The organism is Novosphingobium pentaromativorans US6-1, assembly GCF_000767465.1.
GTDB classification, from domain to species: Bacteria; Pseudomonadota; Alphaproteobacteria; order Sphingomonadales; family Sphingomonadaceae; genus Novosphingobium; species Novosphingobium pentaromativorans.
Genome location: NZ_CP009291.1, coordinates 859,400 through 915,495 on the forward strand (window position 1 = coordinate 859,400; position 56,096 = coordinate 915,495).

At 59.3% G+C, this 56,096-nt stretch carries 51 protein-coding genes, 1 tRNA gene and 10 pseudogenes (2 of these 62 running past the window's edge); 28 read left to right on the forward strand and 34 right to left on the reverse strand.

Annotation, left to right across the window (positions count from 1 at the left end):
- The 5 genes from JI59_RS03885 to JI59_RS03905 all read left to right on the forward strand — a co-directional run.
- Positions 1-547 carry the 3' portion of a rod shape-determining protein MreC gene (locus JI59_RS03885; protein WP_007015313.1) on the forward strand. Its footprint begins 341 nt before the window's first position, so only the last 547 of its 888 coding nucleotides appear in the window; its start codon lies off the left edge, out of view; the stop codon is at positions 545-547.
- Positions 544-1,089: a rod shape-determining protein MreD gene (locus tag JI59_RS03890; protein ID WP_337999257.1), complete on the forward strand. Its 546-nt coding sequence runs from the start codon at positions 544-546 to the stop codon at positions 1,087-1,089. The genes JI59_RS03885 and JI59_RS03890 overlap by 4 nt, the downstream gene beginning before the upstream one ends.
- Positions 1,086-3,197: a penicillin-binding protein 2 gene (mrdA, locus tag JI59_RS03895; RefSeq protein WP_007015315.1), complete on the forward strand. Its 2,112-nt coding sequence runs from the start codon at positions 1,086-1,088 to the stop codon at positions 3,195-3,197. Before JI59_RS03890 ends, mrdA begins: the two co-directional genes overlap by 4 nt.
- Positions 3,194-4,306: a rod shape-determining protein RodA gene (gene rodA, locus JI59_RS03900; RefSeq protein ID WP_007015316.1), complete on the forward strand. Its 1,113-nt coding sequence runs from the start codon at positions 3,194-3,196 to the stop codon at positions 4,304-4,306. Before mrdA ends, rodA begins: the two co-directional genes overlap by 4 nt.
- A 101-nt stretch (positions 4,307-4,407) precedes the next feature.
- A tRNA-Lys gene (locus tag JI59_RS03905) sits at positions 4,408-4,483 on the forward strand.
- A gap of 282 nt (positions 4,484-4,765) precedes the next feature.
- Here the strand turns inward: JI59_RS03905 and JI59_RS03910 are convergent.
- Together JI59_RS03910 and JI59_RS03915 are read right to left on the reverse strand one after the other, a co-directional pair.
- Positions 4,766-5,344, reverse strand: a complete 579-nt coding sequence (locus tag JI59_RS03910) for a LysR substrate-binding domain-containing protein (protein ID WP_160289720.1) — start codon at positions 5,342-5,344, stop codon at positions 4,766-4,768.
- A gap of 105 nt (positions 5,345-5,449) precedes the next feature.
- Positions 5,450-5,788, reverse strand: a pseudogene (locus tag JI59_RS03915) (integrase core domain-containing protein); the annotation flags it as partial.
- Between the two features lie 153 nt (positions 5,789-5,941).
- Between JI59_RS03915 and JI59_RS03920 the strand changes: the two are divergent.
- The 3 genes and pseudogenes from JI59_RS03920 to istB all read left to right on the forward strand — a co-directional run bounded on the left by JI59_RS03920 (position 5,942) and on the right by istB (position 9,827).
- Positions 5,942-7,223 (forward strand): annotated as a pseudogene (locus JI59_RS03920) (IS110 family RNA-guided transposase).
- 256 nt (positions 7,224-7,479) lie between these two features.
- Entirely contained in the window at positions 7,480-8,994 is a 1,515-nt protein-coding gene (gene istA / locus JI59_RS03925; protein ID WP_081474075.1) for an IS21 family transposase, read from the forward strand.
- Positions 8,991-9,827: an IS21-like element helper ATPase IstB gene (gene istB, locus JI59_RS03930; protein ID WP_007015321.1), complete on the forward strand. Its 837-nt coding sequence runs from the start codon at positions 8,991-8,993 to the stop codon at positions 9,825-9,827. Before istA ends, istB begins: the two co-directional genes overlap by 4 nt.
- 270 nt (positions 9,828-10,097) lie before the next feature.
- Here istB and JI59_RS25985 read toward each other — a convergent pair.
- The 3 genes and pseudogenes from JI59_RS25985 to JI59_RS03950 all read right to left on the reverse strand — a co-directional run.
- Positions 10,098-10,930, reverse strand: a pseudogene (locus JI59_RS25985) (IS3 family transposase); the annotation flags it as partial.
- A 38-nt stretch (positions 10,931-10,968) separates the two neighbouring features.
- A pseudogene (locus JI59_RS27545) lies at positions 10,969-11,624 on the reverse strand (IS3 family transposase); the annotation flags it as partial.
- The gene (locus JI59_RS03950; RefSeq protein ID WP_007015325.1) at positions 11,593-11,952 is read right to left on the reverse strand and encodes a hypothetical protein; all 360 of its coding nucleotides are present in this window, start codon (positions 11,950-11,952) and stop codon (positions 11,593-11,595) included. The pseudogene JI59_RS27545 and the gene JI59_RS03950, both read right to left, overlap by 32 nt.
- Positions 11,953-11,961: 9 nt before the next feature.
- Here JI59_RS03950 and JI59_RS27550 point away from each other — a divergent pair, with 9 nt between their 5' ends.
- Together JI59_RS27550 and JI59_RS26005 are read left to right on the forward strand one after the other, a co-directional pair.
- Positions 11,962-13,314, forward strand: coding sequence for a hypothetical protein (locus JI59_RS27550; RefSeq protein ID WP_038575483.1), 1,353 nt, complete (start codon positions 11,962-11,964; stop codon positions 13,312-13,314).
- Positions 13,315-13,451: 137 nt separating this feature from the next.
- A pseudogene (locus JI59_RS26005) lies at positions 13,452-13,703 on the forward strand (transposase); the annotation flags it as partial.
- Here the strand turns inward: JI59_RS26005 and JI59_RS26010 are convergent.
- The 3 genes and pseudogenes from JI59_RS26010 to tnpA (JI59_RS03965) all read right to left on the reverse strand — a co-directional run.
- Positions 13,701-14,084: pseudogene (locus JI59_RS26010) on the reverse strand (transposase domain-containing protein); the annotation flags it as partial. The pseudogenes JI59_RS26005 and JI59_RS26010 overlap by 3 nt on opposite strands.
- 71 nt (positions 14,085-14,155) lie before the next feature.
- A pseudogene (tnpB, locus tag JI59_RS28105) lies at positions 14,156-14,448 on the reverse strand (IS66 family insertion sequence element accessory protein TnpB).
- A 46-nt stretch (positions 14,449-14,494) separates the two neighbouring features.
- The gene (tnpA, locus tag JI59_RS03965; protein ID WP_007015330.1) at positions 14,495-14,839 is read right to left on the reverse strand and encodes an IS66-like element accessory protein TnpA; all 345 of its coding nucleotides are present in this window, start codon (positions 14,837-14,839) and stop codon (positions 14,495-14,497) included.
- 194 nt (positions 14,840-15,033) lie between these two features.
- Between tnpA (JI59_RS03965) and JI59_RS03970 the strand changes: the two genes are divergently transcribed.
- The 9 genes and pseudogenes from JI59_RS03970 to JI59_RS04010 all read left to right on the forward strand — a co-directional run bounded on the left by JI59_RS03970 (position 15,034) and on the right by JI59_RS04010 (position 22,200).
- Complete coding sequence (locus tag JI59_RS03970) at positions 15,034-15,987, forward strand: IS4/Tn5 family transposase DNA-binding protein (RefSeq protein ID WP_038576919.1); 954 nt, start codon at positions 15,034-15,036, stop codon at positions 15,985-15,987.
- A gap of 73 nt (positions 15,988-16,060) precedes the next feature.
- Positions 16,061-16,501 carry an IS66-like element accessory protein TnpA gene (gene tnpA, locus JI59_RS03975; protein WP_223308190.1) on the forward strand — a complete coding sequence of 147 codons (441 nt, stop codon included), beginning with the start codon at positions 16,061-16,063 and terminating at the stop codon, positions 16,499-16,501.
- The gene (tnpB, locus tag JI59_RS03980) at positions 16,498-16,845 is read left to right on the forward strand and encodes an IS66 family insertion sequence element accessory protein TnpB (protein WP_007015837.1); all 348 of its coding nucleotides are present in this window, start codon (positions 16,498-16,500) and stop codon (positions 16,843-16,845) included. The genes tnpA (JI59_RS03975) and tnpB (JI59_RS03980) overlap by 4 nt, the downstream gene beginning before the upstream one ends.
- A 61-nt stretch (positions 16,846-16,906) precedes the next feature.
- Positions 16,907-18,226, forward strand: a pseudogene (gene tnpC / locus JI59_RS03985) (IS66 family transposase); the annotation flags it as partial.
- A gap of 148 nt (positions 18,227-18,374) precedes the next feature.
- Positions 18,375-19,619: a site-specific integrase gene (locus tag JI59_RS03990; RefSeq protein ID WP_037467461.1), complete on the forward strand. Its 1,245-nt coding sequence runs from the start codon at positions 18,375-18,377 to the stop codon at positions 19,617-19,619.
- An 11-nt stretch (positions 19,620-19,630) separates the two neighbouring features.
- On the forward strand, positions 19,631-20,572 hold the full coding sequence (locus JI59_RS27950; RefSeq protein ID WP_274378227.1) for a tyrosine-type recombinase/integrase: 942 nt from the start codon (positions 19,631-19,633) through the stop codon (positions 20,570-20,572).
- Positions 20,565-21,572, forward strand: coding sequence for a site-specific integrase (locus tag JI59_RS04000; protein ID WP_037467462.1), 1,008 nt, complete (start codon positions 20,565-20,567; stop codon positions 21,570-21,572). The genes JI59_RS27950 and JI59_RS04000 overlap by 8 nt, the downstream gene beginning before the upstream one ends.
- Positions 21,573-21,682: 110 nt before the next feature.
- Positions 21,683-21,901, forward strand: a pseudogene (locus tag JI59_RS04005) (transposase domain-containing protein); the annotation flags it as partial.
- Positions 21,898-22,200, forward strand: coding sequence for a plasmid pRiA4b ORF-3 family protein (locus tag JI59_RS04010; protein ID WP_052117810.1), 303 nt, complete (start codon positions 21,898-21,900; stop codon positions 22,198-22,200). The pseudogene JI59_RS04005 and the gene JI59_RS04010, both read left to right, overlap by 4 nt.
- A 99-nt stretch (positions 22,201-22,299) precedes the next feature.
- Here JI59_RS04010 and JI59_RS04015 read toward each other — a convergent pair whose 3' ends face one another.
- The gene (locus tag JI59_RS04015; protein WP_038575487.1) at positions 22,300-23,388 is read right to left on the reverse strand and encodes an IS5 family transposase; all 1,089 of its coding nucleotides are present in this window, start codon (positions 23,386-23,388) and stop codon (positions 22,300-22,302) included.
- 292 nt (positions 23,389-23,680) lie between these two features.
- Here JI59_RS04015 and tnpA (JI59_RS04020) point away from each other — a divergent pair, with 292 nt between their 5' ends.
- From tnpA (JI59_RS04020) to tnpC (JI59_RS04030), 3 genes are all read left to right on the forward strand, one after another.
- Positions 23,681-24,088 (forward strand): IS66-like element accessory protein TnpA, encoded by a 408-nt coding sequence (tnpA, locus tag JI59_RS04020; RefSeq protein ID WP_081474076.1) that lies wholly within the window; start codon positions 23,681-23,683, stop codon positions 24,086-24,088.
- Positions 24,085-24,438 carry an IS66 family insertion sequence element accessory protein TnpB gene (gene tnpB / locus JI59_RS04025; protein ID WP_007015336.1) on the forward strand — a complete coding sequence of 118 codons (354 nt, stop codon included), beginning with the start codon at positions 24,085-24,087 and terminating at the stop codon, positions 24,436-24,438. Before tnpA (JI59_RS04020) ends, tnpB (JI59_RS04025) begins: the two co-directional genes overlap by 4 nt.
- A 68-nt stretch (positions 24,439-24,506) precedes the next feature.
- Positions 24,507-25,913 carry an IS66 family transposase gene (gene tnpC / locus JI59_RS04030; protein WP_203226078.1) on the forward strand — a complete coding sequence of 469 codons (1,407 nt, stop codon included), beginning with the start codon at positions 24,507-24,509 and terminating at the stop codon, positions 25,911-25,913.
- Between the two features lie 25 nt (positions 25,914-25,938).
- Here tnpC (JI59_RS04030) and JI59_RS04035 read toward each other — a convergent pair whose 3' ends face one another.
- Genes JI59_RS04035 through JI59_RS04045 form a run of 3 tightly spaced genes read right to left on the reverse strand, consistent with a single transcriptional unit; the run spans position 25,939 to position 29,136 of the window.
- Positions 25,939-26,946 (reverse strand): site-specific integrase, encoded by a 1,008-nt coding sequence (locus JI59_RS04035; protein WP_037467462.1) that lies wholly within the window; start codon positions 26,944-26,946, stop codon positions 25,939-25,941.
- Positions 26,939-27,895 carry a tyrosine-type recombinase/integrase gene (locus tag JI59_RS27955; protein WP_007015333.1) on the reverse strand — a complete coding sequence of 319 codons (957 nt, stop codon included), beginning with the start codon at positions 27,893-27,895 and terminating at the stop codon, positions 26,939-26,941. The genes JI59_RS04035 and JI59_RS27955 overlap by 8 nt, the downstream gene beginning before the upstream one ends.
- On the reverse strand, positions 27,892-29,136 hold the full coding sequence (locus tag JI59_RS04045) for a site-specific integrase (RefSeq protein WP_037467461.1): 1,245 nt from the start codon (positions 29,134-29,136) through the stop codon (positions 27,892-27,894). The genes JI59_RS27955 and JI59_RS04045 overlap by 4 nt, the downstream gene beginning before the upstream one ends.
- Before the next feature lie 170 nt (positions 29,137-29,306).
- On the opposite strand from JI59_RS04045, the pseudogene JI59_RS26025 reads away from it, so the two are divergent.
- The 4 genes and pseudogenes from JI59_RS26025 to tnpC (JI59_RS04065) all read left to right on the forward strand — a co-directional run.
- Positions 29,307-29,552: pseudogene (locus JI59_RS26025) on the forward strand (transposase domain-containing protein); the annotation flags it as partial.
- Positions 29,553-29,657: 105 nt separating this feature from the next.
- The gene (locus JI59_RS04055) at positions 29,658-30,122 is read left to right on the forward strand and encodes a transposase (RefSeq protein ID WP_038575490.1); all 465 of its coding nucleotides are present in this window, start codon (positions 29,658-29,660) and stop codon (positions 30,120-30,122) included.
- Entirely contained in the window at positions 30,122-30,475 is a 354-nt protein-coding gene (gene tnpB, locus JI59_RS04060) for an IS66 family insertion sequence element accessory protein TnpB (RefSeq protein WP_038575492.1), read from the forward strand. Before JI59_RS04055 ends, tnpB (JI59_RS04060) begins: the two co-directional genes overlap by 1 nt.
- Positions 30,476-30,541: 66 nt before the next feature.
- Positions 30,542-32,098 (forward strand): IS66 family transposase, encoded by a 1,557-nt coding sequence (tnpC, locus tag JI59_RS04065; RefSeq protein WP_007015340.1) that lies wholly within the window; start codon positions 30,542-30,544, stop codon positions 32,096-32,098.
- Between the two features lie 476 nt (positions 32,099-32,574).
- Here the strand turns inward: tnpC (JI59_RS04065) and JI59_RS04070 are convergent, their stop codons facing one another.
- The 18 genes from JI59_RS04070 to JI59_RS04155 form a co-directional block, all read right to left on the reverse strand.
- Positions 32,575-34,020 (reverse strand): NAD-dependent succinate-semialdehyde dehydrogenase, encoded by a 1,446-nt coding sequence (locus JI59_RS04070; protein ID WP_007015341.1) that lies wholly within the window; start codon positions 34,018-34,020, stop codon positions 32,575-32,577.
- A 27-nt stretch (positions 34,021-34,047) separates the two neighbouring features.
- Positions 34,048-35,505 carry an aldehyde dehydrogenase family protein gene (locus JI59_RS04075; RefSeq protein WP_007015342.1) on the reverse strand — a complete coding sequence of 486 codons (1,458 nt, stop codon included), beginning with the start codon at positions 35,503-35,505 and terminating at the stop codon, positions 34,048-34,050.
- 109 nt (positions 35,506-35,614) lie between these two features.
- Positions 35,615-36,499 carry a VOC family protein gene (locus JI59_RS26030; protein WP_160289715.1) on the reverse strand — a complete coding sequence of 295 codons (885 nt, stop codon included), beginning with the start codon at positions 36,497-36,499 and terminating at the stop codon, positions 35,615-35,617.
- A 255-nt stretch (positions 36,500-36,754) separates the two neighbouring features.
- Positions 36,755-37,984: a dienelactone hydrolase family protein gene (locus JI59_RS04085; protein ID WP_202946109.1), complete on the reverse strand. Its 1,230-nt coding sequence runs from the start codon at positions 37,982-37,984 to the stop codon at positions 36,755-36,757.
- A gap of 62 nt (positions 37,985-38,046) precedes the next feature.
- On the reverse strand, positions 38,047-38,844 hold the full coding sequence (locus JI59_RS04090; protein ID WP_007015345.1) for an SDR family NAD(P)-dependent oxidoreductase: 798 nt from the start codon (positions 38,842-38,844) through the stop codon (positions 38,047-38,049).
- Positions 38,845-38,888: 44 nt separating this feature from the next.
- A complete protein-coding gene (locus tag JI59_RS26035) occupies positions 38,889-39,338 on the reverse strand; it encodes a nuclear transport factor 2 family protein (protein ID WP_007015346.1) in 450 nt (149 codons plus the stop codon).
- Positions 39,339-39,362: 24 nt separating this feature from the next.
- Entirely contained in the window at positions 39,363-40,337 is a 975-nt protein-coding gene (locus JI59_RS04100) for a dihydrodipicolinate synthase family protein (protein ID WP_007015347.1), read from the reverse strand.
- Positions 40,338-40,365: 28 nt separating this feature from the next.
- Positions 40,366-41,565, reverse strand: a complete 1,200-nt coding sequence (locus JI59_RS26040) for a Gfo/Idh/MocA family oxidoreductase (RefSeq protein WP_007015348.1) — start codon at positions 41,563-41,565, stop codon at positions 40,366-40,368.
- Between the two features lie 18 nt (positions 41,566-41,583).
- The gene (locus tag JI59_RS26045) at positions 41,584-42,570 is read right to left on the reverse strand and encodes an ABC transporter substrate-binding protein (RefSeq protein WP_138921542.1); all 987 of its coding nucleotides are present in this window, start codon (positions 42,568-42,570) and stop codon (positions 41,584-41,586) included.
- 40 nt (positions 42,571-42,610) lie between these two features.
- Positions 42,611-43,138, reverse strand: coding sequence for an aromatic-ring-hydroxylating dioxygenase subunit beta (locus tag JI59_RS26050; RefSeq protein WP_081474079.1), 528 nt, complete (start codon positions 43,136-43,138; stop codon positions 42,611-42,613).
- Between the two features lie 14 nt (positions 43,139-43,152).
- Positions 43,153-44,520 (reverse strand): aromatic ring-hydroxylating oxygenase subunit alpha, encoded by a 1,368-nt coding sequence (locus tag JI59_RS26055; RefSeq protein ID WP_007015351.1) that lies wholly within the window; start codon positions 44,518-44,520, stop codon positions 43,153-43,155.
- A gap of 208 nt (positions 44,521-44,728) precedes the next feature.
- Positions 44,729-47,188, reverse strand: a complete 2,460-nt coding sequence (locus tag JI59_RS04125) for a TonB-dependent receptor (protein ID WP_007015352.1) — start codon at positions 47,186-47,188, stop codon at positions 44,729-44,731.
- A gap of 68 nt (positions 47,189-47,256) precedes the next feature.
- Positions 47,257-48,354 carry an LLM class flavin-dependent oxidoreductase gene (locus JI59_RS04130; RefSeq protein ID WP_007015353.1) on the reverse strand — a complete coding sequence of 366 codons (1,098 nt, stop codon included), beginning with the start codon at positions 48,352-48,354 and terminating at the stop codon, positions 47,257-47,259.
- Positions 48,355-48,418: 64 nt separating this feature from the next.
- Positions 48,419-49,189 carry an aldolase/citrate lyase family protein gene (locus tag JI59_RS04135; RefSeq protein ID WP_007015354.1) on the reverse strand — a complete coding sequence of 257 codons (771 nt, stop codon included), beginning with the start codon at positions 49,187-49,189 and terminating at the stop codon, positions 48,419-48,421.
- Positions 49,190-49,217: 28 nt separating this feature from the next.
- Positions 49,218-50,018, reverse strand: a complete 801-nt coding sequence (gene hpaH, locus JI59_RS04140; protein ID WP_038576934.1) for a 2-oxo-hept-4-ene-1,7-dioate hydratase — start codon at positions 50,016-50,018, stop codon at positions 49,218-49,220.
- A gap of 44 nt (positions 50,019-50,062) precedes the next feature.
- On the reverse strand, positions 50,063-51,154 hold the full coding sequence (locus JI59_RS04145) for a cupin domain-containing protein (RefSeq protein ID WP_007015356.1): 1,092 nt from the start codon (positions 51,152-51,154) through the stop codon (positions 50,063-50,065).
- A 39-nt stretch (positions 51,155-51,193) separates the two neighbouring features.
- On the reverse strand, positions 51,194-52,189 hold the full coding sequence (locus JI59_RS04150; protein WP_007015357.1) for an ornithine cyclodeaminase family protein: 996 nt from the start codon (positions 52,187-52,189) through the stop codon (positions 51,194-51,196).
- Entirely contained in the window at positions 52,186-52,743 is a 558-nt protein-coding gene (locus JI59_RS04155) for a carboxymuconolactone decarboxylase family protein (protein ID WP_038575305.1), read from the reverse strand. The genes JI59_RS04150 and JI59_RS04155 overlap by 4 nt, the downstream gene beginning before the upstream one ends.
- A gap of 130 nt (positions 52,744-52,873) precedes the next feature.
- Here JI59_RS04155 and JI59_RS04160 point away from each other — a divergent pair, with 130 nt between their 5' ends.
- Positions 52,874-53,773, forward strand: coding sequence for a LysR family transcriptional regulator (locus tag JI59_RS04160; protein ID WP_007015359.1), 900 nt, complete (start codon positions 52,874-52,876; stop codon positions 53,771-53,773).
- A 150-nt stretch (positions 53,774-53,923) separates the two neighbouring features.
- The gene (locus JI59_RS04165; protein ID WP_007015360.1) at positions 53,924-54,205 is read left to right on the forward strand and encodes a transposase; all 282 of its coding nucleotides are present in this window, start codon (positions 53,924-53,926) and stop codon (positions 54,203-54,205) included.
- Positions 54,206-54,382: 177 nt separating this feature from the next.
- Here the strand turns inward: JI59_RS04165 and JI59_RS04170 are convergent, their stop codons facing one another.
- The 4 genes in view from JI59_RS04170 to JI59_RS04180 are tightly spaced (each overlapping or abutting the next) and all read right to left on the reverse strand, a layout consistent with a single transcriptional unit that may run on beyond the window.
- A complete protein-coding gene (locus JI59_RS04170) occupies positions 54,383-54,601 on the reverse strand; it encodes an Lrp/AsnC ligand binding domain-containing protein (protein ID WP_052117828.1) in 219 nt (72 codons plus the stop codon).
- Positions 54,586-55,107, reverse strand: coding sequence for a hypothetical protein (locus JI59_RS04175; protein ID WP_038575303.1), 522 nt, complete (start codon positions 55,105-55,107; stop codon positions 54,586-54,588). Before JI59_RS04175 ends, JI59_RS04170 begins: the two co-directional genes overlap by 16 nt.
- Positions 55,104-55,394: a DEAD/DEAH box helicase family protein gene (locus JI59_RS26060; protein ID WP_202946110.1), complete on the reverse strand. Its 291-nt coding sequence runs from the start codon at positions 55,392-55,394 to the stop codon at positions 55,104-55,106. The genes JI59_RS04175 and JI59_RS26060 overlap by 4 nt, the downstream gene beginning before the upstream one ends.
- Positions 55,391-56,096: the 3' portion of a Fic family protein gene (locus JI59_RS04180; protein WP_007015364.1), read on the reverse strand. Its footprint extends 425 nt past the window's final position; only the last 706 of its 1,131 coding nucleotides appear in the window; the start codon falls outside the window, past its right edge; its stop codon occupies positions 55,391-55,393. Before JI59_RS04180 ends, JI59_RS26060 begins: the two co-directional genes overlap by 4 nt.

A 56,096-nucleotide genomic window follows, 5' to 3' on the forward strand; every position in this document is an offset into this window, starting at 1 on the left:
GCGCCTCAAGCAGCTGCTGGACCTGACGCGATCGGACGAAGGCGCGGTCGCCACCGCGCGCCTGACCAGTTCGACCAGCGGCAGCACGCGGCGCTATGCCACGCTCGATGCCGGACGCGACAAGGGCCTGACCAAGGGCATGCCGATCCGCTCGAAGCTGGGCCTCGTCGGGCGCATCCTCGAAGTCGGCGCTTCGACCTCGCGGGTCCTGCTCATCACCGATACCGAGAGCCTCGTGCCGGTCCGCCGCTCTACCGACGGCGTTCCCGCCTTTGCGCAGGGCAACGGCGACGGCACCTTGCGCATCCGCCTGATCAACCTTGGCATCAACCCGCTCAAAAAGGGCGATGTCATGGTCACATCGGGCTCTGGCGGCCTCTATCGCCCGGGCACGCCGATGGCGATCCTGACAGAGATCGTGCGTGACGGCGCGGTCGCGCGCGTGCTCAGCAATCCGTCGGACACGGACTACGTCATGGTCGAGAAGGTCTGGACGCCCAAGCCTCCGCCCCCGGCCCGGGAAAACAGCGAGACGTTCGCCGAATGATGGGACCGCGACGCAGCGCTGCGACCGGTCCGCGAATCAATCGCGCTCCCTCGCCCCTGGTGGCGCTGACCCTGCCCTGGATCTCGATCATGCTGGCATCGGTGGTGCCGGGCTGGGCGATGATCGCCTCGGCGCCGGTCCTGCCACCGCTCGGCTTCCTGTTCTTCATTTCCTGGCAGCAGCTGCGACCCGGCCTGCTCCCGATCTGGGCCGGCCTGCCGCTCGGCCTGTTCGACGACCTGTTCTCGGGCCAGCCCTTCGGCTCGGCCGTACTGCTCTGGTCGCTTTCGGCCATCGTCCTCGAAGTGATCGAAACCCGGCTGCCCTGGCGCAATTTTGTGACCGAGTGGCTGGTAGCGATCGGGCTGATCGTCGCCTATATCGTACTCAGCCTCGCCCTCGTGAACATCGCCGGCGCCGCTGCCCCGATTCATGTTATTGTGCCGCAGATCGTGATTTCAGTGCTCTCATACCCGCTCGTCGGACTTATCGTTGCGAAGATCGACCGGATCCGGCTTACGCCGTTGATGGTCCTCAAATGAAGTTCAAATTCAAGTTCAACTTCAAGCGCCATGTCAGCATGGCCACCTTGCGCAACAGCTTCGACCGCCGCACCGTGGTTCTCGGCACTGTGCAGGGCGGCATCGGCGTATTGCTGGCCGCGCGCATGAGCTATCTCGCGGTAGCGCAGAACGAGAAGTACAAGCTCGAAGCTGAGAGCAATCGCGTAAACCTGTCGCTGATCCCGCCGCGGCGCGGCTGGATCCTCGATCGCCGTGGGACCCCGCTTGCCTCGAACCGCGCCGACTTTCGCGTCGACGTCATTCCCGAGCGCATGCAGGACAGCGCACGCACCATCGCACAGCTGGGCAAGCTCCTCGAGCTGTCACCCGTCGACATGCAGGACCTCGAGGACAAGCTCGACAAGGCGCGCGGCTTCGCGCCGGTCGAAGTCGCCTCCAACCTCGACTGGGAGCGCTTTGCCGCGGTCAGCGTCAGGCTGCCCGACCTGCCCGGCGTCGTCACCCAGCGCGGCTACTCGCGCGACTATCCGACCGGACCGTCGGTAGGCCACCTCGTCGGCTATGTCGGCGCGGCCTCGGCCGAGGAGTACGAGAAGGACCACGATCCCATCCTGATCACGCCGGGCTACAAGGTCGGCAAGGACGGGCTGGAAAAGATCTTCGAGCACGAATTGCGCGGCAAGCCCGGTGCCCGCCGCGTCGAGGTGACGGCCTCGGGCCGGATTGTACGCGATCTCGACACGCGCGAGGACGTGCCCGGCAAGACGATCAAGCTAACCATCGACAGCGGATTGCAGGACTACGCGGCGCGGCGCATCGGCGTGGAATCGGGCGCCGTGGTAGTAATGGACTGCCACTCGGGCGACGTTCTCGCGATGGCCTCGATGCCCAGCTTCGACCCGAACAGCTTCTCGGACGGAATCGGCCGCCTGGAATGGAAGATGCTGGCGGACGACGATCATGTTCCGCTGCGCAACAAGGTCCTGCGCGGTCTTTATCCACCCGGTTCGACGGTAAAGCCGATGGTGGCGCTCTCCTTCATGGAAGCCGGGCTCGATCCTGAGGAAAGCGTCTTCTGCAGCGGCGGCCTGAGGGTGGGCAATCGCGTGTTCCACTGCTGGAACCGGCGCGGCCACGGCCAGGTCAACATGGCCAAGGGCATCTACCAGAGCTGCGACGTCTATTTCTATCACTTCGCCCAGCGTATCGGGATGGATCCGATTGCAGCGATGGCGCGCAGGCTGGGTCTGGGCCAGGAGTTCGACCTGCCGGTAGTGGGGCAGTCCTACGGCACCGTCCCGGACCCGAGCTGGAAGCTGAAGAAGTACGGCAAGGAATGGCAGACCTTCGACACGGTCAATGCCACGATCGGTCAGGGATACTTCCTCGTGAACCCCTTGCAGCAGGCGGTCATGGCCTCGCGCATAGCCAGCGGCAAGGTCCTTATGCCGCGCCTGCTCTACGGCCACGAGAACGAACGCGTTCCCTCTCTCGGCATTCCCCAGGAGCACATCGACTTCGTGCACCAGGCCATGTCGGACGTCGTCAATGGACCGGGCACCGCGCACCGCGCCGCCCTGCCCATCGATGACGTCAAGCTCGCAGGCAAGACCGGCACCGCGCAAGTGGTCGGCCTCAACGTCAGCAGCGGCAAGAGCGGCCCTTGGAAGTACCGCGACCATGGCCACTTCATCTGCTTCGCGCCCTTCGACAACCCGCGCTATGCCTGCGCGGTCGTGATAGAGCACGGCGGCGGTTCGGGCGCGGCCTATCCTGTCGCGCGCGATGTCATGACCTACTTGTGGGATCCCGATCTCGCGCTCGAAAAGCTGCACGCATTCGAGAAGGAATGGGGCGGCACTGCCAAGGAGCGGCTCGATGCGCGCTACCAGTCCTACGTCGCCCAGTACGGCGTGACCGCGCCCAAGGTGTCGGCCGATGAGGAAAGCCGCAAAGTCCGCGAATCGGAAGAAGACCAGAATGAGAGCCAGCCCATAGTGCGCGAGGCGCAGTCGCCGCGCCCCGAACCGGTGGCAACCGGCAGCGCCGAGGCCGGCGCCGCCGAAAATCCCGGCCCGCGAGCGAATTCCGACAGCCGCACGAATACGAACGGGGGGACGCAATGAACCGTTCCGTCGTCCCCGACGCGGTCGCGCGCCAGCCCTGGCAGATGCTCATCCCGCTCTTCGCTCTCGTCTGTCTGGGCGGGGCGGTGCTTTACTCCGCGGCCGGCGGACACCTGCAGCCCTATGCCCTGAGCCACGTGATCCGGTTTCTCGTGTTCCTGGTCATGGCGATCGTGATCTCGCGCTTCAGCCGCAACCTGTTCCGGCAGGCGGCCTATCCGATTTACGGCGGCATCATCGTGCTGCTGGTGCTGGTGGAGACAATCGGGGCCATGGGCGGCGGTAGCCAGCGCTGGCTGAATCTGGGTTTCATGACGCTGCAACCCTCCGAACTGATGAAGCCCGCGATCGTGCTGGTCCTCGCCAAGTTCTACGAGTCGCTTCCCGCCTCGATGATCGGAAGCTGGCGCGGCCTCGTGCCTGCGGGGGTGTTGATCGGCATTCCGGCCTTTCTGGTGATCCTGCAGCCCGACCTGGGCACCGCACTGGCAATCTGCTTTGGCGGCGCGATCATCATGTTCCTGGCCGGCCTGCCCTTGTGGTGGTTCGTGAGCGCCGGCGTGGCGGTCATGATCACCATTCCCATCGCGTTCTTCACGCTGCTGCACGGCTACCAGCGCAACCGCGTGCTGACCTTCCTCAATCCCGAGGAAGATCCGCTGGGGACGGGCTATCACATCACCCAGTCCAAGATCGCCATCGGATCGGGCGGCATCTTCGGCAAGGGCTTCGGCAACGGTTCGCAAAGCCACCTGCAGTACCTGCCCGAGCCCCATACCGACTTCGTCTTCGCCACCATGGCCGAGGAATGGGGCATGATCGGCGGCTTCTTCGTGATCGCCGTCTTCGGCATCGTGCTGTTCTGGAGCCTGTCGGTCGCGCGCAGGTCGCCCGACCGGTTCGCCAGCCTGCTGGCGGCAGGCATGACGGCCACCGTATTCTTCTACGTCGCGATCAACCTGATGATGGTCATGGGGCTCGCCCCGGTCGTTGGCATTCCGCTACCCTTCATGAGCCATGGCGGCACGTCGATGCTGACGAACATGATCTGCATCGGCTCGATAATGGCGGTAAACCGCTGGAATCAGAAGCCGGGATCTTTCTCCTGAAATTGTTGAAAGTTTCCTCTTCTCATCCGCGAAACAGACGTTATACGGGCCGCTCCGCCGCCGAATCGGCGGGGCCGCAAGGCCCTCAAGGCAGGTAGCGTGGACGCATAGCTCAGTTGGTAGAGCAGCTGACTCTTAATCAGCGGGTCCTTGGTTCGAGCCCAAGTGCGTCCACCAATTTCTCCATATATTTCAACGTATTAAATGGCCCTTGGGCCAACCGGATTTCCGCTCGCAGATCGCTAGGTAGCTCTCTAGGTAGCAGCGGATCCGGCGACGGTTGATCAAGGTATTGCGACGAAAAGCTGGCTCCAGCGTGTGCTCGAGCCTGTCTTGCTCTATCAACACCTAGGGTTCAGTGACCCGGATTGAGAATCGCGGCGTTTTTCCGCAGTGCTTCGACAACTGTATCGGTCACTGCCCGCACTCTCGGCATGTGGCGCATGTCCACATGCACACCTATCCAGATGTCTCGAACAAGGTCAGGTCTGTCGGGTACAGGCGAATTAGCCCGGGCTCCCCATCGGCACGATAGCGGGCGAGCGCCGCAACCCCGGCCCCTGCAAGAGTCGCGTGAACCTGCACTTCGCGGCTGTTGGAGCGAAAACCGATAAGCGCATCGGGGAAGGCATCCCGCAGCCATTTGGCCTCCGGCAAATGCGCCTGATCGTCGAGCACCGTTACGAGGCGGGCTTGCCCCTCCTCAATGGGCCGGGCCATATCCGGGGCTGAGTACAGTCCCATGGCGAGCGCGCCGACGCGTCGGGCTACCACCTCGTTCCCCTCGAAGCGAGACATGCGCAGCGCGATATCGGCCTCCCGCTTGGACAGGCTGAGCGAACGCGTGTCGGGAACCAGTTCGACAACGATGCCCGGATGCTTGGCTTGCAGGGCAACGAGCGCCGGGGTGACGATCCGCGCTGCAAGCGTGTCGACCGTGGTCAGCCTGACTAGGCCTTCGAGCGCCACGTCCTTGCCGGTGATGGTGCGTTCGGCGGCCAGGACCTCTGCTTCCACGCGTTCGGCGTTGCCCAGCACAGTCTCTCCAAGGGGAGTCAACGCATAGCCACCGGGCAGGCGCTGCAGCAACCGCGCACCCGTCCGTGACTTGACCGGCCCCCACCGAGTGGTCCGCTGGGATTGTTAGTGCATTGACGCGTCCATCGCCAGTGTTGGCCGCAGGTGGAGCGAAGCGGAACCGGCGGGCGACACTGGCGATGGAACGGCCTCCGGCGCCGGTGGTCGATATCCCAGCGAGCTGTGCGGCCGGACGGTGTTGTAATGCCGCCGCCAAGCCTCGATCAGGATCCGGGCCTCCGCGAGCGAGTAGAAGATCTCGCCGTTGAGCAGCTCATCGCGCAGGGATCCGTTGAAGCTTTCACAATAGCCATTCTCCCATGGCGATCCGGGCGTGATATACAGCGTCTTCACGCCGATCTGGGCGAGCCATTGCTGCACCGCCGTCGCGATAAACTCCGGGCCGTAGCACATTGGGAAGCTGCCCCTCAAAGGCAGCGTTCGCCGTGATGGAGACAAGGGCGCGTAGCGCCCGCAGGCTTCATCACGGCGGCCATGACCGGCCAGCGGGTCTCTAAAGTGAAGTTGTCGACTCAACACTTTGGAGACTGACCGACCATGACCAAGCGTAATCCTACTCTCGCTGACGCCGTGCTGGTAGCTATCGATATGTCAAAGCACCGTCAGGAGGTTCTCATCGAACGCCCGGAGGGCGGACGGCGACGGCGTAAGACAGTGATGGCGACGAAGGCCGATTACGACCGCTTGGCATCCGACCTGGCTGACATAGGCAGGCCTATTACCGTCGGCTTCGAGGCGACCGGCAACTATCATCGGACATTGGCGCATCGCCTCCTGAGTGCTGGTTTCGAGTTGCGTCTTATTTCGTCCGTCGCTCTGGCGCGGACCCGCGAGGCGCTGCACAATGGCTGGGACAAGAACGATTCCAAAGATGCCCAGGTGATCTTGCATATGCTTCGGATCGGCGCCACCCAGCGCTACGTCGATCCGCTTGCCGCCGGTATCAACGATATTCAGGAGATGTCGAAGACCCACGAGGCGATCTCCAAGGCCAAGACCCAGACATGGCACCGGATCCTGACCCACTATCTGCCGCTGTACTTCCCTGAGATCGAGCGCTTCGCCGGCAACAGCCGGTCTGATTGGTTCCTCGCCTTGCTTGAACGCTTCCCGACGCCCGGTAGCATGACAGTGCTCGGCCAGGAGGCCTTCACGCACGAAGCCTGGTCACTTGTTGGCCGCAAAGTCTCCAAAGCACGGTTGCTCAACGATATTTATGAGACAGCCTGCGCATCCATCGCACTGCCAGTCGATGAGGATTCTGTTGCGATCACCATGTTCCGCATGGTCATCGCGCAAGCGCGAAGCCTGATCCGGCAACGCGACGAGATTGAGCGAACCGCTCATGCCCTGCTCAGCGACAACCGCGATTATCAGCTCTTGCGTATGATTCCTGGAATCGGGCCGATCAACGCGCTGACTATCCTCGCGGAGGCCGGCGACCTTCGCAGGTTTGCCCACCATCGCCAGTTCCTCAAGTTCTGCGGGCTCGATCTTGCAACCTGTCAGTCTGGCACCTTCCGTGGACGGACCAAGCTCTCGAAGTATGGTAACGCCCGGCTGCGCCGGACGTTCTGGATGGCTGCACAGGTTGCAGCGCGCCAGCGCGACAACAGCTTTCGCGACAAGCTCGGTCGCTACATGGAAGGACATCCCAACGACCCTGATCGCCGCCGCAAGGCGATGACCGCTCTGAGCGCCAAGATGGCGCGCGTCGCTCACGCCGTCATCAAGACGGGAACCGAGTACCGCCCGTTCCTCGAACGGGCGGACACCAGATGGAAGGACCCCTCTCTGCTGTGCCGTGAGGGCGCAATAGCGACCCTGTAGATAATGTTCGGGCCTTCCATCTGGCATCCGCATCTCATTTTAAGGACGGTGCTGCGCGACAAACAAGATGAGAATGGCGCGACAATCAGGATGAGAACGCGTCCGGGGACCGGGAGGCCGGAGGGCGTAGCCCGAAGGCATTTCGGTCTCCGGACGCAAATGGTCTTTCGCCTTGGCGGGGAAGCTATGGGTGATCGCGATGTGTCTGGTATCGAACGGCTTTTTCCTTTCGGGAGAGCCGTCTTGTGCCGGGCAGACACGTCAACGATCATCAGATGAGGCTTTACATGACATTGAGACGAACCCTGCCGCCGGTGACAGCGGCGGCTGCCTGCGCGTTCAGCCCGGCAACAGCATACAGGATCGAGAGCGACACCCGTTTGCCGTCGCAGAAGAAGGCGGCGCGCGGAAGGCGGCGTCCCGATCCGCTCGCGGAGATCTTCGACAGCGAGATCGTACCGCTGCTGGAGGCGGCTCCTGGAATCCGTGCCGTTGCGGTGTTCGAAGAAATGCAGCGGCGGCATCCCGAACTGCCCGATGGGGTGCGGCGGACGATGGAGCGGCGTATCAGGGCCTGGCGAGCACTGCGCGGTCCCGAGCGCGACGTGATCTTCCGCCAGGTACACGAACCCGGTCGGCTTGGCCTGTCCGATTTTACCGCCATGGGCGACCTCGGCGTCACCATCGCCGGTGAGAGGCTCGATCACCTGCTCTATCACTTCAGGCTCGCATGCTCGGGCTTCGAGCATGCTCATGTGATCCTGGGCGGCGAAAGCCATGTGGCGCTGGCCGAGGGATTGCAGAATGCGCTGTGGACGCTGGGCGGTGCGCCGCGGGAGCATCGCAGCGACAGCCTGTCGGCCGCGTTCCGCAACTTCACCCGCGATGCAAGGGAAGATCTCACCCGCCGCTATGATGCGCTGTGTGCGCATTACCGGATGCAGCCGACCCGCAACAATCGCGGCGTGGCGCACGAAAACGGCGCGATCGAAAGCCCGCATGCTCACCTGAAGGCCGCTGTTCGCGATGCATTGCTGCTGCGCGGATCGAATGACTTCGCCGATCTTACCGCCTACCGGCGCTTCATCGACGAGATTGTCGCGCGCAAAAATGCAAGGAACGCCAGGCGCATCGATGCCGAGCGGGCCGTGCTGCAGCCGCTGCCTGCAACCAGGACGACCGATTACGAGGAGATGCTGGTCGCGGTGACGTCCTCAGGCGGTTTTACGCTGCGCAAGGTCTTCTACACCGTTCCCTCGCGCCTGATCGGCCATCGGCTGCGGGTGCGTCTCTACGACGACCGGCTAGATCTCTTCCTGGGCGGAACCGCGCTGTTCACCCTGCCGCGTGGTCGCGCCGAAGCGAGCGGCAAGCATGGTCATGTCGTCGACTACCGCCATGTGATCCATGCGCTCCGGCGAAAACCCATGGCGCTCCTGGGGCTGGTCTACCGCGACCAGCTGTTCCCGCGTGAGGCTTATGCCCGGATGTTCGAGCGGCTGCGCGAGCGGCTTGCCGATCGCATGGCCTGCCGGACCATGGTCGAACTGCTCAGCCTGGCACATGAACGGGCCTGCGAGGCCGAACTGGCTGGCGTGCTCGCGGACCTGCTCGCTTCGCCCAACGGTATGCCCGAGATGGCGACGCTGCGTGCCCGGTTCGCACCAGATCCGGCCTCGTTGCCCGAAGTACGAATCGATGCGGTTCCGCTCGCCCTCTACGAAACGCTGCTCGACCAGCGCGTGGAGGAAATAGCATGATCCAGGCAATCGACACCACCAAGCTCACCCTCATGCTCAACGAGCTGCGTCTTCCGACGATCAAGCAGATGTGGCCGAGCTTCGCGGAACGGGCGGACAAGGAAGGCTGGCCGGCAGCTCGCTTCCTTGCCACTATCGCCGAACACGAGATCGCCGATCGCGACCGACGCCGCAGGGAGCGGCATCTCGCCGAAGCCAAGTTGCTCCCCGGAAAGACGCTCGACACGTTCGACTTCGATGCCGTGCCGATGATCTCCAAGGCGCAGGTTATGGCCATCTGTGCAGGCGATGGCTGGCTCGGCAACGGCGCCAATCTGATCCTGTTCGGACCACCCGGCGGGGGCAAATCGCATCTCTCCTCGGCGATCGGTCTGGCGCTCATCGAAAATGGCTGGCGGGTGCTGTTCGCCCGGACCTCCGATCTCGTCCAAAAGCTCCAGGTCGCACGCCGCGAACTGGCCCTCGAAAATGCGATCAACCGGCTCGACAGGTTCGATCTGCTCATCCTCGACGATCTTGCCTATGTCGCCAAGGATCAGGCCGAAACCTCAGTCCTGTTCGAGCTGATCAGCGCCATATACGAACGGCGCTCGCTGCTTATCACCGCCAACCAGCCCTTCGGCGACTGGAACAAGGTCTTCCCCGATCCAGCCATGACGCTCGCCGCAGTGGATCGTCTCGTCCATCATGCGACCATCTTCGAAATGAACGTCGAGAGCTATCGCAGGCGCACCGCCATCGATCGCAAACAGCATGGCCCAGGCCGACCGGCAAAATCCGCCACGCCGAAAAACACAGCCATGTCGCTCAGCGACAATCAACCCGCAACATAGGGCTTGCCAGCGACAATCAAACACGACAAACAGCCCCTCGTCGCGATCATCGCTTCTCACCTTGATTGTCGCAACTTCTCATCCAGAATGTCGCGCTACAGGACGGTGAGGACCACGCCCCGCGCGGACGCTGGATCCTGTGTTTGCTATGGCCGAGAGCGCATTCCTTGACGATGGAAGCCATCTGGATCAAAACGCAACCAGCGCCGACCACCCTCGGCGCAACGAGACCCGCTGGTCATTTTCCAGTGCTGCTTCCCGACCTAGGACGTTGTCCGACCGGATATGCGCCGGCGGCCCACGCGTGACGAACAGCTCGGCCAGTGCCGCGAGCACGTCGTCGCTCTTGAGCTTACGCGCCACCGGCAACGCCAGGCACTCCCGGCTCGCCTCGTCGATGATCGACAGGATCCGGTATTTGCGACCATCGTGCGTCCGGCCCTCGACGAAGTCGTAGGACCAGACATGGCCGGGATATTCTGGCCGCAGCCGGATGCACGATCCGTCGTTCAGCCACAGACGCCCGCGCTTCGGCTGCCTTTGTGGCACCTTCAGCCCTTCGCGGCGCCAGATACGCTCAACCCGCTTGCGGTTCACATGCCACCCCGCATTGCGTAGCAACGCCGTCACCCGGCGATAGCCATAACGACCATATTGCCGGGCCAGCGCGATGATATCCTCTGTGAGGGCCGCTTCGTCATCCGCCCCGCGTGGCGCCTTGCGCTGCGTCGATCGGTGCTGCCCGAGCACACGGCACAGCCGCCGCTCGGACACCGGCATCATCATTCTGATGTGGTCGATACAGCGCCTGCGGCGTGCGGGGCTCAGAAGTTTCCCCGGGCAGCCTCCTGCAGGATCAGCTTGTCCAGCGTCAGGTCCGAGATCGCACGACGAAGCCGCACATTCTCCTTCTCCAGATCCTTCATCCGACGCGCCTGATCGGTCTTCAGGCCGCCATATTCCTTGCGCCACCGATAATAGGTCTGCTCGCTGATCGCGATCCGACGACACGCCTCGGCGGTCGTGGCGCCCTGCGCAAGCACAACCTCCGCCTCACGTAGCTTGCCGATAATCTCTTCCGGGCGATGCTTCTTGCTCGGCATTCTATATCTCCTTCGTCGTCCAAAATATCATCAATTTTGGACCACTCAGAAGGGGGCAGATCAAAATCACCATCGAGCCAGTTCGCTGCGACACCCAGACGATGTTGGCTGTCGGTCGTGACCTTGTGTTTGCGGGTACGAACCGGCTTGATCGAGTTGATCCGCATCAGTCGACCAACCCGACGCTCGCCGACATCGAGGCCTGCCTCCTTCAGTTCCATCGTCATACGGGGACGACCGTAACTGCCAAGGCTCAGGCTGTACTGCTCCCGGATATGCGCCAACACCTTCATGTCCATGCGCGCTCGCCGGCTGATCGGGCGAGACCGCCAGGATCGGTAGCCACGGGTGCTGACACGCAGAACCCGGCAGATCACCTCCACCGGCCAGACATGGCGCCAGCTCTCCACGAACGCGAACCTCACGGTTTTTGGCTCGCAAAGAACTGCGTGGCCTTTTTTAGAATATCCCTCTCCTCCTTGAGGATACGGTTCTCCCGGCGAAGCTGCTCGTTCTCGCGTGCCAGATCGGTATCGGGGCTGGTGGGTAAATCCTCCCTGCGATGTAAACTCACCCAGCGTGTCAGCGTTGACAGTCCGATGCCCAAATCGGCCGCAACGCGCTTGCGCGGCAAACTGCTGGTCAGTGCAATGCGCACCGCTTCACGCTGAAACTCTTCTCCGTGTTTGATCATCTCTTCGGTCTCCTTGAATGAGCAATATGCTCTCAGCTGACCGGCACAAAACCGTTACAAGTCCAGCCTGCATCTCGTTGCCCAGCCCGTTGACCTCGCAGGAGCGAAAGGCGGAGCGAACGGCGATGCGGCCAAACCTTTCCTGCAAAGGCTCGAGCAGCTCCTCGCAGAGCTTGGTTCCTGCAGCGATCGCCAAATCAGGATCGTCCGGCAGGTTGTTCAGACCGTGGACCGCCGCAATGTCGGAGAACAGGAAATCGCGCATGAAGAACGACTTCGACAACCGAAACTGCGCATCAAAATCGCAGCGATCGCGCTCGACCTTCATTGCACGCAATTGACGGATACCATCGCGCTCGAAGTCGAGATCGCAGGCAAAGCCCCATCCCTGGAATTACCGGACGGCGTAAGCTGTTTCATGCGCGCAATCACCGTTGCGAACGAACGGGGGTATGATGCCGCGGCGCTGTTCGCGAAAGCACAGCCTAGAATGACGCTTGGTTCGGTGCCGCTAAGCGAGGTCACCCGCTGGTTGGGAATCCGCCTTCGCGACGAGCGGACTGGCGTGGAAGTCGCCTTCACCCTTGGCGCGCGGCTGGTCGGGGTGCCTGATGGGCGCGACGCCGCCGTACTGCGGGCGCACATTGCGAATGTCGAGAATTTCTTCCGATATTTGAGCTTGCTACTCGGGAGCTTGGGGGAAGGTAGCTTCCTCGAGAGCGAGACTGCTGGCGAAGGGCAATGGCTGCGCCGGCTCGGTCAGGGCGGAGCATCGCTTCTCGAACCGATGGTCCGCGCTCTAAGTCTCGATAGCGGCGAGCTCGTCGAGATCGATCAGCTCATCAAGCGTCTCGAAGATCCGGAAGGCGGCGCGCCGTACTTCATCGACAAGGCTCAAGTCGAAAACTTCGCTGAGATACCACTTCGCAACGGACGAATGCGCGCGCTCGCCGACACGGCCTTCCAATACGGCCTTGATCGTGCGCTGTGGATTCCGCCTTCCCGTCCTTCGTTCGGAGAGCCTGTCCCTGCGACCAAGACGCTGGTTTTCTCGGACTGGTCGATGGTCCCGGATGCGATTGCGGCACTTCTCTCGCATGAGGCGAGCCGGCGCATGAACATGTCACTGGACCTGGTGGGGCGCACAAGCCGCCCAATCGGCGTCGAAGAAATGATGCCGATGTTGTGTCCGTCTCCGACCCTTGCCGCTTGGGTGGATCCCTTGCAGCTAGAACAGCGCCATGGACGAGCGGGCACTTATGCTGAACTGCTTGTCCAGGTTCGTCAGGTTCTGGGGGAACGCCTCAATCCGGCGTGTCTTTCCCGACTGGCCGAGCGATCCGACCGCCTGTTGCCCCTTACAATCGAGGCCGAACTGGACCGGGGTGTGGACTGGGGCCGCGTCGGTGCCATTGAGCACGATGCGCATGACGAACATGGCGCGATGGCACGGACAATCGAAGCGATTAAGCAGGCATTGGATTCCGACGACCATCACGGCGACCCCGATCCAAGAGACATAGTCGACAAGCTGGCGGAATTTGCGCTTGGCTCGCCTGCGACCTGCGCACTTCGCGCGCTCGCTCGCCTTTGCCCGGAGTTGCAGATCGACGATCCGGCGCTAGTCGGCGCGGCGATCGTGGTCGCGCTCGGGTTTCGCAGCCTGTACAACCAACCATTATATCGGTGACTTATAAGTTTCTGATATAGTTGATAAAAATAGGCTATTTTTGACCTGTGCAGGAACTGTGTAGAACTTTTTGCGGTTTGCCTCGAATGTCGTGAACTTGAAACCGCCGCTTTCTCGCTATTTTTGGTCAATGGGAGCCGGTGCTGCGCCGCTATGCCGAGACCCGTTATGCCGCCAAGAGCTGGGGCGACAATGGCAGGCGTGTCGTCGCCCGCATCGAAGCCAGTACGATGGGGCTCGATATCCGCTTCGTCGTCACCTCGCTCAAGGCCGGTAGTGCCGAACATATCTACGACACGCTCTATTGCGCCCGCGGCCAGGCGGAGAACCTCATCAAGCTTCACAAGGCTCGGTTGAAGAGCGACCGCACCTCGTGCCGTTCGGCCAATGACGAGGCGCTCGCGCGGCAGGTGTTCGGGGAACGGCTTCCTGGCGGGGCGCTTACGTTCGAACGGGGCGACGTTCGTCGTCCTAGCGGCGGCCATCTCGGCGGCAAGGTCATCTTCACTGGCGCTGGCCTCAAGCTCTTCGAGCTGCAACTCGAGCTGGTCGAGCAGACGGCGACTGCGCTCCGAGTGGGGGCCGAAGCGCTCGCGGCCCAGCTTGGCGATCTGCAGCTTGAGGTGTGCAATCAGGGCCTGGTCGGCGGAAGCCTTGGCACGTGCGCCCGCAAGTTCCGCCTCGGCTTCGGTGGCGCGCCGGGTCACGGAAACCACCAGCGCCTTCAGCGCTTCAACGTCGTCCGGCAGGTGCGAAACGGCAGCTTCCATGACCGGAATGAATCAACATCTGGCGCCCGGCGCAAGGCGAAAATGCGGCTCCTGCGAAGAAAATCCGCGCCCTATCCCGCGCTCGCCGGGCGCCACGAATACTGCGGGTTGCGCCAGTCGATGCCGTCGAGCAGGCAGGCCAGCTGGGCACTGGTCAACGACACTACGCCGTCCATCGCCGAGGGCCAGATGAACCGCCCCTTCTCGAGCCGCTTGGCGTAGAGTGACAGCCGATACCGTCGTGCCAGATGATCTTGACCAGCGAACCGCCTCGGCCGCGAAAGACGAACAGATCGCCGCCATGGGGATCGCGCTTGAGGCTCTGCTGAACCATCAGCGCCAGCCCCTGCATCCCCTTGCGCATATATCGGTGTGACCCATCGCGATCCACACCCGTGCGCCCGGAGGGATCACCGCAGCGCCTTCAACGCCGCTGCAGCAAGGGTCGCCGACGCCGATGCGAAGATGTTCACCCGGCTGCCGCGCGCCAACTCGATGATAATCACCGGCGGTGTGATCGGCGGCGGCGCATCACCTCCAACCACGACAACTGCCTCGGCAAACCCGGGCTCGGTGACCACCTGCCGTAGCTTGTTCCGCCATGTGTAGATCAACGCCGACGAAACATCATACCGCCGCGCCACCTCAGCCACGCAGGCTCCGGGCGAGAATGCCTCGGTCAGAATCTGAACCCGCTCTTCCTCGCTCCACCGACGGCGCCGCTCCGGTCCCGAAAACACCGTTATCTGACCCATCAACCGCTCCTGAGTGCGCAAATAAGAGCACACTCAAGACCGGTCGTTCACCCGCCCGGCAAGGCGGGTCCCGCCGGCTTGCGATTACCCATAAGTATTTGAATCACTTACGGGTCTCCAAGAGAAAATTGTTGAATCGGATGAATCAGTTATGATTCATTCACGAGCACCGTGATGTGCTCGTGAGGTGCGCGATGCAGGCCGAAAGCGAAAAACTGCTGCTTCTGGGTGACCACTGGTCGCGCAGCGAGGTCGACGAGACCGCATTCAGAGATGCCCGTCTCGGGCGCCGGTTCGGCGATTTGCTTTGCCGCCTGAGCGATAGAATGGGAGGAACAATCCCTCTGGCCTGTCAGGACTGGGCAAGTACCAAAGCCGCATATCGGTTCTTTTCCAACCCAAAGGTCGAGGAAGCGGATATCCTGGCGGGCCACCTTGAGGCGACCAAGGGGCGGTATGCTGTATCCGAAGGCCCGATCCTCGTGCTTCAGGATACGACGGAGTTCACCTATCAGCGCCGGAACCCGCACGACATCGGCTTCACCAAAAGCGTCAACAGCGGCCGCGACAAGAATGGCCGGCTTCGACATCATGCGGTATGCGGAATACTGATGCATTCGAGCCTAGTCGTGACCGAGGAAGGACTTCCTCTCGGCCTGGCCGCGGTCAAATTCTGGAACCGCGATAAGTTCAAGGGCACTGCCCAACTCAAGCGGAAGATCAACCCGACGCGGGTCCCTATCGAAGCAAAGGAGAGTGTTCGCTGGCTCGATAATCTCCGTCAATCGATCACCCTGCTGGGGCAGCCGGATCGCTGTGTTCACGTCGGTGACCGAGAAAGCGACATTTACGAACTCTATTGCCTCGCCAGGGATCTTGGCACCCACTTCGTCGTCCGAACCGTTGTCGATCGACTGGCTGGCAGCGGCGACCACACCGTAAAGAGCGAAATGCGTGAGGCTCCGAGTGCGGGTACGCATAGTATCGAAGTAAGGGTCGATGACGACAAGGTCGAGCGCGTGACCCTCGATATCCAGTATAAGCGGATCCACGTCTACCCGCCGATCGGGAAGCAGAAGAGGTACCCGTCGCTCGATCTGACGGTGATCCATGCATCGGAAGTCGGAGTTCCACCAGGCCGAAAGTAAGCGTGGTGTGAAGGCCGCCTTGCATGATGGCGTTGGGATAGGCTGATTACCGCTCTCTTGTGGAGCGGTGCCGATGGACGATATCGACGATGACGGAACGAGCAGTCATACGACTGGTCATATGAGCACTCGTATGACTGGTCGCGTCGAGATCGTAGGGCGCGTGTCGGGCCGTCGGCGCTGGACGGTGGAGCAGAAGCTGGCGATTTTGCGGGACGCCTTCGGACCGGATGGCTCGGTTCGGTCGGCCTGTGAACGGCATGAAGTCGGCAGCGGGCAACTCTACACCTGGCGGCGCCTGGCGATGTCTGGTGAGTTGACGGGAACGAGGCGGACGGCATTGCCGGCTTTTGCCGAGGTTGAGATATCGGAGCCCTTGCTTCCGGCTGTTTCATCTCCCGCCCGAGCGGGTGGCGAGATCGGGATCGAACTGCCTTCGGGCGTGAAGCTGACGGTGGACACTGCAGTCGATGCCGATGCGCTGGCGCGGGTGATCAGCGTGCTGTCTCAATGATCCCGTTGCCTCCTTCGACACGCATTTATCTTGCCTGCGGTGTGACCGACATGCGTAAGGGCTTTAACGGTCTGGCAGTATTGGCGCAGCAAGTGCTGCACGAGAACCCGCATTGCGGGGCGCTGTTCGCCTTTCGGGGCAAGCGCGGTGATCTGGTCAAGCTGCTGTGGTACGATGGTCAGGGCATGTGCCTGTTTTCGAAGCGTATGGATCGTGGGCGTTTCGTGTGGCCGGTGACGAAGACAGGCAAGGTCAGTCTCACCTCGGCGCAGCTTTCGATGCTTCTGGAAGGCATCGACTGGCGTCGGCCCGAGCGGACGACTGTGCCTCTTCTGGCGGGATAAAAGCTCACGGATTCCGTTGGTTTTTCTGGCATTGGACCACCCGATTCGCTAAAGGATCACGGTGTCGGATCAAGCCTCCTCCCCCATCGACAAGGATGCCCGGATCGCCGAGCTGGAAGCGGCTCTGGCGGCCCGCGATACGCTGATCGAGACGCTGCGTTTTCAGCTCGCCCAGCTTAAGCGGATGACATTCGGCCAGTCGTCGGAGAAGCTCAGCCGCCAGATCGAGCAACTCGAACTGGCGCTTGAGGAACTGGAAGGCGAAGCCGCTGTTGCTGATGTTGCCGCAACGGCATCGGCAACCGGCAACCAGCGCGCGACACCGATCCGTCAGTTCCCCGGTCATCTTCACCGCAGCGAGCGCCGGATCGAACCGGAAGCGGGAAGCTGCGCCTGCCCCGATTGCGGCGGCGCCCTGCGCCCGCTGGGCGAGGACAGCGACGAGATGCTCGACGTGGCGCCGGTGAAGTGGCGCGTCATCCGCACCGTGCGGCCCAAGTATTCCTGCCGGTCCTGCGAGAAGATCGTCCAGGCGTCCGCCCCGGTAAAAGCGGTCGCGCGCGGCAAGGCCAGCTTCGCGACGCTCGCCCATGTGGTCGTGAACAAGTTCGACCATCACCTGCCGCTCTATCGCCAGGCCGAGATGATGGCGGCGCAAGGGGTCAGTATCGACCGCTCGACCCTGGCCGGTTGGGCAGGACAGGCAGCCGCGCTGCTCGATCCCATTGTTGCCCGCATTCGTGAACAGGGCCTCAAGGCCGGCAAGCTACACACCGACGATACGCCCGTGCCGATGCTGGTGCCGGGCAAGGGCAAGACCGCGCAGGCAAGGCTGTGGACCTATGTCATCGATGATCGCGCATCGGGTGCCACTGGTCCGGCTCTGGTCTGGTACCGGTTCACGTCCGATCGCAGCGGCATCCATCCGCAGACCGAGCTCAAGCACTTTGCCGGTCTTCTTCAGGCCGACGCCTATGCCGGTTACGACAAGCTCTATGCGGGCGGTCGGATCAGGGAAGTCGCCTGCTGGGCGCATTTCCGGCGCAAGATATTCGAGAACCACCAGACCAGCCCGACGCCGCTGACCACGGATCTGCTGGAACGGATCGCCAGGCTTTACCGGATCGAGGAAGAGATACGCGGTAGGCCGCCCGACGTCCGCCGGCGATGTCGCCAGGAACGAAGCAAGCCGCAGATCGAGAGCCTGCGCGTAGCCATCCATGATGCCCTGCACCGCCTGTCGCCCAAGTCGGCGATGGCCAAGGCGCTCGCCTATGGCCGCAAGCGCTGGACGGCGCTCACCCTCTTCCTCGACGAGGGCGGTGCCGAGATCGACAACAACATCGCCGAACGGGCCATGCGTTCAATCGCCATTGGTCGGAATTATGCGAAGCGCCGGATTATGCGCAGGTGCCAACGGCGGGTTGTGCCCAGTCCGCTATTTTCCGCCGCATACGTTGCAGCATGACTAACTTTAGCTGCACATAATACGCTCCCCTCTCCGACCACCATCTGGAGAGGAGCGTTTTATGAAGTCTGATCTATTGCAGCCGGGTCCGCGCCGCTGGCTGACGAACAGTGTCTTTTCGTCCGTGGAGGAGGAGTATGTCTCTTATCTTCGAGCGGGCCGATATCATCCGCACACAGTGCGAGTGTATTTTGCTTGCGTCGCGCATTTCGCGAAGTGGACGACCGAGGAAGGCTTGGACATCGCGCTGATCGATGAGGCGGCGCAATGGAGGTTCCTGGATACCCATGTGCCGTCTTGCGATTGCCCTTACCCGGTCCGCAAGGTGCACCACGAGTTGCGCGTGGCTATCCGGCACCTTCTGCGTGTGCTTCGTGCCCAAAGGCGGATTGCGGCGATCGAACAGAGGGGCTGGCTCGATGGTGAACTGGCGGCCTTCGATCGCTACATGCGCGATGTCGGTGGCCTGGCGGACACAACGCGGCGGCAGCGGATCCATATCATTCGCCGGCTGCTCCTTGAGCGGTTCGGTGATGGCGAGATTGATCCTGAGAAGCTCGACCCGGCAGTCGTCCGGCGCTTTGTCATCGGCGAAGGCCGTTGTTGGAGTAGTGGCGCCGTGCGTGTCGCTGGCGGCACAGTTGGATGTTATTTCAAGTTTCGCAAGATGTTGGGCGATGATGTCGGTCGGCTCTTGCAGGCGATTCCGCGGGCCGCGCATTGGCGCCTGGCGGAGTTGCCCGACGTGTTGTCGCCAACCCAGATTGACGAGGTTCTCGCGTCATTCGACGATCATCTGCCCTCACGGCGGCGCGCTTACGCAATGGTCAGATGCGTCACCGATCTCGGGCTACGATGTTCCGAGGTCGTAAAACTTCGCCTCGACGACGTCGATTGGCGCAACGGGATCATTCGTATAGCCAGGACCAAGACGCATTTCACCGACAGCCTTCCATTGCCGGTGGCCACCGGCGACGCCATCGCAGACTATTTGCGCCATGAGCGGCCGAAGACCAGTAACCGTGCGATTTTCGTTCGCCATGTAGCGCCGTATGACGTCCCGATCAGGGCGGGCGTCGCCAAGCATGCGGTGATCGCGGCTTTCGCACGATGCGGATTGGATCGGACTGATCCCCACATCCTTCGTCACAGCATCGCGAGCCGCCTGCTCAGCGACGGCACGCCCATGAAGCACATCGCCGATATCCTGCGTCACCGTAGCCTCGACACGTCGAAGATTTACACCAAGATCGATCTCCGTCGGCTGTCGGCCGTGGCCATGCCCTGGCCAGGGAGGGCCTCATGATGTCGATTACCATGACAGCGCAGGTAGAGGCCTACCTTGCCGAGCGTACATCGCTGGGCTTCCGTGGAGATGGGCCGAACGCCAGCCAGCTTCGATCCTTCGGCAGTTTCTTCGATAGTTCTGGCCACCAGGGTTCGCTGACATCGGACCTAGCCATTGAGTGGGCAAAGGGGCATGCGCGAGGCAGTGAACCGCGAGCGTGGGCGCGCCGGCTCGACATACTTCGGCCTTTCGCCGCCTACCTTCTGCGGGAAGATCCGGCCACTGAGTTCCCGCAGGCCCAGATATTCGGCAGGTCCCAGCGCAGGGCCACGCCCCATATCTACACTGAGGACGAGATCTCGGCGTTGCTTGCAGCGGCACGTCGCCTCGACCCAGAAGGTGGCCTGCGGCCTGCTGCGTTCGAAGCCTTTTATGGACTGATTGCCGCAACCGGCCTGCGCGTTTCCGAAGCGATCAAGCTGCGCTGCGCCGATGTGGACCTCGGAAGTCGATGTTTGACGGTCCGGATGACGAAGTTCAGCAAATCGCGGCATGTGCCGCTCCACGCCACCGTCGCCGTTGCGCTCGCCGACTATCTTGGCATGCGGGACCGCTTCCTGCCACGCGTGGCTGAGGATCCATTTTTCGTCTCGACCCCATCACGATCGCTAAAAAAGCGTGCGGTACATTGGACATTCCAGAAGTTGCGCGACGAAGCCGCCATCGTTGCCCGCGGTGCCTATCGCAACGTTCGCATCCATGACCTCCGGCACACATTTATCTGCAGGCGCATTCAACGGTGGCAAGCTGAGGGTGTCGATATCGACAATGCGATCGCGGCCCTCTCAACCTACGTCGGTCATGCAAAGGTGTCAGACACCTACTGGTATTTGACCGGCATCCCGGATTTGATGGCCACCGCAGGCAACCGCTTCGAGAGTTTTGCTTTCGGGGAGGCGGTTCATGACTGACCGTACCCCTCCAACATTGCCGACGCTCGTCCAGCGCTTCTTTCTGGATCATCTCGGTGAGCAGCGCGCGGTCAGCGCTCAGACCGTAGCGGCATATCGGGATACCTTGCGCCTGCTCCTCAACTACGCGGCCGTGGCACTCCATCGAACGCCCAGCGCTATCACGTTGCCCGATCTCGACGCGCCGTTGTTGCTCGCCTTTCTCGACCATCTCGAGAAGGATCGAGGCAACAGCGTTCGAAGCCGCAACGCACGTCTCGCCGCGATCAGGACGTTCCTTAAATATGCATCGCATCACGACCTTGCGTCGCTAGCAACGATAGAACGGGCGCTGGCAATCCCCTTCAAGCGATTTGATCGATCAATGGTCGGGTTTTTGTCACGGCCCGAGATCAGCGCCATTCTCGACGCACCTGACCGGCTTAGCTGGGCTGGACACCGCGACCGCGCCTTGTTCAGCATGATGTACAACACGGGCGCCCGCGTTTCCGAGATGATCGGCATGCGGTGCCGGGACGTTGTGCTTGAAGGTCAGCCCGCCGTGCATCTGCGTGGCAAGGGCCGCAAAGAACGCAGCGTGCCGCTCTGGCGTCTGACTGCCGCGCTCATCAGGTCCTGGCGCCGCCAGATCGGCGATCCCTCTGGGGATAGTTTCCTGTTTCCGAACCGAAGCGGCGGCCGCATGACCCGCTCGAACCTCACTCAGCGCTTGAACCTTGCCGTTGTGACCGCAGGTCGCAAGAATCCAAGTCTCCTTGACCGCCCGATCACACCCCATACGGTTCGGCACACAACAGCGATGCACCTGCTTCAATCGGGCGTCGATATCACCGTCATCGCCCTGTGGCTCGGTCATGAAGATACGGCCACGACGCATATGTACGTCGAAGCCGATCTCGCGATGAAGGAACAGGCTCTGATGAAGCTGCAACCAAGCGCCGCCGCGCCGGGCCGCTTCCGAGCCTCGGACAATCTGATGAGCTTCCTGCAGTCGCTGTGATTATGTGAAGTTTATGGCTGCGGGTCTAGTGCAACAACTGGCCCCGCCGTTGGCACCTGCGCATAATCCGGCGCTTCGCATAATTACGGTTATGGAAAGGTATGCATAACCGTAAGAACTGGCTGTTCGCCGGTTCGAAGGCGGGCGGCGAACGGGCGGCCGCGATCTATTCCGTCATCGAGACCGCCAAGCTCAATGGTCTGGAGTCGCAAGCCTACATCGCCGATGTGATCGAGAAGATCGCCAGCGGATGGCCGGCCTCGCGCTGGGACGAACTCATGCCATGGAACTGGACAGCCGAAGTCACGCCAGTCAGCATGGCGGCATGAGCGAGACCATTGCCCGCCTGCATATCGCGCTTGCCGATACCGATCCCTCGATCTGGCGGCGGGTCGATGTTCCGGTCGATGCCAACCTCAAGATGCTCCACGATGTCATCCAGGGCGCAATGGGCTGGCTCGACTATCATCTCTGGGAGTTCGAGGCAGGCGACAGGCGCTACGGCGTGACCGATCCCGACTGGCCCGACGATCGCCTGTTCGCGGCCAAAAACACCAGACTCAAGGCGCTGCTCGACCGCGATGTCCGTCAGCTGGACACCTCGAAGAACCGTCTGATTTTGGCTTGATGGCGACGTGATGGCGCGCGGGGGCATGGTGCGCCCCTGTTTCGGCCTCTTGATCTGCTGATTTTCCGTCGGAACCGGTCTTAGGAGCCGGTTTTTGCGTCATGCGGGCGCAGTACGCCCCTCGAGCCAGGCGAGGCGTTGGAAGTTATAAGCCAGGTTCGCCATCCCGATCTTGATGCGGGCGCGGGCGATGCCGATGGTGCGCACGATGAGCCCCATGCGGTGCTTTTGGCCAGCGAACACGTGCTCGACCGCGGAGCGCACGGCGGACTGCTTTGCATTGGCGCGCGCGATGTGCTCGGGCATCGGCCGACGCGGCGGTTTCTTCTGGTGGATATGGCTGGTGAACATGCCCTTGGCGAGGAATGCCTCGTTCTTCTTCGACCGGTAGGCCGTATCGGCCCAGATGCCCGATCCGGTATTGTCCTTACTGACCACGTCGGGCAGCCGGGCGCCATCGTGGGCATTGGCTGCGCTTGCATCCCATGTGCGGATGATGCCATGGACCCGGTCGATGCCGATGTGATTTTTGTAGCCGAACATCGGGATGGCAAGGTCGACCCGCTTGAACGCCTTGGGATCGGCGCCTTCCTTTACCTTGGCCTTGCTGTACTTGACGCTCCAGCGTGCATCGCGGTCCTTCTGCCTAAGCCTCGCGGGCCTGGCCTGCCAGGCTTCAGGAACGCGCCCCTCCTTGATCGCGGCTTTCTCCGCTTCGGTGTTCCGTTGTTTGGGCGCGGGTACGACTGTGGCGTCGATGATCTGCCCGCCCATGGCGAGATAGCCCCGGTCGGTGAGTGCGGCATCGAAGCGGGCGAACAGCCGGTCAATCGCCTTGGCCTTGACCAGCCTCTCGCGGAAGAGCCAGACTGTAGTCGCGTCGGGCACCGTGCCGTCGAGCCCGAGCCCCAGGAACCGCTGGAATGACAGGCGATCCTTGATCTGGAACTCGGTGGCCTCGTCAGACAGCGAGTAGAGCGCCTGCAGCACCAGGATCTTGAACATCAGCACCGGGTCGAATGGCGGGCGTCCGCCCTTACCACGAACGCTCCGCCGGAGCGCCGCGACCAGCGGTCCACGGAAAACCTCGAAGTCGACGACAGCCGCGAGCCGCTCGAGCGGATCACCCGCTGCGCTCAGCGCCTCGTACCTGTCCGAAAGATCAAAGAAACCCGCCTGTCCTAACATCACCACCTCCGCTGCAACGCAAAGGCAGTGAATCACGCAGCGACCGCAAACGCTACCAGTTTTTCGAGGCGTCCAACTGTCCCGCCTTGGCGGCTATCTCGCGAGGTCGTCCGACCCACCGCCTGGTAACACCGTCGTCTGGCGCGGCCTACGGCGCCTCGTCGATATCCAGATCGGCGCGGAACTCGCGACTTATGGGTAATCGCAAGGTAAGCGGTAAAACCTCCCCACATTTCCGAGATTTTTGAACGCGCTATGTTGCCGCCGATTTTGGCTCGGGGTGTAACTAGCGATGAGCGATGTAACGACGTTCGAAAGTTCGTTCGAAAGTAGCGGTGGCAGGGGGCCGCAGCGGATGGAGGTGATCCCTGCCGGCCGCGAGCGGCGGGCGTGGACGCCGGAGGCCAAGGCCCGGATCATCGCGGAATCGATGCAGGTGCGCGCCAATGTGGCGGAGATCGCGCGGCGCAACGACATGCTACCGCAGCAGCTCTATGCCTGGCGGCGCGAGGCGCGCGAGCGGATGGAGAGCGCCGACGCACCGGCGTTCGTGCCGGCGGTGGTCGAGGAGCCGAGGCCATTGCAGGGATCGTGCGCGGAAATCCGCATCAATGTGCGGGGCATGACGATCCGCGTACCCGAGGGGGTCAGTGCCGATCATATCGAGCGGGTGCTGCTGGCGGTGCAGGTGACGGCATGATCATCCCGCCAGGACCGCTCAAGGTGCTGGTTGCGGTCAAGCCGGTCGACTTCCGAAAGGGCATGGTGGGGCTCGCCTCGCTGGTGCAGAACGAGCTCAAGCGCGACCCGTTCTCGGGGATCATGTTCGTGTTCCGCTGCAAGCGGGCGGATCGGATCAAGCTGCTGTTGTGGGATGGCACCGGCCTGGTGCTGGTGACCAAGCGGCTGCAGGATGGGACGTTCCGCTGGCCGCGGTTCGGCGAAGGGGTGATGAACCTGACGGCGGCGCAGGCGGGAGCCCTGATCGAGGGGCTGGACTGGTCGCGCGTGCATGCTCCGAGGGTGGCTCGGCCGGTGCTGGCGCTGTAGGTCGCACGCCTGAATCGCCCTGCCGAACCGCGCTTGAAAAGGCCCCGCAATCTGCTGCAATCCGCGCCGTGACGGGGGTCTTGGAACATCTGCCCGACGACGTCGGGACGCTGAAAGCGATGATCATCGCCGAGCGTGTTCGTTCCGCCAAACTCCAGCATCTGCTCGACGTCCTGAACCGCATGCACTTCGGCAAGCGCTCGGAAAAGATGGCGGCCGACCAGCTCGCGCTGGCGTTCGAGGACACCGACATCGCCATGGGCGAGGTCGAAGCTATCCAGGAGCAAAGCGCCGATACGATTGCGGCGGTGAGCGCTGTGCCCGCGAGAAAGGGTCCAGCGGATGCGCCTCGTGCGTCGTTGCCAGCGCACCTGCCGCGCCATGAGATCGAGATCGCGCCCGAGGCCTGCTCCTGCGCAAGTTGCGGCGGCGCGCTGCATCGGATCGGCGAGGATCGGGCCGAGCGGCTCGACATCGTGCCGGCGCAGTACCGCGTGCTGGTGACGGTGCGGCCGAAGATGGGCTGCCGCGCCTGCGGCGATGGGATCGCGCAGGCACGGGCGCCGAAGCACATCGTTCCGGGCGGCCTGCCCAGCGAAGCGCTGCTCGCCGACGTGCTGGTCAAGAAGTACGCCGATCACCTACCGCTCTACCGGCAGGCGCAGATCATGGCCCGCCAGGGCGTGGAGATCGATCGCGCCACACTGGCGAACTGGGTGGGCCGGGCTGCGGGCTACCTCAAGCCGATCGTCGAGCTGCAGAAGCAGCGCCTGCTCGCCAGCGCCCGGCTGTTCGTCGACGAGACCACCGCCAAGGTGCTGACGCCAGGCACGGGTAAGACCAGGACCGGTTACCTCTGGGCCATGGTCGGCGACGAGCGGCCTTATGGCGGGGCTGACCCACCCGCCATCGTCTACACCTACATGCCCGGCCGCGGCGGCATGTGGGCGGCGAAGCTGCTCGGCGACTATCGCGGCATCCTGCAGGTCGACGGCTATGAGGCCTATGGCCAGTTCGGCAAGGCGGGCCGCCCGGGCGGACCTGCGACGCTCGCCTACTGCTGGGCGCATGTGCGCCGCGGCTTCTTCGATGCGGCCAAGGGCGATGCCGCGCCGATCGCGCAGGAAGCGCTCGCCCGGATCGCCGTGCTCTACGAGATCGAGCGCGAGATACATGGTCGCTCGCCCGAGGAGCGCGTCGCTATCCGCCAGGCGCGCGGCGCGCCGGTGATCGAGGCGTTGCATGGCTGGCTCGAGGAAAAGCGCCGCCGCATGTTCAGCGGCTCGCCGACGCTCAAGGCGATCAACTATGCGCTGGGCCACTGGGCCGGGCTGACCCGTTACCTGGACGACGGCCGGATCGACATCGACAACAATCCGGTCGAGCGCTCCATGCGGCCGATCGCGCTGCAAAGGAATTATGCGAAGCGCCGGATTATGCGCAGGTGCCAACGGCGGGGCCAGTTGTTGCACTAGACCCGCAGCCATAAACTTCACATAATCACAGCGACTGCAGGAAGCTCATCAGATTGTCCGAGGCTCGGAAGCGGCCCGGCGCGGCGGCGCTTGGTTGCAGCTTCATCAGAGCCTGTTCCTTCATCGCGAGATCGGCTTCGACGTACATATGCGTCGTGGCCGTATCTTCATGACCGAGCCACAGGGCGATGACGGTGATATCGACGCCCGATTGAAGCAGGTGCATCGCTGTTGTGTGCCGAACCGTATGGGGTGTGATCGGGCGGTCAAGGAGACTTGGATTCTTGCGACCTGCGGTCACAACGGCAAGGTTCAAGCGCTGAGTGAGGTTCGAGCGGGTCATGCGGCCGCCGCTTCGGTTCGGAAACAGGAAACTATCCCCAGAGGGATCGCCGATCTGGCGGCGCCAGGACCTGATGAGCGCGGCAGTCAGACGCCAGAGCGGCACGCTGCGTTCTTTGCGGCCCTTGCCACGCAGATGCACGGCGGGCTGACCTTCAAGCACAACGTCCCGGCACCGCATGCCGATCATCTCGGAAACGCGGGCGCCCGTGTTGTACATCATGCTGAACAAGGCGCGGTCGCGGTGTCCAGCCCAGCTAAGCCGGTCAGGTGCGTCGAGAATGGCGCTGATCTCGGGCCGTGACAAAAACCCGACCATTGATCGATCAAATCGCTTGAAGGGGATTGCCAGCGCCCGTTCTATCGTTGCTAGCGACGCAAGGTCGTGATGCGATGCATATTTAAGGAACGTCCTGATCGCGGCGAGACGTGCGTTGCGGCTTCGAACGCTGTTGCCTCGATCCTTCTCGAGATGGTCGAGAAAGGCGAGCAACAACGGCGCGTCGAGATCGGGCAACGTGATAGCGCTGGGCGTTCGATGGAGTGCCACGGCCGCGTAGTTGAGGAGCAGGCGCAAGGTATCCCGATATGCCGCTACGGTCTGAGCGCTGACCGCGCGCTGCTCACCGAGATGATCCAGAAAGAAGCGCTGGACGAGCGTCGGCAATGTTGGAGGGGTACGGTCAGTCATGAACCGCCTCCCCGAAAGCAAAACTCTCGAAGCGGTTGCCTGCGGTGGCCATCAAATCCGGGATGCCGGTCAAATACCAGTAGGTGTCTGACACCTTTGCATGACCGACGTAGGTTGAGAGGGCCGCGATCGCATTGTCGATATCGACACCCTCAGCTTGCCACCGTTGAATGCGCCTGCAGATAAATGTGTGCCGGAGGTCATGGATGCGAACGTTGCGATAGGCACCGCGGGCAACGATGGCGGCTTCGTCGCGCAACTTCTGGAATGTCCAATGTACCGCACGCTTTTTTAGCGATCGTGATGGGGTCGAGACGAAAAATGGATCCTCAGCCACGCGTGGCAGGAAGCGGTCCCGCATGCCAAGATAGTCGGCGAGCGCAACGGCGACGGTGGCGTGGAGCGGCACATGCCGCGATTTGCTGAACTTCGTCATCCGGACCGTCAAACATCGACTTCCGAGGTCCACATCGGCGCAGCGCAGCTTGATCGCTTCGGAAACGCGCAGGCCGGTTGCGGCAATCAGTCCATAAAAGGCTTCGAACGCAGCAGGCCGCAGGCCACCTTCTGGGTCGAGGCGACGTGCCGCTGCAAGCAACGCCGAGATCTCGTCCTCAGTGTAGATATGGGGCGTGGCCCTGCGCTGGGACCTGCCGAATATCTGGGCCTGCGGGAACTCAGTGGCCGGATCTTCCCGCAGAAGGTAGGCGGCGAAAGGCCGAAGTATGTCGAGCCGGCGCGCCCACGCTCGCGGTTCACTGCCTCGCGCATGCCCCTTTGCCCACTCAATGGCTAGGTCCGATGTCAGCGAACCCTGGTGGCCAGAACTATCGAAGAAACTGCCGAAGGATCGAAGCTGGCTGGCGTTCGGCCCATCTCCACGGAAGCCCAGCGATGTACGCTCGGCAAGGTAGGCCTCTACCTGCGCTGTCATGGTAATCGACATCATGAGGCCCTCCCTGGCCAGGGCATGGCCACGGCCGACAGCCGACGGAGATCGATCTTGGTGTAAATCTTCGACGTGTCGAGGCTACGGTGACGCAGGATATCGGCGATGTGCTTCATGGGCGTGCCGTCGCTGAGCAGGCGGCTCGCGATGCTGTGACGAAGGATGTGGGGATCAGTCCGATCCAATCCGCATCGTGCGAAAGCCGCGATCACCGCATGCTTGGCGACGCCCGCCCTGATCGGGACGTCATACGGCGCTACATGGCGAACGAAAATCGCACGGTTACTGGTCTTCGGCCGCTCATGGCGCAAATAGTCTGCGATGGCGTCGCCGGTGGCCACCGGCAATGGAAGGCTGTCGGTGAAATGCGTCTTGGTCCTGGCTATACGAATGATCCCGTTGCGCCAATCGACGTCGTCGAGGCGAAGTTTTACGACCTCGGAACATCGTAGCCCGAGATCGGTGACGCATCTGACCATTGCGTAAGCGCGCCGCCGTGAGGGCAGATGATCGTCGAATGACGCGAGAACCTCGTCAATCTGGGTTGGCGACAACACGTCGGGCAACTCCGCCAGGCGCCAATGCGCGGCCCGCGGAATCGCCTGCAAGAGCCGACCGACATCATCGCCCAACATCTTGCGAAACTTGAAATAACATCCAACTGTGCCGCCAGCGACACGCACGGCGCCACTACTCCAACAACGGCCTTCGCCGATGACAAAGCGCCGGACGACTGCCGGGTCGAGCTTCTCAGGATCAATCTCGCCATCACCGAACCGCTCAAGGAGCAGCCGGCGAATGATATGGATCCGCTGCCGCCGCGTTGTGTCCGCCAGGCCACCGACATCGCGCATGTAGCGATCGAAGGCCGCCAGTTCACCATCGAGCCAGCCCCTCTGTTCGATCGCCGCAATCCGCCTTTGGGCACGAAGCACACGCAGAAGGTGCCGGATAGCCACGCGCAACTCGTGGTGCACCTTGCGGACCGGGTAAGGGCAATCGCAAGACGGCACATGGGTATCCAGGAACCTCCATTGCGCCGCCTCATCGATCAGCGCGATGTCCAAGCCTTCCTCGGTCGTCCACTTCGCGAAATGCGCGACGCAAGCAAAATACACTCGCACTGTGTGCGGATGATATCGGCCCGCTCGAAGATAAGAGACATACTCCTCCTCCACGGACGAAAAGACACTGTTCGTCAGCCAGCGGCGCGGACCCGGCTGCAATAGATCAGACTTCATAAAACGCTCCTCTCCAGATGGTGGTCGGAGAGGGGAGCGTATTATGTGCAGCTAAAGTTAGTCATGCTGCAACGTATGCGGCGGAAAATAGCGGACTGGGCACAACCCGCCGTTGGCACCTGCGCATAATCCGGCGCTTCGCATAATTCCGATTATGCATACCTTTCCATAACCGTAAGAACGCCCTCTTCGCCGGCCACGAGCTCGGCGCCGAGAACTGGGCGGCGATCGCCTCGCTGGTCGAGACGTGCAAGCTGGGTCGCATCAACCCGAACGCCTACCTTGCCGATGTGCTCGCTCGCATCGTCCTGCGCGGCGATGGCGACCCGCTCGACGATCTGCTGCCCGGCAACTGGGACGATACCAATGCCGCCGCACCAGCGTTCGAAACGAACAGCGTCGCCCAGGCCGCCTGAGCAAACGTAACCGTCAGCCGATGGCCGACTTTTCACCGTTGTGATCGCCCGCGATAAGTGTCCGCCTAAATTTAAGCGGACACCTAAATGGGCAAGATATTTCCAATGCAATCTGCGAGCGACGCCGAGCGGCATTATCCGCTGGCCGTCGTTGCGCAGGAGAAGAAACGCCGAATGCGCCGGTCGTGGACGATCGAGGAGAAGCTGGCGATCATTGCCGAAGTGGAAACATCCGGCGATCCGGTGGCGGTGGTGGCACGGCGCCATGACATGAATGCGAATCACCTGTTCAACTGGATCGACCGGGCCAGGGCCGGCACGCTGGATAGAAAGCGCGGTCGCAAACCAAACGGTCAGCCGAAGGAATCTCGGCGAGCTGATGCGAAGATCGATACCGAGCAGGAATTTATCGATCTCGGCGTGTTCACGCGCGAAGAAATGGCCCAGGCGCTCGGCGGCGGCGAAGAGCTGATGGAGATCGAGCTGCCTGGCGGTATCCGCATGCGCGTGCCGCTCTCGATCGAGCCTGAAGTGTTGATGCGTTCCGTCAGAGCGCTGAAAGCCGCCTGATGCTCCAGGTGGCGTCGGGAACGCGGGTATATCTGGCATGCAAGCCGGTCGATATGCGACTTGGCGCACCGGGGTTGTGTGCCGCAGTGGGCAAGCTGCTGCATGAAGACCCATTCTCTGGCTCGCTATTTCTCTTCAGGTCGAAGCGCGGAAATTATCTCAAGATGATTTACTTCGACGGTTCGGGCGTGTGCCTGTTCGCGAAGAAGATGGAGCGCCGCAAGTTCGTCTGGCCGCGCACGCTTGATGCGAAAGCACCGCTCTCTGCTGGTCAGCTCAGCCTGCTTCTGGAAGGGATCGACTGGCGCGAGACGGTCCGCCCGGAGCCGGTTGCAAAGCCAGTACTTATCTGAATATAATCAGGTAGTTAGTGCAGATATTGCTAGCGCTACTTTGCGCCTCCCGGTATAAGCTCGCCCATGTCCGACAAGGTGTTCGAAATCCCTACTGATCCCGATGCCTTGCGTGCCTTCACGCTGGCCCTGTGCGCCGAACTCAAGGCGAAGGATGTCTTCATCGACAAGCTCAAGATGCGGATCGCTGTGCTTGAGCGGACCGAGTTCGGTCGCCGGTCGGAAAAGATGAATGAGGACCTGCGGCAACTTAGGCTGCTGCTGGAAGGGGCGGAGGGCGCCCCGAGCCTGGAAACCGAAAATGGCGCGCCAACCGAGCTGTCCTCCAGCGACCATGAAACCGGCTCGCGGACGCGCAAGCCACTTGGTGAGCACCTGCCTCGCGAAACCGTCGAGCATCCGGTGACGCGTTGTCCGCATTGCGGTGGATCGCGCTTTTGTCAGCGCGGTGTCGACCGGCGCGAAGTGCTGGAATATGTGCCCGCATGCTTCAAGGTGGTTGAGCATATCCGCCCGCGAATGAGCTGCCGCTCGTGCGAGCGCATGGTGCAGATGCCGATGCCACCGCTTCCGATCGAGCGCGGTCGGCCTGGACCTGCGCTGCTCGCGCATGTGGTCGTGTCGAAATACGCCGATCATCTTCCGCTCAATCGTCAGTCGACAATTTACGCCCGCGCCGGCGTTCATCTCTCGCGCCAGGTTCTGGCGGGATGGCTGACCAAGCTCGACCAACTGTTGCAGCCGCTGGCCGATGCGATCGGCGTCCATGCACGCGGTGGCCCCGTCTTCCATATCGACGACACCAAGATGCCGATCCTCGAAAAGGGCCGTCATCGTACCCGTGAGGGTCGGTTGTGGTGCGTGGTCCGAGACGAGCGGCCCTGGTCGGGCGAAGCGGCTCCTGCGGCGTTCTACCGCCATGCCAAGGGGCGGTCGCGCGAGGATCCGGAGCGTCTCGTCGACGACTGCAGCGGCTACATGCATGCCGATGCCGATCAGCGCTTCAACCGTATCTACAACGACACGACCGACGATGAATCCCGCTTGAAGGAAGTGGCCTGCTGGGCGCATGCCCGACGGCGGTTCTACGATGCGTGGAAGGAAACCGGCAGCGATGGCGCGCACCAAGTGCTTGAACTGATGGGCAAGCTGTTCGCGCTCGAAGCCGATCATCGCGGATCTTCGCCCGAGGTGCGTCTTGCCGCGCGTCAAGCCACGGCCGTTCCGCTGCTCGAAAAGCTCAAAGCGTTCCTCACATGGGCACGCGATGCCGGCAGCACGATCATGCCGATGCACGATGCCACGCGCTACATGCTCGATCGCTGGGATGCCTTCGCCCGCTACACGACGGACGGTCGGCTCGAGATGAGCAACAATGCCGCCGAGCGCGCCATCCGCCCCACGGTCATAGGCCGCAAAAATTACATGTTCTGCGGCTCCGACGCCGGCGCCGAGCGAGCCGCCTCGTTCTACACCATCATCGAAAGTGCCAAAATGAACGGACTCGATCCCGAGGCCTACCTTGGCGACATCATCGCCCGGATCGGCGAGCATCCGATCAACCGGATCGATGAACTGCTCCCGTGGAACTGGCGGCAGACTCCGCTCCAGCAGGCCGCCTGACACCACACCCCCAAAATTAGTGACAGCTGCGATCTGCAATCAAGTGTCCGCTTCGAAAATAGGCGGACACTTATCCCACCACACACTCAATCCGAGAAGACGGTCGTCGGCTGACGGTTACGAGCAAACTACGTTCGAACCTTATTACAACGAAAATAGGCGCCAGGCCCTCGCTGCCCGACGCCTTCACGCCCCTGGTGGGGAGAAATTACCGCTTACATCGCAAGTCCCGCCGGAGGGTTACGGTTTTGTCACCGCCCTGCACAGATCTTCCACGAACGACGGGCAGCAATGGGATAGCTGCGCCTGAATATCAGAAAAATTGCCAGAAACAGTGAAATGGAGACCCAAAAGCCCTGCACTTACGCCAAGTTCGGCGCAACAGGCCCAAATCCGCTCAAATCATCAGGTTGATGGAGGTGCCCACCTGATCAAAAACGTACAAAGTCGAGCTTAACATTCCCCCTCAAAGAGGACTATAAAATACCCATGCAGAGATACTTGATTTCCATGTAATCGTCGATTCCATGGCGCGAACCTTCGCGACCAAGGCCCGATTGCTTGACGCCGCCAAACGGCGCGACTTCGGTTGAGATCAGCCCGGTGTTGATACCGACGATCCCTGCCCCCAGCGCCTCTGCCACACGCCACACCCGACCCAGGTCGCGGGCGTAGAAATAGGCGGCAAGGCCGAATTCGGTGTCATTGGCGAGCGCGATGGCCTCCGCCTCGTCCTTGAAACGGATCACACCGGCCAGCGGCCCAAAGGTCTCTTCGCGGGCGAGTTTCATGTCTGCCTTCACATTGGCGACCACGGTCGGCTCATAAAAGCTGCCGCCCAGAGTATGGCGCTTGCCGCCGGTGAGCAGCGTGGCACCGCCCGAAAGCGCGTCTTCAAGGTGCTCTTCCACCTTTTCGACCGCCGCCATGTCGATCAGCGGGCCAATCACGACGCCTTCGTCCATGCCATAACCGATCGGCATGGCCTTGGCCCGTGCGGCGAGCTTGGTGACGAATTCGTCATAGACCGCATCCTGCACATAGAAGCGGTTGGTGCAGACGCAGGTCTGGCCGCAATTGCGGAACTTGGAGACGATGGCCCCTTCGACCGCCGCCTCAACATCGGCATCGTCGAACACGATGAAGGGCGCATTTCCGCCCAGCTCCATCGAGACCTTCTTCACCGTGTCGGCGCATTCGCGCAGCAGTTGCACACCAATTTCGGTTGAGCCGGTGAAGGTCAATTTACGGACCTTGGGGTTGCGCGTTAGCTCCCCGCCGATGGCCCTGGCCGAGCCGGTTACGACGTTGAACACGCCCGCAGGCACGCCTGCTTCGTCAGCCAGCACGGCCAGAGCCAGCGCCGAATAGGGCGTTGCAGAGGCTGGCTTGAGTACCATGGTGCAGCCTGCCGCCAGTGCCGGGCCGAGCTTGCGACCGATCATCGCACTCGGGAAGTTCCAGGGGGTGATCGCCGCGACCACGCCGATGCCCTGCTTCAAGGTAACGATGCGCCGATCTGCCGCGTGAGACGGCACGACCTCGCCATAGGCGCGCTTGCCCTCTTCGGCGAACCATTCGATGAAGCTGGCGGAATAGGCGATCTCGCCCTTGGCTTCCGAAAACGGCTTACCCTGTTCGCGGCTCAGCAACTCGCCAAGGGCATCCTGATTGGCGATCATCAGATCAAAGAAGCGACGCATGATCTTCGCGCGTTCACCTGCGGTCTTCGCCCGCCAGGCCGGCAGCGCGGCCTCTGCGGCATCGATGGCGCGCTCGGTTTCCACTTGGCCCATGTTGGGGGCAGTCCCGAGCACCTTGCCCTTGCCCGGATCGCTGACGTTGATGGTAGCGCCATTATCGGCATCGCACCACTTGCCGTTGATGTAGCATTGCTGTCGTAGGAAATGTGTGTAGTCCACATCAACTCCTTTACATGTAGTTTCATTTCAATTCCGCAAGGCGATACTTATGCTTTTCTGCTCGGTATAGGAAAGCATTTCTTGAATCCCTTCGTCTCGGCCCACACCAGAATTCTTGTAACCACCGTAGTTCAGCCCCCGGTAGTGCGGGCCAACCGAGTTCACCCAGACAAACCCTGCCCTCACCCGCCGGGCCATTGCCAACGCGTCATCGATGTTGTTTGTCCAGATGGAGGCGGTCAGGCCGTACTCCACGTCATTCGCGATCCGCAAGGCCTCGTCAAAATCAGACCATTTCATGACTGACAGCACCGGGCCGAAAATCTCTTCCTGCGCAATGCACATCCCGGGCTTCACATCGCCGAATAAGGTTGGTCGTAGCCAAAAACCGCGTTTGAATTCGGGGCCTTTCGGACGTTCTCCCCCAGCAAGTAGCTTGGCACCTTCGGCTTTTGCAGTCTCGATATAGCGAAGCACCTTCTCGTATTGCCCCTGAGAATTGATCGCCCCCATTTCGCTGGCTTCATCCATCGGATTTCCCACCCGCATGGCGTCGATCCGCTCGGCCAACTGGGAAACGACCTCATTGTAAATCGATTCGTGAAGCAAAAGCCTGCTGGTCGAACCGCAGGACTGGCCCTGCCACGTAAAGTTCATGCCCTGGATCGCCGCAGTTACGATGTCTGAAACATTCACATCCGGGAAGACGATCATTGGATTCTTGCCTCCCAACTCTAGCGTGATGTTCTTTACCGCAACTTCCGCCGCCATGCGCTGTATCGCCATTCCCGTGCGGGCCGATCCAATGAAGGCGATCCGCTTCACCTGCGGGTGAACGGCCAAGGCAGCCCCCACCTGCGGCCCCAGTCCAGTTACGATGTTGAATACGCCCGGCGGCAGGGCCTGCTGGGCGATCTCAGCCAGAAGCAGGGCGGACAAGGAAGCGGTTTCGGGCGGCTTCACAACCACCGAATTGCCAGCCATCAGCGCCCCTGCCGTGTGCCCTGTGGCAAAAAGGATGGGGTGATTGAAGGGAATGATGCGACCCACTGTGCCATATGGCTCGCGAAGGGTAAGATGCAGATTGTTAGGCGTGGAGGGAACGGTTTCCCCCTTCAGTTCATAACCTAACCCGGCATAATAGTTGATTCCGCCGACACCAGTTTTTACATCGCCTCGCATCGGGGTGATCGTGTTTCCGGTATCGCGTACTTCCACTTCCAGAAGTTCGTCTGCCCGTTCCATGATAAGTTCACCGAATCTGCGCAGGGCCTCGGCACGACCGGCGACTCCGATTCCATTCCAGGCCTCCCAACTCCCTTCCGCAGCTTCGACGGCCTTTTCGACATCACGCGCTGTACCGGCAGGAAACTTTCCAATGACTTCCTCGGTAGCCGGATCAATCGAAGAGACGAACTCCCCGCTCTCACTCTCAACGAGTTCGCCACCGATTAGCATCCTTGCGGACTTGACCATGCTTTTCATAAAATCTCCGAAAATTGCTTTTCACGGAATCGCACCAATCCGATACGGAAACAAATGCACCACGGGACAGTTACTCAGTCGGCGCGCGCGGCATCTCCTCTTCCGTCAACTATTGCCTGAAGGCGTCGGGAGGTGCCCCCGCCACACCCCAGACGTCGCCTTTGTGTTCCGCCCCCCAGAACCTGGTTTCGAGGTCCTCATCGACCGGAAATTTCTGCATGTCGCCATAATATTCGACGAAGTTTCCTGCCGGATCCTGATAATAACTGAAGACATTATTCCCAGGTCCATGTCGTCCAACACCCCACGAAATTGATACACCCAGGTCCCGAAGCCTGGCAAAATTGCGCATGACATTATCAATTGAACCGACATCGAACGCGAGATGCTGAAGCCCTGCCCGTCCCGTCTTCGAGCCAACCAGCGCAAGGGAATGGTGGTCCTCGTTGCCGCATTTGAGAAAGGACATCCCCAAATGCGTCCTGTCGGTCACTGAAAAACCAAGCAAGCCATAGAATGCCTCAGAAACTGATGAGTCCGGAGTCCACAGCACGACATGCCCAATGTTCTGCGGAGCCAGACTGTCGGCAACTGCCTCGCAGGGCCGATCAGGACGCGTCGGCACGACAAGTCGGATCTGCCGGCCATCGGGATCGGTAGTTACAAGCCCGTACGCCTCGCCTGGTGCCAAATCAGCTTCGCTCAAAGCATACACTACGTGGCTAGACGTTTCGATCTTGCGCTCAAGGCTCAGAAGATCTTCACGAGTAGCGACAGTGAGGCTAATATTTACGATCCCCGGTTCGCCGCTGCTCAGGAGGAGGTTATCGTGATCGGCGCAAGCCGTCCGGAAGGCGTGAGAATCATCCCGTTCCCCCATATCCTCCAGCAGCCAGACATCACGATAGAACGCAATGGCCTCGGCATAACAAGGTACCCGCAGCGCTATGCTGTGGATGCCTGTCACGCGGGGGCGGGGCGCGATTGAACTCATTTTCAGACACTCCATTAATGCAGCACTTCAATTGGCAAAAAAATCAAAAAGTAATACCAAGCTTGATTGACTGGAAACCTTGCGCCTACCAAATTGAGCTCGATATCCCGTGCCGGATTGAATAAAAAAACGATCAAGCTGCCGCTGCCTCACCGAAACTGACGCAACGGCTCTACCCAATGCCCCATGATGTCAGATCATGGGATCCAAGGTAATCACACTCAAATAGATTCATAATAGTAAACCTCAGCACAATCATATCGGCTTTCCTTCACTTGTTGCCCAGATATCCATCATCAAATCGTTAGGCCTGATGTTCTTGTCGAGAAGCTTGTCGGCAATTTCCGAGCCCATGATTGGAAGACCATTCTTCTCAAGCAAGCCGGCCTGAACAAGAACCGATGCCTGGTCCCAATAAATATGTTCATTGTATACCTTGCCCCCCTTGAAGGAGACTATAGCAACCATGGGAACCTTCATGTATCTACCGGTCGGTTCAATACCAGGAAGAAGATAAGGTATCTCCCGGTCATGGGTAAAACACATGATCATCTCATCGACGACACGGTTTACGCCCACGGTCCTGGAAATCGATATCATCCTCGTATCTTCGGGATGAACATCAACAAAGTGGTACTTGTAGAATCTCAAAAGCATATCGTGACCAACACCCCCCGTAAGAGTGGGAGCGATGTTGACGTAGGGATTGTCGACCATGGTCTTGAGAGTCTCAGCCGCATCCTTGGTCACGAACTCATGATAAAGATGGGTCTCCCAGATGCCCTCGATATCGAATTTCGGACCAATCGCCGAACGAATGGTCGTTAACGCTCTTGTAAACGCCAATTCTGCGGCACCCGGATCGTAAAACGCCCGATCATCATTAGCGAAGCCATGCCCCACATTTGGATACATTCGAAGAGACATGTTGCCCCGGTGCCCATCGACAAAGGCTTGCATCGCCTCGAATTCAGGCTGGCAATGCTCGTCTTCGGTCCCATAGTGGAAGCTGATCGGGATTTTCACCTTTTCCATTTCGTCCAGATGATTGGCAATACCCACGCCGTAATAGCTGACCGCACAATCGATATCCGTTCTCGCCGCAGTCAGTGCGGCCAGTGTCCCGCCAAGACAGAAACCGACCACGCCGACCCCACCGACATGCTGTGACATCTTCCGCATGGTGCCAATGGTTGCTTCGATGTCCTTTATCGCAAGATCAGCATCGAATTTCTGATATAACTCCATTGCGCGATCAAACTCGGCGTCGCTCAATTCGACGCCAGGCTGAATTCGCCAGTACAGATCCGGAACGAGGACGACATAGCCGTCCTCGGCAAACCTATCGGCCATTCGCCGCATATGTGATGTTACGCCAAAGGCTTCATGCAGAAGGACCAGTCCTGGGCCGGTCTGATCAGGCGGCAAGGCGACATAAGCGTTGAACCTGCCGCCGTCAGCTGCTTGGATTGCTAAATTCTTCATGTGCATCTTACTCCTGCTCCCGTTGAGGAATATTACCCGGACATCCAGCGGTCACGTATCGCTTATTTTGCTAATTCCCCGCCATCAACCAGCACGACCGCCCCGGTCATAAAGGCGGCAAGGTCGGAAACCAGAAACAGCACTACTCGCGCGACGTCATCCGGTACGCCTGCGCGACCGAGCGGAAGCGAATGGGCAAAGTTGTCCAAACCTTCGGCGACTTCTGGACCGAGCTTGCGCATCTGCATTACGCCGTCAGACGTGGTCATTGTCGGAGCGACAGCAAGAACCCTGATGCCCTTTCCAGCCAATTCGACGGCCAGGCTCTTGGTCACACCAACCACTCCATGTTTGGAAGCGACATAGTGGATAGCACTCACACCCGTGTTGAAGCTGTTCGTGGAGGCAAGATTGACAATGACGCCTTGCCCCTGCATCCGCAGCGCCGCCTCGCGACCCCCGAAGAATGTGCCGCGCAGATTGATATCCAGAACCCGGCTCCAGTCATCATCAGGCAATTCGAGCGCCTTGCCCGCAGGAAAAATACCTGCGTTGTTGATCCAGATGTCCAATCGACCGGTCCTGGCAATCGCAAAGTCGCCCAGCGCCGCAATCGAGGCATGGTCGCGCACATCGACTTTGACGCCTGCATGAGGCACACTCGTTTCGGCAAGGTTCGCGGCCACAGATTGCGCCTTGCCTTCGTCGAGATCGCCAATCATGACGGCTGCACCAGCTTCGGCCAGTCGGCGAGCAATCGACTTGCCAATGCCTGCGGCACCGCCCGTAATCACGGCCGTCCGGCCAGCGAGCGAAATCAAATCACCAAGCGCAACATCAGAATAATCTTTTACCGGCATCTCTCAACTCCCCATGGGACGGGTACTACGGTAGGCTGATCGTATCAGCCTTGCCTGTGCTCGTCGGTTTCAAACACGACCTCGATGCGCCGTTCGTAAATGCGCCACCGGCCATCGGGGCAGCGCCTATAGATGTCCTTGGCATCGGCCAGCGCCACTGCCTCTGGCGGAGCTGTGTCCCGGTGCTGTGTGCGGTAGAGCGTGACGAAGCTGACGCCAAGGATCTGATCGGGGCCGTCCATCACGAAACGGAAGTTGGTGAACACATGTCGCACGCGGCGATCGGACTTGCCAGCGCTCAACCGACCGTATGCATTCACGCCTTCCCGTCCGACATACTCTGTACCGGAAGGAAGAACAAATCGCCCATCTTCAGTATAGAGTTCAGCAAGGTTTTCAGAGCAGCAGAAATCAACACGATAGGCATGCTCAGCAATCAAAGCTTCCAATTCGGCTCGAATGACGGGATTTGTAACAATATCTTCTGCATCCATTATTGCTTCCTCTGCTTTTAGACATCAGTTCGCCAAGTTGACTGAAAGCTCCCGGCGCAGTTCCACCCATCGACGACCGCAATCTCTTGAGAGTTCGGCATAGTTCTCGGGAAAATGATTATACGGCGGCCGCACCGGACCCGGGATACAGTAGTTGGCCTCGGCGATGCGCGTTTTTTCAACCTGGATGTTGTAGGACGCAAAGCCTTCCTGATCGGCCAGTATCGGCTGTATCGGTTGGTTGGCCCAAGCGATTCTTTCACCCAAGCGGTTAGCCTCGGATGTATCGTTGCGGTTAATTGCGTCAATTAGCGCCTTGGCGGGTTCCGGCCCCATGGCGGCAGCGGTGGCCCAGCACGAAGTCGTCGTCTCCGGAGAAATTTCGAAGAACTGGTTTGCAACCATGTCGCTGGGCATGAAGTGGATGCGTCCGCCCGTTTCGGCAATGTTGCGCGCCAGATCGCGAGCGTGCGACGACTTGGCGCTGACAACGCTTGGAGCATTGCGGGCAACAGCCGCCCAGAATTCCGTCGGAAACGAAAAACGGAATGCGCGCGCGTTGGCATAGACCATAACGGGAAGATCGGGAAATGCTTCGGATACATCGCTGTAGAAACCAACCGCCATGTCCAGGGTGCATGGTTGCCACATGGGCAAGCCCAGCATGGTGGCATCGGCACCTTGCGCCTTCAAGAAGCTCAAGCGGTCGAAGACCTCGTGTCCTCCAAGCGCGGTCGCCCCGACGACAAGCGGGATTCGCTTGTCTACGGTTCGGCACACACAATCCACGAATGCCCGAAAATCTGCTGCGGAAAGAGTTGCACATTCGCCGGTCGTACCAAGAATGATCAAACCATCGGCCCCGTCGCGGATCAGATTATTGACAAGCCGTTCGGTTTCGTCGAGCGCAATCGTATTTTTCGCACTAAGGGCATCTGAACCCGGCACGGCGGGCGTCGGAATGATAGCGTAAAGCCCTTTGAAATCGGATGCTTGCATTGCCTTAAGACCTTTCTAGTACTTTATCTTATATTCCCACCTGACGGCTCAATTGTATCTCACGGCCCTCTAGCGCGGATTGCCTGATGGCAAGGCACACTTCCATAGTGGCACGCGCCCAGTGTCCATCGCGAAGCAGCGGTTGTTGGCCCGCAAAGGCATCGTACATTTCATCCACAAGTCCGCTTTTGTCCGGAAAGACTTTCGGTCCGGGGATGGCAATCTCCCGGATGCCCTCACGCCCGTAATGTTCAAGTCCACGGGCCGTCTGGCGCAGATCGCCATCGCGCCCTGTTACGATTGTCACACCGAAATGAGGATGTGCCCGGCTAGCCGGATCATCGTGCGACGGGGAAGGTTTACCACCCAGTCCACGCTGGGCCTTCAGCGCCGATTCGTCGGCGCCAGCCGGAAGCGCGCTAAGGGCACGACGCGCCGATCCATTTAAGCCAGATGGCTTTGACTCACCGAGCTCGCCGACCCAGTCATGGAATTGATCCGAATCGAAGAAATCGTAACCACTGTAAACAATGACCGCCACGGCGCCCCCTTCGAACTGGAGAAACGCTGAATAGGCCCCATCAGTCGGCCTGTCCGGATCGAGAGCCCACGAGGCCGAGCGGACGCTTTCCACTTTCCCGCCTCCAAGTAAGCGCACAATGTCCACCTGATGCGGAGCCTGGTTGTAAATCGCCCCGCCGCCGCTTTCGGTTCGGAGTTCCTCGTACCGACGAGGTCGGTAAAGAAAATTAGTGTAATTGAAATTGTTGATCAATGCCAACGGTCCAATTGCACCTTCGCAAATCAAGCGCCGCATCTCGATAATTGGCGCATCAAAGGCGTGAGTATGCCCGACGACAAGAAGAACCTTGGCGTGCTCTGCCGCCTCGATCATGGCATCGCAGTCTTCCAAGGTCAGCGCCATCGGCTTTTCGACGATGATGTGTTTGCCTGCCCGGGCTGCAAGAACCGCATGTTCGCGGTGCAGTTGATGAGGGGTCGCGATATAAACGACATCAACATCTGAACAGGAGCAAAGATCCTCGGGATGCGCAAATGCTGGCGCAGAAAACTCGGTCGAGAATGCATCACGGGCATCCTCGCGAGGATCCGCACCGGCGGCGATAACAACGTGCGGATGGGTTTGGAAGCTTGGAAGCATCTGACGCGCTGCACCACCAAGGCCGATAACTCCAACGCGCATCTGCGGAGCTTGAACTGCTGGCATCGAGCTGTCCTTCTTCGGTTAAAGCCGGGCAGGGGCCGACTGGAAAGTTTCAGCGAAAAGTTCATCCACGCCGACGAGCCGCTGCGTGATTTCCTGTTCGTAAAGGAAGCGGCACAGTGCTTCTATCGTGGCGCGATTGGGTTCAACGCCATATGGCCAGAAATCCTCTCCAAAAAGTCGCTTAGTTGCAGCAACGTGATGTTGAATCCAAGGAACGCTGACAGTTGTCGGCTCGTCTATCGTCAAATCAGCCAGGCAAAGATTCTTGGCTTTTACGAATGCCTCGAACAAATTGGCCGCAATCCATGGATCACGCTCGTAAACATCCCGCCTGATAACGACCGTATGCATGATCGGAAAAATTCGGGTCTTTTTATAATACTCGCGCTCTACCGCCGGCACGTCGGCAAACAGATAGGCAAGCCGCGGATCGCCGGCCAGAAGCGCCGGTGGCACCTGCGGTGCGATCAGAGCATCTATCGCCCCCTCCAGCAGCAGGTCGTTCAAACCTCGCTCTACCTCGTGCTCGATCCTGATCTTGGGAAGGTCAAGATTGACGAGAGGTTTGCGGCCTGGCCCGGTTAACCCTCCAGTCACCCAGTTGATATCTTCCGGACCTACACCGTATTCGTGCTTGAGCAATCCCCTGGCCCAAACTGCAGCCGTCATGCCATATTCGGGAACGCCGACCCGTCTGCCTATGAGATCTTCAGGGCGCGCAATTCCAGCCGCACTGTTCACGTAGATAGCCCCATGTCGAAAAGTCCGTGCCGGGAAAACTGGAATTGCGACGAAGGGGAAGTCTCCTCGTGCGACTCTGGTTACCACCGTCGAGAACGACATCTCTCCAGTTGCAAATTCACCAGACAAGACTCTGTTAAAAGCCTCGACCGGTGTCAGGGCTGTAAAATGAAGATCTATTCCATTTACATCAACAACGCCATCATAAAGCCCCCTAACCCGGTCAGCAATATGGCCAGCGTAACTTAGGGATAGCTTACCCATTGAAATAGTTCTCCCTAATTTATTTCATTTAACCAAGAGATCAAACAAATATTGACAAAGCACCCAAGCCAAGAACAGTCGTGTCAAGGACTGCATACCTTCGCACTAGTCGCACTCCCTCATCACAGAGACGAAGATCGTCCATCCGGTTGGCGGTAAGGATTGCTGGTGCAGCGATGTCTCCGCGGTAGCAAAAAACAGCGATGTTGCTTCGCACTGACAGCAGACCACCCTCCGCACTTGCAACGCGAATATTGCTCACGAACCTTCTGGTTCGAGTCGCGGGATTTTCCGCCCAAGCAAATCGGGATTTGAGTCTTTCTACCCTTGTTCGCAGTGTGCCCATATTTTCATCGAAGTAGAAAGCAGAATGGCTGATGCCGCTTTGATCCCAATTTTCTCGGATAGTCCTGACGGGAGCTTGATAGATTATATCCGGATCAAGCATGTCGAGCCAATCCGAAAATCGTTGATCATCAAGAATTTCGGCTTCGTTTACTAGAAAGTTTGCAGATATTTTCTCCGCGAATTCAAATGATTCTTGACGGACCTGATCTAATTTATGCATCGCCCTGGAACCTTTCAATTTGATGGATCGGCGACATTACGGCCCGAACCTTTCATCCATTTAAGCCATGTCTTGTGGAAAGAGCGAAGACCGCCCTCGCCAGCATTTGAGGAATCTGCAATTCCAGGGCCGTCCCAGATCTCCTTAGGTGGCAATGGCGACATGTCTCCAAGACCCATCTGATAATTGTATCGCATATGATTCATTGCTGCGAAAATCGAACCGCCTGTGCGTGCGCCGCCCGGCCAGACAGATACATCGTCCTGCTCGAAGTTTCCGGATGGACTGAACGAACTCATCCCAATGCGGTAGGCCCGACGCTTGTATTCCTCGGATGCCTCCTTCGGAGCGAGGATCCAACTGACAATCTCCGTCTGCCGCGGGCCTTTCGGCATCCACAATCTAACAGTCAGAAAACCAGCCGCCTCCTTTCCGGATTCCTCGCTGAGGCCTATGTGCAGAAAAGAGAAATTCGGAAACAGAGTTCCATTGTGCAGAAGCGACTCCTCGGCCAGGGCAAATTGTTGCTCATTCAATGCCCCGGGACGAAAGTGGCGCTTAACTTCGGGTGGATAAGAGAAGAATGGCTTTTCACCAGGGCGCCTGCGAATGCTGACAGCATGCCCACTGATATCATGAACATGAACGCCCGCATCTGGTTTTGGTGCGCCAGCAGAAGAAAGGTCTGCTACTCCAATTTCAAGCGCGGATCGATGCGTCATCTGGGTATGGGCGCTGTCTCCACAAAAATTTTCTGCCCCCTGCTTCCAATTTGCATCGACAAGCCAGCGATGCGGCTCGCCCAACACTTCCATGCCCCCTTCGGATAAATGTAAGTTGATATCCAAATACCACGCAAAGTCACCGAGGTATTCTTCGAAGGAAATCGCATCTTTGTTCAGATTCGCAAATATAAGCCCTGAATATACAGTTACGTTCGGTGCCGAATACAAGCCCCATTCGTCGAGTTTAAGCTTGGCGTACCCCAAGTTCTTCACTGGCACACCGGACAGTTTACCAGAATTTGCATATGTCCAACCGTGATATGGGCAGACGAACATGCGGGCGTTACCAGCCTGAACCCGGCAAACATGAGCACCGCGATGCCGACACGCATTCAGCAGAACCCGAATCTCTCCCTTGTCATCCCTGATGACAATGAAGGGATCCTCGCCGATATTCCTCTGCACAAAATCGCCCCGGTTGGGGATCTCGGATTCATGCCCAAGAAATACCCAAGTACGCGTAAAAACCCGTCGAAGCTCAGCTTGATATAGGTCTGGATCGCTAAAAACTGCAGGGGCAATCAAGCCGATATCCAGATCTCTCCGAATGTCGTCGATCAACTCATCGGTCGGTGAGGCACCAAATTTGTGATTCATGATTAGCTTCTCTCTAAATCCAAGATCCGTAAGTCAAATAACTGCCGCTCGAACCTCAATCCGCCGATGTTGCGTAAAAACGCGAGATTCACAGTTGGACGCAGAAGCCGATCACAGCGCCCGATCCCGAATGCGTGGTGCAATTCGACGATCGATAACCGGTGTATTTTTCTGCGACCAACCGCTTCCTCCGATCAGTTGGGTCCGTTTAAAAGTTATACCTCACTGAAAGCGTGTAAACCCTCGGCAATTCATAACTCACGTCAACGCACCCGCACACCGACGCGACGTCGAACACCGAGGTCTTGATCCGTTCGTTTGCCAAGTTCTCCACTCTCAGCCCAAAAGTGAGCTGTTCCGACTGATCCTCCCAGCTAATTCCAGCGCCGAATTTGCTGTGCCCCACGTCCGACACCGCTGAAAAATTGCGAAGCGAAAAGAACATTGAGCTTCGATATGTCCAGTTCGCATCCCAAGTTAGAGTTCCGTTATGGAACGAATGAGAATAGCGCGCATCGAGGTTCGAACGCCATTTCGGAGTGAATGAAGGCCTTACGGTGCGGACCACTTGCTCGGTCACGTCGGTAGGAAAATTGTAGACTTTCGCATCGGTGTACGAAACCCCGGCCGTAATGTTTAACCCGCGCGCTGGAACAGCCTTAATCGAAAGTTCGCCGCCGTTCGTCTTTGAATCCCGATTTAGAACGATACCGCCGACGCCAGCGAACAAGAATGCCTGGTAATCCCTGTAGTCGTAATGGAAGATCGACAGGTTTGCCTGAAGCCTATTATCAAACCACGAGGACTTTACGCCCCCTTCAAAAGCCCAAATCACCTCTGGCTTGTAAGATAGAAGACTTGCAGGAATTGGAAGCCCGCCGGCAAGAGGAGAATTGAAGCCACCCGCTTTGACCCCCCTGTTCACGCCCGCATAAAGCAGCATATCGTTGGTCGGGCTGTAGTTGATCTGTGCTTTCATTGCCCAGAGGCCATCGTCTGACCTGCCGGCAAAGGGAAGCCCACCTGGGAGAGGCCCAATGGTGGCGATGTAGCCCGGGTCCGTTATAGTCCTCGGATAGTACAACTCAGTGGGTCGAAGGAAACTAGTTTGTGTTACCAAAGAACGTTTTTTCTCTTGCGTATAGCGTCCGCCTAGAATCAACTTCCATTTGTCCGCGAAGGACCAGTCGCCCTGCGCAAAAATGGAATAGGAATTGGTTTTTTGGGATGCCAGCGTGCTCAAGGATATTTGTGGATTTGCAAGGCCGATGCCAAGCGCACTGTTCGCATCAATATCAGTATGCAAGTAAAACGCGCCTGCTTGCCACTGCAGGTTTCCGGCCTTTCCATTGAGACGAAGTTCCTGGGTAAATGACCAGGCTTCATTGCCGATAGTCGGGAATATTAAAGCAGTCGGTCCGGAACCGCCGTTGGAGGTTTGCAGCTTTGACAATTTCTTGTAGTCGCTGACGGACGTCAGCGTAATCGCACCCGAGATATCCCAAGTGTTTTTCAGGTTGACGCCTTCCATGTCGACATGGCCCGCCTTGTCAAAGCCGTAAGAGCTAGACGTCACCCAAGGCTTTATTCCCGTAAAACCGAAATAATCACCGCCAGGAACCGGTCTTTCCGGAGGTCCAGGTGTGAAGATGCCTGTGTTTTGGACGTCCCAACCGGCATCGGCACCACCCGGGCCGATCGACAGTCTCGTTTCATTTGGGCCAATCACAACCGTATCGACCCACGTGCCATTTCTATCGATGACGGAAGCGGCCTGTTCTTGCTCAAATAAACCCGCCGACATTGTTCGGCGCAAGACAAAGCCGGTGAGCTCGCTTGAAAACGACTCGCTCGGCTTGAAAAGGAGAATGCCGCGTACCGCCAGCATGCGTTCGGCACCAAGGTCTGCGCCGTCGCCCGAAAGCGGGCCTTCGAATAGCTGTTCGGGATACCTGTTGATCACGAAGGGCGAGAGCTTGAAGCCTTTTGCGGCAATCCGGAAACCAAGCTTGTCTGAGATCGGCCCTCCAACGGCCCCCTCAACTGTGGTGCGCAGCGGGTTCGTCGGGCTATCCAACATACCAGCCTCCAACGAAAGATAGCCGGAATACTCGGTCAGGCTCGGCTTCCTCGAAATGAACTGGATAAGGCCACCGGTTGCATTTCGGCCGAAGAGCGTGCCTTGCGGCCCTTTTTGTATCTCAACGCGCTCCAAATCCATCATCATGAAGGTCTGAGCGCCCTGGAAGGGCATATAGCCATCGTCCAGGTAAACCGCATTCGGAGACTCGACAATGTCATTGTAATCGCTCTGCGTCACACCGCGAATGGAAAAGTGGCTCTCTGTGCCGCCACCGGCGCTAGATAGAGCGAGGCCGGGCGTGACATCAACCAATTGCGTACTTGATTGAATTCCGCGCTCGGCCAGATCGTCGCCCGTGAAAGCCTGAATGGCAATCCCGACCTTCTGAACGTTTTCCGACTTCTTCTGTGCAGTAACGATGATTTCCTCGATGCCGACAGTTCCATTGGGCTCTGCTGCTTGTTCATTGGATACTGCTGTTTGAGCAAGAGCATTATTCCCAAACGACAGAAGCCCGGCAAGAGCCGTCGAATACCCGAAGTATGAAATTTTCGACCTTACCGCCTTATCCTTAGTAACGTTCATGACATCTCCCCTTTTTATGTAAGCTTATATTTAGCTATTAAACCCTAATTTCTTTAATAACATAACCGTCAAGCTCTTACACCCCTTGCGGCTAGTCTCGTCAAAACTTCATCCCTGAACAATGGAAGCTCGTTCAGATAATTGACAAAGCTCAAAGCAACGCTGGCGTAACCGGCATGCGAAATCTTCTCCAGTTCATCCGCAACGTCATCCGGACTTCCGATGATAGGATAGCCTCCGTGGCCCCCAAGAAATCTGGTTTTGTATAATTTGTAATGCTCTGCAGAAAATGATTTACTACTCACGCCAAGTGAAGACATAAGATTTTCTGCCGCCTCATGATCTCCGCATTCTTCCGTATAGTATCGGTGATATTCTTCTGCTTCCTTGCGCGTATTTCGGCAAACAACATAGCAGTTAGTAGATACTGTTACATCTCTAAGGTATTTTTCTTTGGCGCTCCGCTTGATCGCCTCCACTTCCATCTTGCCTTTTTCGGGTGAGACCATCGTGATAAAGCAACTATCGGCGTTCCTCGCTCCGAAATCCTGGCCGGGACCCGACGCTCCGGCGTTCATGATGGGAGGGAGCACGCCACCTGTCGGCTTTGGATGCCCCTTCACGCCGCGCAAATTGAAATATTTGCCGCTCCAGTCGAATGGCTCGCTGCTCGTCCAAATTTTGCGAACAATGTCGAACCACTCCTGGCCGTATTCATACCTTCCCTCGGTCTCAAGCGAGAGCTTGATTCCGAACATGTCAAATTCAGCCTGACTCCAACCGCAGACTATATTGAGCCCGTATCGTCCGCCACCGATGTGATCCATTGTCGCAATCTGCTTGGCCGCGACCACCGGATGAAAGTAGGAAACGTGTGTTGTGGCAAATACCGTTATCCCGGTAGTGGCCGCGAGAAGTCCCGCCGCCCAAGTAACCGTCTCCAAGACGCTCTCCTGAAACTGCGATTCTCCCCCAAAACCGCGCCAGCGCGCGATCGGAAGCATGAACTCCAGACCCGCTTCATCAGCCATGCGAGCAAGCGAGAGATTGTTATCCCAGTTCGCCTCCCACCGTTCTGGCACTGTCGTGGCTGCAAGGCCATTGGAACAGTTCGCGCCGAAGAGACCAATCTTCAAGGCATTGGCGCTGTGCATCCTGTTGCTCATTTTGGAGCTTATCCTTTCCCAAGATATCTGTAATTTTATTTGCGAGACAGCAAACTTCGTATCATCAGCTTTCCCCATTCATTGATCGGAACCGAGCGCACAGTTGCTCAGCTCCGCGCGCAAGGAGAGAAATATCGGTCCCAACGGCAATGAAACTGACGCCAAGTTCTAGATAACGCTTGGCCAATGCCTCATCCGCCATCAATATTCCGGCCGGGACGCCAAGCTTGTTGAGCTCTGCCAAGGCATTCTCGATCAACATCTGAACATCACAATGTTGCGCATTGCCGAGGTATCCCATGTCTGCGGCGAGATCCGAAGGCCCCAAAAATATCCCGTCAACACCTTCGACTTGTGCAATGGCATGCAGGTTTTTGATGGCCGCAACGGTCTCCAGTTGCACGACTACACAGATTTCTTCTGAGGCCTTTTGCAGATACCCCGCCCTGCGGTTCCAGCGACTTGCGCGCCCGATTGCCGAACCAACGCCCCGGATGCCATGTGGTGGATAACGCGTCGCCCGGACTATCCCTGTGGCCATCTCTGCCGTTTCGACCATGGGAACCATCAGGGAGCGCGCACCGATATCGAGGTATTGCTTGATCAAGACCGCATCTGCGCTTGGAATGCGCACCATTGGTTCAACAGGATAGGCAGCCGTGGCCTGAAGCTGGGCAAGAACTAGCGGAATGTCGTTCGGCGCGTGTTCCGCATCGATCAGCAGCCAGTCAAAACCCGAGCCTGCGCAAATTTCAGCCGTGTAGGGAGAGGCCAGCGCCTGCCACAGGCCGATCTGCGCGCGCCTTGCTCCGATGGCCGCCTTGAACGGATTCATAGGTGCCTCCTGCTTGGCACGGAGATGTTCACTCGAACTGACATGACACATGTCCAAAAGTTCCGAAATCGCCGACAATTTCACTTCCGGGAATGGCCTCGATAGGGCGGATGAATGATCCTGACAGGATAACCTGGCCGGCCTCAATCCTGTGGCCATAGGTCGCAAGACGTTGCGCCAGCCAGGCAACCGACATCAAGGGGTTGTTCAAAACGCCGGCGCTCAGCCCCGTTTCCTCGACCTCACCATCGCGTGACACGATCGCGCCAAGCCAACGCATATCAAGTCCGGAGAAATCCGTGACCGCATCGCCAAGGACAAAACCGCCATCGGCCGCATTGTCCGAAATCGTGTCATAGACTGTGCGCAGCTTACCCGTCTGGGGATCCTTGCGAGCGATTCTTGTATCGAGAATTTCCAGCGCCGGAGCAATGTAATCCGTTGCCGCGAGGACGTCTTCCACCGTCGCCGTCCCTTCCAACGGCCCATTCATCACGAACGCGATCTCGGCCTCTATCCGGGGTTGGATGAAGCGGCCAGGCACAATAACCGCTCCATTTGGAAAGCGCATCGATTCCAGCAGAACGCCGGAGTCGGGAATGTCGATCGAAACCGCCGCCTGCATCGCCTTGGATGTCAGGCCGATCTTCCAGCCAGCCAGCTTCTCCCCAGAGGCCAGTTTCATCCCGATCCAGCAATCCTGAATCGCATAGGCATCATCCATCGTGATCTCTGGATAGGTTTCGCTCAGAAGACGGATCTGCTTTCGGCTGCGCTCAGCCTCTTCGAGTGCCGACGCTGCGGCCTGAATGGCTTTGTCATCGAGCATGCGCCCGATCCGGCCACTGACGACAGGCGGGGTTGCAGCCTGCATCAAGCCGCCACCTCGACACGGTTTGTCGCAAATCCCTGCTGAACCCCCAGCAGGGCAGGAGGTTCCTTAAGGCTTTCCTGCCAAAGCAGGGATTCCATCACGATGTTGAGCGGTTGATCCTGGATAGTGAGTTCATAAACCGGCTCATCGAAGCTCGCGTGATTGTGAACCGCCCAGCCCGGCGCCGAAAGCATAAGATCGCCGGCTTTCCACTCATAGACCTTGCCTTCCACCGTCGATCGGCCTGAACCGGAGAAGTAGTAGTTTATCGCCGCTGACGAATGTCGATGCGGCCGATCCACTATCTTCGGCGGGCGAAGGGTCATGGTGGCGAAGAAGTTCGGCGTCGTTCCATTGGTCCGGCCGGTAGCGGGATTCCACAAGAGATAGAGCCTACGCCCAACGTATTCCTTCCCAAGCGCCTCAAGCTTGTCGAGATGCTCCTTTACGTCTGCCCACGGCCAGAACAGCGCCGGGCTTTCGTGGCATGGCGGATCGATCAGGCGCTCGTATGGCATCAGCCACGCCCCACCCTCATTCAGTTGGAACGTTCCGAATGGATTGACCTTCGTAGGATCGTACTCCTCAGAGCCGTGGCCGTTTTCCGAGGGCGACGCGATATCCGGATTTTCCTCCTGGAAATGGATGTTCATCATCTCGAGCAGCGCCGCGTTGGAGTAAGTCAGCCGAGCGTAAAGATCGTCTCCGGTGTTCTTGTGCAGATAAACCCGCATCGAAGGCGTGTTCCACACGTCATAAAGGGAAGTATCGCGAACCTGACCATCGATCTCGCTGCGTCCCTGCCCCCGGATCACGAAATTCACTTGACTCGAGTTCTGGCGGAAGGTCGCTGTTTCCTCCCCCGGGAGAAGCACATCGAGCGATACCTGGATACCGGGGCCAAGCCCGACCGATCTACGGTTAGCTGGATGGACAAAATAAGACCTGCGGCGCCCGTTGGCAGGCTTGGGAATAGCGGCTAGCCGCTCGATTTCCGCGTCGATCTCCTCTTTTGTGAAAATAAATGGTTCCCACAGCGCCGACTGAGGCAAGAGCGGACCACTGCCATCCAGAATATTCCTGTTCGTCATCTTGTCGCTTCCATTCCTAATTCCGGCTCACCCAAGTCATCACGGATCGAGCCGCAGTCTCGGCTCATGAAAAGTGGTGCTTGTCAGCTGACGCCCCATGCCTTTCGCGCGTGCCCGCCGAAGTGCCTCGATCCCGACAGACAAGTCGGAAATCCCCATGCCCATCGCCTTGAAAACCGTGAGATCGGCGTCGGCGGGTCTTTGGAATCGCGTCGCCACCAGTTCGCTCAACGGCCTCAGCCGCGTCCACTTCGCCTCATCGTCATCGAAGGCAGCCATGAATTCCCGGCTAAGCCTCCGCACCTGCGATATGCTGTCAGCAGCACAAACCGTCGCGCGGTCCAAAAGCTGTGGCTCAAACTCAATCCGGTCCGGCCCTATTGCGCCGATGGCATTGAGATGCACGCCAGTCGCAAGCGCATCGCGCGAAATAAAGGGCGCTCCGGCCCGCGTCGCCAAAGTGACGACCGAAGCCCCCGCCAGAGCTTCTTCCAACGATCCTGCCGCCACGGCCTCCAACGAAAGTCGGTCGCGCACTTTTTCCGCCAGCGCCCGGCGGTTGGCTTCGGTCGGACTCCAGATGGCCACTCGTTCGAGCGGGCGCACCGCAGCGACGGCGGCGACTTGCGCCAGACTTTGCTTGCCAGTGCCGATCATGGCCATTGTCCGCGCTGCGCTATCAGCAAGGTGATCGGTTGCCAGGCCGCTGATCCCCGCCGTACGCATCTGCCCCAGTGCGAAAGCCTCGATCACGGCAAGCAGTTTCCCCTTGCCCGCGTCAAACAGCAACAGCAGGGGATTGGCGCCGCCTTTGGTGTGGGTCCAGGTCTTGGTGCCGACAATGGGCCCGCTTTCGAATAGCGCGCCAATGGCATGCAGGGTCGAGCCGCCACCCCAAGTCAGTTGCGTCTTGGTCATGTTGCTGGCGCGGCCGGCCGCTTGTTCGCCAAGACCCCAGCGCAATGCCTCGATCACTTCCGGCAGCGCCAGCAGCGAAACCACTTCGCCTTCGGTGATCCAGAGAGCTTCGCTCATGAGCCAAGCTTTTCGAAAATCGAAGGGACCGGAGGCTGAAGTTCGAGGCCGTTCACGATCAGCGCGTGCGTGATGTAGCGCCCGACAAGAAACATCACGGCCAAGGCCTGATCCGCGCCGACCTGTTCGATAGCAACCTCGATTTCGCGCGAGACGCCTACTCCGCGACGTTCGACCATCGCCATGGCCAGCCGCTGCACGGCACGCTCCTTACCCGAGAGCAGCGGCGCATCATCAGGCGAAAGCCGCTCGACGGCAGCAACCCAATCCTCGCCAAAGCCGCGCTTGACCGAGAGTCTCTCATGCTGATGCAATTCATATGCGTTGCCCATGAGTCTCGCGACCGTCAGCGCGCCGGTTTCCGTCAAACGGTCGGGAAGCGCCTGCTTGAGCGCCTCGGTCATTTCCATGTAAGGCGCAAGCACATCGGGCAGCGCACCACTGTATTGGAAAAACTCGCCGAGATAGCCCAGCCGCTCCACCCGCGAACGCAAGATTCCCTGGAGTCGCGGAGCCATTTCTTCAAAGCTCAAGCGCGGGATACGTCCGCTCATGGTTGTTGGAAACTCCATTCACACGATCTGGAATAGTATTAGCTCCATTCCTCCTGATACTCGTTGTAATAGCGGTTTGAGCGATGTAAAATACCGATTCCGCACTGTGTCATACCGAAAAGGTTTAACCATGGACCTCTCCAAACTGCGCTACACGATTGCCTTGGCGGAGGAACTCAATTTCACCCGCGCCGCAGAGCGGTGCCACATCTCGCAGCCGCCGCTGAGCCGGGCGATAAGGGATATCGAAGACAAGGTCGGGACGAAGCTGTTCGAACGGAGCAAGCATCATGTGCAGATCACGCCTGCCGGCACAAGTTTCGTCAACACAGCCCGAAAAATCATCGACCTGCTTGAGAGCGGGGCTCTGGCTGCACGCGAAACTGCGGATGGCCTTCGAGGATCGCTGACCATCGGATTTGGGGGATCAATGGTCTACTCGCTAATCCCTGCGCTGGTCAGGCAGTTCCGCTCCGCAGTACCAAATGTGGCGATCGACTTCTGCACCATATCGATAACCGGACAACTCGAAGCATTACGAGAAGGCAGATTGGACATTGGCGTCATCAGATTGCCAATCAATGACGCAATGATTGCTCACCATATCATCCGCACTGAACCACTTATCATCGCCCTGCCAAACAACCACCCACTCGCCCGCAACTCAGAGGAAGTAAATATCGGAGAACTGGAATACTGTTCATTTATCTCCTATGAGACCCGGATGGGATACAATTTCCACACTGACCTTCTGGAACTGTGTCGGACGGTCGACTTCAGCCCGATGATTGCCCATGTCGCCCCCAATACGGAAGGCGTGATAGGCATCGTCGCTTGTGGCGAAGGAGTCGCCATTGTTCCGGCCTCGGCGCGGCACCTGTCTATCGATGGGGCCACATTCCGGAACCTCAAGGTTCCTCGGAAGGCCCAAAAACTATCTTCCGTGCGTTTCGCGCTAGCATGGAACCGGGAATCCACCTCGGCTACAGCGCGCCAATTCCTCTCGCTCTTCGGTGCCGATCTGGCCTGAACCCACGCGAAACGAGGCACAGCGGGCACCGCTTTCCGCCAACCTCACTTGACGACGCCGACAACGCCCTTGTCGACTATCTGGGCACCTCCATCAACCTCTCGACATTCCTGGGGTAATTTGATTCACTCGTCCTGACGGGAGGCGGCGATGCGTCAGGCTGGATTGTTTGGATTGTCGGATCATTTGAAGCGTTTATCGGCCTATGGCGACCCGCTGGAAGAACTGGGCCTGATCATCAATTTTGAGGTTTTCCGCCCGACGCTGGTTGCGGCGCTGGCCTCCGGGGACGGAGCGAAGGGCGGTCGCCCGGCTTATGATCCGGTGGCGATGCTCAAGGTGCTGATCCTGGCGGCCCAAAACAATGTTGCCGATGCGCGGATGAGTGGCAAAGTTGGGTCGACTGCCGTCGAAAGCTTTTGGCCCTCATGAAGGTCAGTTATCCTACCTCTGGTCCCAAGAACCTGCCAGTCAGCAAACCACCCCTTTCCGGACATTATAACAGTATCGCGTCCAAGGCCCGCCCTTGCGTCGGCTCCGATCGTGCTAAACGCGAAGGGCAGGCATATACTTAGCTGGCCTCAACACCGCAGTCCGAACCGGGACGTTTTATAATTTTGGAAGGCGTCGGGCGACTGTTGACGATTGGATGATAGCCGTGTCGGTCGATGCGAACGGGACGAAGCGATCAACCACAGTTTCAAGTTCTTGCACGTCGCTAACCACGAATTTCGCCAGAAAACAGTCCGCCCCGGTCACGCGATCCGCTTCGACGACCTCAGGCGTATCGCTCAGCATTTGAGCCACCCTTTTCACTTCGCCTGGCATGGCGCGTATTCCGCATCGTCAAAGCCCAATGCTTTCGCAGCTTCGTTCTGTGATTTTTCCCGATCGGCGACGGCAGCGGCCCGTGCCTTGTCGGCAGCACTCTGGGCTTCAATATTCTTTCCAAACTGGATAGCTTTTAGCCAAGGCCATCCGGCATCGAAGGTGAACCCTTCTGGCAGCAGTTCTGATCGAGCCTGCGCTGGCTTTACGAATTCGGCCTTGCCCTGTGGCACCCATGCAAAATTTCGGAGCTGATGAACAAGGCACGAATCGGCAAAGCGCGCACCATTGCTCTCGTTCTTGCGATACACTGCTCGAAGGGGGTTTTCATATGTAGCCCAGTCATGTTTGTGATGCGTTTCTGGCAACAAACGCATCGTTTCCCATATAAGCTTTGAAAGCCTGACCGACTTTCGCTCTGCGAGCTGTTTGAAATGCCGGATGGCATAGTCGCGATTGATAGGGGAGGTGTAGCGCTCCCCGGGAACGGCCTGCAAATAGCTCAAATTTGGGTTGTTTGATTGACGCGGAAGAAATGTGCATCGGCCCACCGTTGCGAAATCACCAATCCGGCTTCGATAGTTTTGCCAAGGCCAACTTCGTCGGCAAGCAGCGCTCCCTTTGACTGTGGCGATGCAAATGCAAACAAGGCCGCGTCCACTTGATGCGGATTCATATCAACTTGCGCGCCCGCGACAGCAACTGCGAGCTTTTCACTGCTATCGGACGATCTCCGTCGCACAAGGTCACTAGCCAAGTATTTTGAGTGATAATCTGTAATTATTTCAGTCATTCACTTGCGCTTTTATCGGCTACCACTCCAACCGCAAGGCGATAACGAGCATAGCGACGCTCACCGGTGCGGATCAGCGCGCCCTTCTCGACAAGATCGGCCAAATCGCGTGTCGCAGTGGCAAGGGCAGCCCCCGTAATTGTCCGGTAATTTCCCGCACTCAACCCGCCCTCAAACCCATCCGGCCCTTCGCGGAACAAGCGAAGCAGCGCCTTCTCCTGCCGTTCGTTGATTTCCCCGCGCAAGCGATCAAGCAGCCGTGTCTTGTCGATCAGGAAGCGGATGCGGGTGATCGTCCGCGCCTGCGCCTCGATGACAATATCGGCGAACCATGCGAGCCAGACATTGATGTCATTGCTCTGGCTTCCAAGCTGGAGTGCGGCGTAATAGGCTTTTCGGTGGCGGTGGATCGTTTCTGCAAGCGCGGTCAGCGTCGGTGCTGACAGGTTTTGCGCCAACGCCTTTTCAGCAATTGCGCGTCCGATCCGGCCATTACCGTCTTCAAAGGGATGGATGCTCTCAAACCACAGGTGCGAGATCGCGGCACGGGTGATCGCTGGAAGCGGATTCGGTGACGACGGCGCACGGTCGTTGAACCACGAGATAAAGCGGGACATTTCCAGTAGCACGGTATCCGATGGCGGTGCCTCGAAATGCACACGCGGCGCGTGGAGCGCCCCTGAAACGATCTGCATTGCGTCC

Bases quoted from the DNA above. Each gene is read 5' to 3' on its own strand.
- JI59_RS03890 (WP_337999257.1), top strand. From the start codon at position 544: ATGATGGGACCGCGACGCAGCGCTGCGACCGGTCCGCGAATCAATCGC.
- mrdA (WP_007015315.1), top strand. From the start codon at position 1,086: ATGAAGTTCAAATTCAAGTTCAACTTCAAGCGCCATGTCAGCATGGCC.
- rodA (WP_007015316.1), top strand. From the start codon at position 3,194: ATGAACCGTTCCGTCGTCCCCGACGCGGTCGCGCGCCAGCCCTGGCAG.
- istB (WP_007015321.1), top strand. From the start codon at position 8,991: ATGATCCAGGCAATCGACACCACCAAGCTCACCCTCATGCTCAACGAG.
- JI59_RS03950 (WP_007015325.1), bottom strand. From the start codon at position 11,952: ATGAAGGTCGAGCGCGATCGCTGCGATTTTGATGCGCAGTTTCGGTTG.
- tnpA (WP_007015330.1), bottom strand. From the start codon at position 14,839: ATGGGTCAGATAACGGTGTTTTCGGGACCGGAGCGGCGCCGTCGGTGG.
- JI59_RS03970 (WP_038576919.1), top strand. From the start codon at position 15,034: ATGCAGGCCGAAAGCGAAAAACTGCTGCTTCTGGGTGACCACTGGTCG.
- tnpA (WP_223308190.1), top strand. From the start codon at position 16,061: ATGGACGATATCGACGATGACGGAACGAGCAGTCATACGACTGGTCAT.
- tnpB (WP_007015837.1), top strand. From the start codon at position 16,498: ATGATCCCGTTGCCTCCTTCGACACGCATTTATCTTGCCTGCGGTGTG.
- JI59_RS03990 (WP_037467461.1), top strand. From the start codon at position 18,375: ATGAAGTCTGATCTATTGCAGCCGGGTCCGCGCCGCTGGCTGACGAAC.
- JI59_RS27950 (WP_274378227.1), top strand. From the start codon at position 19,631: ATGACAGCGCAGGTAGAGGCCTACCTTGCCGAGCGTACATCGCTGGGC.
- JI59_RS04000 (WP_037467462.1), top strand. From the start codon at position 20,565: ATGACTGACCGTACCCCTCCAACATTGCCGACGCTCGTCCAGCGCTTC.
- JI59_RS04010 (WP_052117810.1), top strand. From the start codon at position 21,898: ATGAGCGAGACCATTGCCCGCCTGCATATCGCGCTTGCCGATACCGAT.
- JI59_RS04015 (WP_038575487.1), bottom strand. From the start codon at position 23,388: ATGTTAGGACAGGCGGGTTTCTTTGATCTTTCGGACAGGTACGAGGCG.
- tnpA (WP_081474076.1), top strand. From the start codon at position 23,681: ATGAGCGATGTAACGACGTTCGAAAGTTCGTTCGAAAGTAGCGGTGGC.
- tnpB (WP_007015336.1), top strand. From the start codon at position 24,085: ATGATCATCCCGCCAGGACCGCTCAAGGTGCTGGTTGCGGTCAAGCCG.
- JI59_RS04035 (WP_037467462.1), bottom strand. From the start codon at position 26,946: ATGACTGACCGTACCCCTCCAACATTGCCGACGCTCGTCCAGCGCTTC.
- JI59_RS27955 (WP_007015333.1), bottom strand. From the start codon at position 27,895: ATGATGTCGATTACCATGACAGCGCAGGTAGAGGCCTACCTTGCCGAG.
- JI59_RS04045 (WP_037467461.1), bottom strand. From the start codon at position 29,136: ATGAAGTCTGATCTATTGCAGCCGGGTCCGCGCCGCTGGCTGACGAAC.
- JI59_RS04055 (WP_038575490.1), top strand. From the start codon at position 29,658: ATGCAATCTGCGAGCGACGCCGAGCGGCATTATCCGCTGGCCGTCGTT.
- tnpB (WP_038575492.1), top strand. From the start codon at position 30,122: ATGCTCCAGGTGGCGTCGGGAACGCGGGTATATCTGGCATGCAAGCCG.
- tnpC (WP_007015340.1), top strand. From the start codon at position 30,542: ATGTCCGACAAGGTGTTCGAAATCCCTACTGATCCCGATGCCTTGCGT.
- JI59_RS04075 (WP_007015342.1), bottom strand. From the start codon at position 35,505: ATGAAAAGCATGGTCAAGTCCGCAAGGATGCTAATCGGTGGCGAACTC.
- JI59_RS26030 (WP_160289715.1), bottom strand. From the start codon at position 36,499: ATGAGTTCAATCGCGCCCCGCCCCCGCGTGACAGGCATCCACAGCATA.
- JI59_RS04085 (WP_202946109.1), bottom strand. From the start codon at position 37,984: ATGAAGAATTTAGCAATCCAAGCAGCTGACGGCGGCAGGTTCAACGCT.
- JI59_RS04090 (WP_007015345.1), bottom strand. From the start codon at position 38,844: ATGCCGGTAAAAGATTATTCTGATGTTGCGCTTGGTGATTTGATTTCG.
- JI59_RS26035 (WP_007015346.1), bottom strand. From the start codon at position 39,338: ATGGATGCAGAAGATATTGTTACAAATCCCGTCATTCGAGCCGAATTG.
- JI59_RS04100 (WP_007015347.1), bottom strand. From the start codon at position 40,337: ATGCAAGCATCCGATTTCAAAGGGCTTTACGCTATCATTCCGACGCCC.
- JI59_RS26040 (WP_007015348.1), bottom strand. From the start codon at position 41,565: ATGCCAGCAGTTCAAGCTCCGCAGATGCGCGTTGGAGTTATCGGCCTT.
- JI59_RS26045 (WP_138921542.1), bottom strand. From the start codon at position 42,570: ATGGGTAAGCTATCCCTAAGTTACGCTGGCCATATTGCTGACCGGGTT.
- JI59_RS26050 (WP_081474079.1), bottom strand. From the start codon at position 43,138: ATGCATAAATTAGATCAGGTCCGTCAAGAATCATTTGAATTCGCGGAG.
- JI59_RS26055 (WP_007015351.1), bottom strand. From the start codon at position 44,520: ATGAATCACAAATTTGGTGCCTCACCGACCGATGAGTTGATCGACGAC.
- JI59_RS04125 (WP_007015352.1), bottom strand. From the start codon at position 47,188: ATGAACGTTACTAAGGATAAGGCGGTAAGGTCGAAAATTTCATACTTC.
- JI59_RS04130 (WP_007015353.1), bottom strand. From the start codon at position 48,354: ATGAGCAACAGGATGCACAGCGCCAATGCCTTGAAGATTGGTCTCTTC.
- JI59_RS04135 (WP_007015354.1), bottom strand. From the start codon at position 49,189: ATGAATCCGTTCAAGGCGGCCATCGGAGCAAGGCGCGCGCAGATCGGC.
- hpaH (WP_038576934.1), bottom strand. From the start codon at position 50,018: ATGCTCGATGACAAAGCCATTCAGGCCGCAGCGTCGGCACTCGAAGAG.
- JI59_RS04145 (WP_007015356.1), bottom strand. From the start codon at position 51,154: ATGACGAACAGGAATATTCTGGATGGCAGTGGTCCGCTCTTGCCTCAG.
- JI59_RS04150 (WP_007015357.1), bottom strand. From the start codon at position 52,189: ATGAGCGAAGCTCTCTGGATCACCGAAGGCGAAGTGGTTTCGCTGCTG.
- JI59_RS04155 (WP_038575305.1), bottom strand. From the start codon at position 52,743: ATGAGCGGACGTATCCCGCGCTTGAGCTTTGAAGAAATGGCTCCGCGA.
- JI59_RS04160 (WP_007015359.1), top strand. From the start codon at position 52,874: ATGGACCTCTCCAAACTGCGCTACACGATTGCCTTGGCGGAGGAACTC.
- JI59_RS04165 (WP_007015360.1), top strand. From the start codon at position 53,924: ATGCGTCAGGCTGGATTGTTTGGATTGTCGGATCATTTGAAGCGTTTA.
- JI59_RS04170 (WP_052117828.1), bottom strand. From the start codon at position 54,601: ATGCCAGGCGAAGTGAAAAGGGTGGCTCAAATGCTGAGCGATACGCCT.
- JI59_RS26060 (WP_202946110.1), bottom strand. From the start codon at position 55,394: ATGACTGAAATAATTACAGATTATCACTCAAAATACTTGGCTAGTGAC.